This window comes from Calothrix anomala FACHB-343 (assembly GCF_014696435.1).
Lineage (GTDB): Bacteria > Cyanobacteriota > Cyanobacteriia > Cyanobacteriales > Nostocaceae > Aulosira > Aulosira anomala_A.
Genome location: NZ_JACJQG010000012.1, coordinates 115,343 through 159,431, shown reverse-complemented (window position 1 = coordinate 159,431; position 44,089 = coordinate 115,343). Strand labels below are relative to the sequence as shown.

At 40.8% G+C, this 44,089-nt stretch carries 29 protein-coding genes; 16 read left to right on the top strand and 13 right to left on the bottom strand.

The window, feature by feature from the left end:
• Positions 1–484: 484 nt before the first annotated feature.
• From H6G08_RS09325 to H6G08_RS09315, 3 genes are all read right to left on the bottom strand, one after another.
• Positions 485–664 carry a replication restart DNA helicase PriA gene (locus H6G08_RS09325; RefSeq protein WP_096644520.1) on the bottom strand — a complete coding sequence of 60 codons (180 nt, stop codon included), beginning with the start codon at positions 662–664 and terminating at the stop codon, positions 485–487.
• Between the two features lie 735 nt (positions 665–1,399).
• Positions 1,400–3,271 carry an excinuclease ABC subunit UvrC gene (uvrC, locus tag H6G08_RS09320; protein ID WP_190540753.1) on the bottom strand — a complete coding sequence of 624 codons (1,872 nt, stop codon included), beginning with the start codon at positions 3,269–3,271 and terminating at the stop codon, positions 1,400–1,402.
• A 282-nt stretch (positions 3,272–3,553) separates the two neighbouring features.
• Positions 3,554–3,985 (bottom strand): response regulator, encoded by a 432-nt coding sequence (locus tag H6G08_RS09315; protein WP_190540751.1) that lies wholly within the window; start codon positions 3,983–3,985, stop codon positions 3,554–3,556.
• Between the two features lie 580 nt (positions 3,986–4,565).
• Here H6G08_RS09315 and H6G08_RS09310 point away from each other — a divergent pair.
• From H6G08_RS09310 to H6G08_RS09285, 6 genes are all read left to right on the top strand, one after another.
• Positions 4,566–6,026 carry an NB-ARC domain-containing protein gene (locus H6G08_RS09310; RefSeq protein WP_190540748.1) on the top strand — a complete coding sequence of 487 codons (1,461 nt, stop codon included), beginning with the start codon at positions 4,566–4,568 and terminating at the stop codon, positions 6,024–6,026.
• 575 nt (positions 6,027–6,601) lie between these two features.
• Positions 6,602–13,201: a HAMP domain-containing protein gene (locus H6G08_RS09305; RefSeq protein ID WP_190540746.1), complete on the top strand. Its 6,600-nt coding sequence runs from the start codon at positions 6,602–6,604 to the stop codon at positions 13,199–13,201.
• A 165-nt stretch (positions 13,202–13,366) separates the two neighbouring features.
• A complete protein-coding gene (locus H6G08_RS09300; RefSeq protein ID WP_190540744.1) occupies positions 13,367–13,654 on the top strand; it encodes a hypothetical protein in 288 nt (95 codons plus the stop codon).
• A gap of 51 nt (positions 13,655–13,705) precedes the next feature.
• Positions 13,706–14,545, top strand: coding sequence for a CheR family methyltransferase (locus H6G08_RS09295; protein ID WP_199322446.1), 840 nt, complete (start codon positions 13,706–13,708; stop codon positions 14,543–14,545).
• A gap of 24 nt (positions 14,546–14,569) precedes the next feature.
• Positions 14,570–14,986, top strand: coding sequence for a XisH family protein (locus tag H6G08_RS09290; protein ID WP_190540742.1), 417 nt, complete (start codon positions 14,570–14,572; stop codon positions 14,984–14,986).
• Entirely contained in the window at positions 14,974–15,327 is a 354-nt protein-coding gene (locus H6G08_RS09285; RefSeq protein WP_190540740.1) for a XisI protein, read from the top strand. Before H6G08_RS09290 ends, H6G08_RS09285 begins: the two co-directional genes overlap by 13 nt.
• A 37-nt stretch (positions 15,328–15,364) precedes the next feature.
• On the opposite strand, the gene H6G08_RS09280 is transcribed toward H6G08_RS09285, so the two are convergent.
• A complete protein-coding gene (locus tag H6G08_RS09280; protein ID WP_190540738.1) occupies positions 15,365–15,688 on the bottom strand; it encodes a hypothetical protein in 324 nt (107 codons plus the stop codon).
• Between the two features lie 431 nt (positions 15,689–16,119).
• On the opposite strand from H6G08_RS09280, the gene H6G08_RS09275 reads away from it, so the two are divergent.
• Positions 16,120–18,234, top strand: coding sequence for a hybrid sensor histidine kinase/response regulator (locus H6G08_RS09275; RefSeq protein ID WP_190540737.1), 2,115 nt, complete (start codon positions 16,120–16,122; stop codon positions 18,232–18,234).
• Positions 18,235–19,277: 1,043 nt separating this feature from the next.
• Here the strand turns inward: H6G08_RS09275 and H6G08_RS09270 are convergent.
• Entirely contained in the window at positions 19,278–20,231 is a 954-nt protein-coding gene (locus H6G08_RS09270) for a DUF4351 domain-containing protein (protein ID WP_190540735.1), read from the bottom strand.
• A 438-nt stretch (positions 20,232–20,669) separates the two neighbouring features.
• Between H6G08_RS09270 and H6G08_RS09265 the strand changes: the two genes are divergently transcribed.
• The gene (locus H6G08_RS09265; protein ID WP_190540733.1) at positions 20,670–21,836 is read left to right on the top strand and encodes a pyridoxal phosphate-dependent aminotransferase; all 1,167 of its coding nucleotides are present in this window, start codon (positions 20,670–20,672) and stop codon (positions 21,834–21,836) included.
• Positions 21,837–21,976: 140 nt separating this feature from the next.
• Here H6G08_RS09265 and H6G08_RS09260 read toward each other — a convergent pair whose 3' ends face one another.
• Complete coding sequence (locus H6G08_RS09260) at positions 21,977–23,164, bottom strand: glycosyltransferase (protein ID WP_190540731.1); 1,188 nt, start codon at positions 23,162–23,164, stop codon at positions 21,977–21,979.
• A gap of 430 nt (positions 23,165–23,594) precedes the next feature.
• Here H6G08_RS09260 and H6G08_RS09255 point away from each other — a divergent pair, with 430 nt between their 5' ends.
• Positions 23,595–25,037 carry an RNA-guided endonuclease InsQ/TnpB family protein gene (locus tag H6G08_RS09255; RefSeq protein ID WP_390625592.1) on the top strand — a complete coding sequence of 481 codons (1,443 nt, stop codon included), beginning with the start codon at positions 23,595–23,597 and terminating at the stop codon, positions 25,035–25,037.
• Here H6G08_RS09255 and H6G08_RS09250 read toward each other — a convergent pair.
• Entirely contained in the window at positions 24,951–25,520 is a 570-nt protein-coding gene (locus H6G08_RS09250; protein ID WP_190540729.1) for a pentapeptide repeat-containing protein, read from the bottom strand. The genes H6G08_RS09255 and H6G08_RS09250 overlap by 87 nt on opposite strands.
• Positions 25,521–26,651: 1,131 nt before the next feature.
• Here H6G08_RS09250 and H6G08_RS09245 point away from each other — a divergent pair.
• Entirely contained in the window at positions 26,652–27,911 is a 1,260-nt protein-coding gene (locus H6G08_RS09245) for a proton extrusion protein PcxA (protein ID WP_190540727.1), read from the top strand.
• Between the two features lie 26 nt (positions 27,912–27,937).
• A complete protein-coding gene (locus tag H6G08_RS09240) occupies positions 27,938–28,726 on the top strand; it encodes an SDR family oxidoreductase (RefSeq protein ID WP_190540724.1) in 789 nt (262 codons plus the stop codon).
• Positions 28,727–28,938: 212 nt separating this feature from the next.
• Here the strand turns inward: H6G08_RS09240 and H6G08_RS38085 are convergent, their stop codons facing one another.
• Both H6G08_RS38085 and H6G08_RS09235 read right to left on the bottom strand, forming a co-directional pair.
• Positions 28,939–29,067 (bottom strand): hypothetical protein, encoded by a 129-nt coding sequence (locus H6G08_RS38085; RefSeq protein ID WP_277877815.1) that lies wholly within the window; start codon positions 29,065–29,067, stop codon positions 28,939–28,941.
• 198 nt (positions 29,068–29,265) lie between these two features.
• Entirely contained in the window at positions 29,266–30,210 is a 945-nt protein-coding gene (locus H6G08_RS09235) for a cation diffusion facilitator family transporter (protein WP_190540722.1), read from the bottom strand.
• Positions 30,211–30,451: 241 nt separating this feature from the next.
• Here H6G08_RS09235 and H6G08_RS09230 point away from each other — a divergent pair, with 241 nt between their 5' ends.
• Positions 30,452–30,616, top strand: a complete 165-nt coding sequence (locus H6G08_RS09230; protein WP_190540720.1) for a hypothetical protein — start codon at positions 30,452–30,454, stop codon at positions 30,614–30,616.
• Between the two features lie 105 nt (positions 30,617–30,721).
• Here H6G08_RS09230 and H6G08_RS09225 read toward each other — a convergent pair whose 3' ends face one another.
• On the bottom strand, positions 30,722–31,267 hold the full coding sequence (locus tag H6G08_RS09225) for an NADPH-dependent FMN reductase (RefSeq protein ID WP_190540717.1): 546 nt from the start codon (positions 31,265–31,267) through the stop codon (positions 30,722–30,724).
• 477 nt (positions 31,268–31,744) lie between these two features.
• Between H6G08_RS09225 and ftsH the strand changes: the two genes are divergently transcribed.
• Complete coding sequence (ftsH, locus tag H6G08_RS09220; protein WP_190540715.1) at positions 31,745–33,631, top strand: ATP-dependent zinc metalloprotease FtsH; 1,887 nt, start codon at positions 31,745–31,747, stop codon at positions 33,629–33,631.
• Positions 33,632–34,132: 501 nt separating this feature from the next.
• Here ftsH and msrA read toward each other — a convergent pair.
• Together msrA and H6G08_RS09210 are read right to left on the bottom strand one after the other, a co-directional pair.
• A complete protein-coding gene (gene msrA, locus H6G08_RS09215) occupies positions 34,133–34,801 on the bottom strand; it encodes a peptide-methionine (S)-S-oxide reductase MsrA (protein WP_190540713.1) in 669 nt (222 codons plus the stop codon).
• A 147-nt stretch (positions 34,802–34,948) separates the two neighbouring features.
• Positions 34,949–35,185: an Hfq-related RNA-binding protein gene (locus H6G08_RS09210; protein WP_242045727.1), complete on the bottom strand. Its 237-nt coding sequence runs from the start codon at positions 35,183–35,185 to the stop codon at positions 34,949–34,951.
• A 187-nt stretch (positions 35,186–35,372) separates the two neighbouring features.
• Here H6G08_RS09210 and dapF point away from each other — a divergent pair, with 187 nt between their 5' ends.
• A complete protein-coding gene (gene dapF / locus H6G08_RS09205) occupies positions 35,373–36,212 on the top strand; it encodes a diaminopimelate epimerase (RefSeq protein ID WP_190540711.1) in 840 nt (279 codons plus the stop codon).
• A 141-nt stretch (positions 36,213–36,353) separates the two neighbouring features.
• Here dapF and H6G08_RS09200 read toward each other — a convergent pair whose 3' ends face one another.
• Complete coding sequence (locus H6G08_RS09200; RefSeq protein ID WP_190540709.1) at positions 36,354–37,016, bottom strand: DNA-3-methyladenine glycosylase family protein; 663 nt, start codon at positions 37,014–37,016, stop codon at positions 36,354–36,356.
• 355 nt (positions 37,017–37,371) lie between these two features.
• On the opposite strand from H6G08_RS09200, the gene H6G08_RS37395 reads away from it, so the two are divergent.
• Positions 37,372–42,654, top strand: coding sequence for a GAF domain-containing protein (locus H6G08_RS37395; RefSeq protein ID WP_190540707.1), 5,283 nt, complete (start codon positions 37,372–37,374; stop codon positions 42,652–42,654).
• Positions 42,655–42,782: 128 nt separating this feature from the next.
• Positions 42,783–43,907, top strand: a complete 1,125-nt coding sequence (locus tag H6G08_RS09190) for a hybrid sensor histidine kinase/response regulator (protein WP_190540705.1) — start codon at positions 42,783–42,785, stop codon at positions 43,905–43,907.
• Positions 43,908–44,089 lie beyond the last annotated feature (182 nt).

The window sequence follows — 44,089 nt, the reverse complement described above, 5'->3', positions numbered from 1 at the left end:
AAACGCCCTCACCCTATAAGGGTGGGGCTAGAAATACGAAGCCTGCCTTCGCAGGCTATCAAACTTTTAGCCTGCGAAGGCAGGCTTTGTTGGTATAGCAATACCCTTCTAGGGTATTGCGTCATTCAATTTTGGATTTTGGATTTACGATTTTGGATTAACCTCTCCTTATAAAGAAGAGGCTTAAATATTGAAAAATTTTTGTTTTTCTTCTGGGTTAACCCAGAGGCTTGAGACCAAATATTTTAGATTTCAAATTTTCATTTAATCCAAAATCTAAAATCTAAAATCTAAAATTGCTTCGGTCAAAATTGGGATGCTCCCCAAATAACACAAGCATGTAACTCAAAGTAAAGTTACCTCAATATATCTTTCCTTCTGCCCTCTGCCCGGTTGGTAAATTTCGGCTTCGCGGTAGTTGAACGAAACCGAACCACTGCCTTTTATTTTGAATTTTGAATTTTGAATTTTGAATTGATTTATCTTAAGTCTTGGCGTAAATACCTGGGGCATAAGCCTCAATGACTTTAGCAGTGCGCGTACAAGTAATCATTAAGTAATCACAAGTTGGGCATTGGGTACGAGTTATTTGACTATCAGATATATAGTGACGTTCAGCTTTACTGCCACAGTTGGGGCAGCAAATTTCTTGTACTATTTGCATTTTAAATTCCCTGGTTTTAATGAATTATGGTGAGTAAAGACAGCCAATCAGACCAGTCAATCACTGGTTTAATGCAAATTAATAAAAGCCTCTATAATTTGCCTGATTTCTTCAAACAAACTTCAATTTTTTAAAACAAGCCCTTATTGTCTATCTATTATCTTATTAGATCTATAAGTGTAACATCTCACTTTGGATATATAAATTAATTTTTGGTAAGGCTCCTATTTAGAAGTTTACTGATCCCTAACAATAATGCTTGGAGATAAACTCATTTGCTGCGATCTCGCAGATTAGTCTGTATATTAATAGCAAAAAGTTAAATAGAGAAAAATACTGTAACTTTAGTCACAAAAATATTTTTTTAAGCTTTGCTTAATGTTTTCTGGGTTGATGTGGGGATGAATTTGTCGGGAAACAATTTAATTAAAACTTCCAATATTTATGACCCAAGACGTAGGTTATGTCTGCTAGGCTAGTGGTTGGTAATGGGTAATGGGGAATGGGTAATTAGGTAATGGGTTATCTCAGTTATCAATTACCCATAACTTTTTTTTAGTCATTTGTCATTGGTCATTTGTCATTGGTCATTTGTCATTGGTCATTTGTCATTGGTCATTTGTCATTGGTCATAAGATATAAAAATATTTCTTAAGGAATTTTTACAGAAAGATTCGCATCAGGATTGAATTCCTGATGACGAAGTAAAGAGAATTTGTCAGCTTTAGATTCTCCTTAAGCAGGATGAAAATAATCGTAGATTTCCTGTGCTAAATGGGGGCCGATGCTCGGGACTTCTGCTAGTTGGGCGGGTGTGGCTTGGCGGATATAATCGACGGAACGGAAATGTCCTAAAAGCTGCTTTTGGCGATAATGTCCTAAACCGGGAATTTCGTCTAAACGCGATCGCTTTAATTTATCACTACGCTGCTGACGATGGAAACTCACAGCAAAACGATGGGCTTCATCGCGCAATCGGCGTAATAGTTGTACTCCTGGTTGTTCTGCATCGGTTTCTAAAGGTTGAGATTCTCCGGGGACAAAAATCTCTTCCCGTCGCTTCGCCAAACTAACAACCCGCAAGTCTTCTAATAAGTTCATATCCTGCAAAATGGCGACAACCGATGATAATTGTCCTTTACCGCCATCAATCATCACTAAATCCGGCCAGTCTGGATTACCTGCGCGTTGTAATTGCGGATCTTCGATATACTTGCGAAAGCGGCGTTGAATGACTTCGGCTAAACTGGCAAAATCATCGGAATGTCCGGCGGTAACGTTGGGATTTTTGATTTTGTAGTGACGATAGTGTTGTTTGGCGGGTAACCCATCGATAAATACTACTTGAGAAGCGACTGCATTTGAGCCTTGAATGTGGGAAATGTCGTAACCTTCGATGCGATGGGGTAAGTCGGGTAAATCGACAATTGCAGCTAAATCTTCCATTGCTTGCTGATTGCGATCGCCTAATTTTTGCATTCTTTGCAATTCATATTGAGCATTGCGCTCTACCATCTCAATTAATTCTGCCTTAGTTTGGCGTTGAGGCGCTAAAATTGTGACTTTTCGCCCTTTACGCCCAGTTAAAACATCTGCCAAAATTTCTGCTTGTGGTAACTCATGCTGTACCAATATTTCTATGGGAATTTCCACAGAATCAGCAGTTTGATAATGTTCTTCTAATACTCGTTGTAAAATTGCCCCAGGTTCAGCATGAGCATCCGCTACAAATGCTAAACGTCCGACTAATTGCCCAGCCCGAATTTGAAATAATTGAATATAAGCTAGTTGTTCATCTGCGGCTAAGGCGATCGCATCCCGCGACACTGTATCATCTGGTAAGGATACTTTTTGCTGTGCCGTCAGGGATTTTAACCCAGAGATTTGATCGCGAATCCGCGCTGCGGCTTCAAAATTCAACGCTTCGGCGGCTTTCTCCATTTGTTGTGTCAAAATCTCAATTAATTCTTGAGTTCGACCTTGAAATACCATCGCTACTTTTTGGACAGTTTTGCGGTATTCTTCTGGTGTAATTAATTTTTGACACACCCCAGGACAGCGCCCTAAATCATAATTTAAACAAGGACGGTCTTTAAATAATGGTTGGGGTCGTTGTCGCAGAGCAAAAATGCGTTTGGATAGGCGTAATATTTCCCTTAATAAACCTGCATCTGTATAAGGGCCGTAAAACTTATCTTTTTCTTTGCCTAATTGACGTTTACGGGTTATAAAAATACGCGGATATGCTTCCGACCATGTGATGCAGACATAAGGATATTTTTTATCATCTTTGAGCAGCACATTAAAATATGGCTGATGCTGCTTAATTAAATTCGCTTCCAGCGCCAAAGCTTCCGCTTCGGTATCGGTAACAATGAATTCAATTTCTGCCACTTGTTTTACCATTGTGGCAATGCGATCGCTTTTATTGTAGCCATCACGGAAATAGGAACGCACCCGCGATCGCAATTTCCGCGATTTCCCTATATAGATAATGCGATCGCCTTCATCCCGCATTAAATAAACACCTGGTTCCGGCGGTATCTCGGCTAGACGGTTTTCCAGGCGTTCGGTATCTTTAACTAGTGTTTTAGCAGTTTGTGTCACGATTCGCAAATAGGTAAATTGACAAATCCACCTATATCTATTTTAGAGAAAATCTCTGGTTAATTGTTAGAGACGCGATTAATCGCGTCTGTACAATGGTCAATGGTCAATGGTCAATGGTCAATGGTCAATGGTCAATAGTATTTTTAAGTTCAGCTTATCTTCCCACCACTTTTTATTGAGCGTTTATTTTCATCAATGCCCCATGACGCCACTTGCTTCAAGCCGGGAAACCCGTCCAACGCAGTGGCTCCCCAATGCCCAATGCCCCATGCCCTATATTTAATATCCCACAACATTGCGAGAAGCTAATTTTTCGCTAATTGTCGTAATTAACTCTTTGAGATTTACAGGTTTGACAAAGTAGCGATAAGCTCCTAATCTCATCGCCCGTTCTTGGTCATTTTTAAATGCAAATGCGGAAACTACAATAATAGGTATTTTGGGAAATGATGGTTTTCTTTGAATTTTTTCTAGCAATGAATAACCATCAATATCTGGCAGTTTTAAATCCAGTAATATTAACTCTGGCTGGAATTTTTCAACAGTTGAGAATAAGGCAGAACCTATCGATAAACTATGGACATTATATCCACAGTAACTCAGATAGTCGCTCATCAACATTCTGTTTACATCATTATCCTCAACGAGCAAGATGCGTCTCAGTTGTTGCGAACTCAATCGCTGATGTATCTGGAGTAATTGTGCTGTCATGTTAGCTGTTTTTGGTTATGAACCCACCACTGATGATCGAAAAAACCGAATTAAACTCCCTATAGCCGATAGAAAATCAAGTAAATTAACTTCATAAATTGCAAACAAAGTTGTAATAAATTCAAATTACTTTTCTCTTGTCCAGGCTTAATAGTATTATCCGAAACACCATTTAACTGAAAAATTAATAATTTCTTCAGCTATTTTTATTGCAACTCATGGTAATAAATAGATTGGTATACTTTCTGATATTTTGTCTTGGCATAAATATACATATGCCAAGGTTTGTATGTCGATAAATGTAAATCCCAACTATAAGTAAGTAAGAACAAAAATTTAATAATTACAAACAAGCCTTTCAACAACATTATCAATACGATATCGGTATAAGTTTATAGATATTCTCAATATTAACGAAAATTTTTAATCATTATAGTCATTACTCAGAGACGCGATTCATCGCGTCTGTACAATTGTCATTAGTGAGTTGCTGCGTTGCTTTGGGTTACTGGGTTGTAGTGACTGCCATAAGGGTTTCCAGGTAAGCCAAAATGGGAATCATCGACTGAGTGATAGGTGTATGTCAAACTCGTTGAGAGCATCAACAGCAGGATTGGTAATTGTCGATAAAGCGAGGTTGCGTCTGGGTTGGACGAAAACCAGTACAGCGCGTTGGTGGGTAGATGCACACACTTCTAGGGCTACTTTACGGCGATTTTGGCAAGGCGATCGCATTCAACGAGAAATTTTTATTGCAATTTGTGAAGCTGTAGGTATTTCTGATTGGGAAGCGATCGCGGATGCTTCCTCAGGAGAATCGGCAATAATTGCAGATATCTCTACACCATACCTCGATTGGCATGAAGCACCGAACGTAGAAAGCTTTTATGGGCGAAATCAGGAGTTAACTCAGCTAGAACAATGGATTTTCGGCGGTTGTAAGTTAGTCGCGATTGTGGGAATCGGGGGGATTGGTAAAACTGCTTTAACGCTGGCTTTGATAGATCGGATTCAATCGCAATTTAATTGCTTGATTTGGAAATCCCTGCAATCTACACCATCTGTTGATTCTCTCATAGATAGCTTGCTGGCAAATTTTGAACCAAGTGCCGATATTATCTATCATTTGCAAAAACAGCGCTGTTTAATCATACTGGATGGATTAGAGGCAGATTCAAGTATATATAATCAATTTATCCAAAAAATCAGCCGTTATCAGCATCAAAGTTGCATTATCATTACTAGTCGGGAAACCCCCAAGACGATAGAAATTGATAATAAGACAGTTTACTGTTTAAATCTCAAGGGATTGGCGAAAACAGAAGCGGTAGAATTATTGCGATCGCGCGGATTTACCGGGAAAGAAATCGGACTATCAGCTTTAATTCACCTTTATCGCGGAAATCCCTTGGCTTTGAAACTGGTAACACCGTTAATTCAATTGGTGTTTGGGGGAAATATCGCCGGATTTTTGACTCAAAATACCTTAGTAATTGGCGATCGCTTACGGGATATTTTAAAACAACAGTTTGCCCAATTGAGCGATTTAGAGCAAGATATTCTTTATTGGTTAGCAATTTGGCAAGAACCGATTGCTTTTGCGCGATTGCAGACTCATCTATTCATAGCCATCGATCCGGCTATGGTGTTAGAAGCGATTATGGCATTAGAAAGGCGATCGCTTTTAGAAAAATGGATCGGTACAGCAGAAATCGCCTTTAGTTTGCAACCCTTGGTAATGAAAGTAGTTACCGACGAGTTGGTAGAACATGCGACAACCGAGATTCAGCAAGTAATCGAGACTCAAGATTTACGCCATTTTCAAATTTTGCGGACACATTGGTTATTGCGTCCTGGTACTGATGATATTGCAGGCGATCGCATTTTGCATCAACTGCGGGAAAATCTCTGGCGAGTATATGGTGCAACTTTACCCCAAACCCTAGAGCCAATTTTCTTGTTGTTAAAGGATAAATCTCCTTTAGCCATTGGTTACATTGCTTGTAATTTAGCAGCAATTATTCAGCAATTAAGCATATAGGAATCCGCTTTGATTACTGAAATTATTTGCATTGGGAGGGAACAGGGAACGGGGAACAGGGAAGAAAAAATCAAAGTTTACTGAGTTTTTTCAAAAATCAAATAGGAATCCTATAGTTTCATAAATAAATTTAGTAGGGGCGGGTTTATTTGGATCTTTGTTAATAAATGAGCATATCTGTGAACCCGCCCCTACTTGTGACTCGGACAGAGCGGCAAAATATAGCAATGCCATGCACTCTAGAATATATTGATTTGCTGGAAACGATATTTAAATATTATTAAAAGTCTTCCTCCCTAAGACATATACCAAAAGGAATAGATAAAAAACTCTGGAAATATTTACTGTAGAAAAATCTCCTAGAAGCGGCTATCCTCAGAACGATGCAAAGGCTATGATTGGCTATATGAGGTGCAAACAAGTGTTGTGTCAACCTTATTTCTCAATAGTTAAGGATAAGGTTATTGGCTGAATTTAACCCCGTTCTAAATATTGCCAATTCAGAACTTAACACTATTCCCCAAGTCAAAATGGGGAGAAAAAATATATAAAATTAATTCCTAAAGGGTATAGTAATGGCAACCGAACAGTTAATCAGAGAAAGCGACAACCTAGATTTAAAACAGCTATTGAGAACGTTAAATGCTGTAAAAAAAGGCGATTTTTCTGCTCGGATGCCTATCGATCAAACAGGAATGGCGGGTAAAATTGCTGATACGCTGAATGATATTATCGATCAGAACGAGCGCATGGCAGCAGAGCTACAGCGCATCGGTAATGTTGTGGGTAAAGATGGTAATGTTTCCGAACGCGCTTCTTTAGGAAATGTTCGCGGTTCTTGGTTAAGTTGCGTTAATTCTGTTAATACTTTAATTACCGATTTAGTCCAGCCTACAGCAGAAACTACGCGGGTGATTCGCGCTGTAGCTAATGGCGATTTATCCCAAACTATCGCCCCAGAAATTGAAGGTAGACCTTTGAAGGGGGAATTTCTCCAAACTGCTAATATTGTTAACACAATGGTAGATCGGCTTGGTTCCTTTGCATCGGAGGTTACCAGAGTCGCGCGGGAAGTGGGGACGGAAGGGAAATTAGGTGTACAAGCTGAAGTTCGCGGTGTGGCTGGTACTTGGAAGGATTTGACTGATAACGTGAATTTGATGGCAGGAAATTTAACTGCCCAAGTACGTAATATTGCGGAAGTTGCAACTGCGATCGCGAATGGTGATTTATCCAAGAAAATCACTGTTAATGTTAAAGGCGAAATTCTCGAATTGAAAAACACCGTCAACACGATGGTAGATCAATTAAATTCCTTTGCATCGGAAGTTACCAGGGTAGCAAGGGAAGTAGGAACGGAAGGGAAGTTAGGCGTACAAGCAGAAGTTCGCGGTGTGGCGGGTACTTGGAAGGATTTAACTGATAACGTGAATTTGATGGCGGGTAATTTAACAGCCCAGGTGCGGAATATTGCGGAAGTGACAACGGCTGTAGCGAATGGCGATTTATCGAAGAAAATTACTGTAAATGTTAAAGGCGAAATTTTAGAGTTGAAAAACACCGTCAACATCATGGTTGATCAACTCAACTCCTTTGCATCGGAAGTTACCAGGGTAGCGCGGGAAGTAGGCGCGGAAGGTAAATTAGGGGGACAAGCTGAAGTTCGCGGTGTGGCTGGTACTTGGAAAGACTTAACCGACAGCGTGAATTTCATGGCGGGTAGTTTAACAGCCCAGGTGCGGAATATTGCAGAAGTAACTACGGCTGTGGCGAATGGTGACTTATCCAAGAAAATCACCGTGGATGTGAAGGGCGAAATTTTGGAGTTGAAAAACACCATTAATACAATGGTGGATCAATTAAATTCCTTTGCGTCGGAAGTAACCAGGGTAGCGCGAGAGGTGGGAACCGAAGGGAAACTCGGTGTACAAGCAGAAGTTCGCGGTGTGGCTGGTACTTGGAAAGATTTAACTGATAACGTTAACTTGATGGCTGGGAATTTGACAGCCCAAGTCAGAAATATTGCGGAAGTAACTACAGCCGTGGCGAATGGCGATTTATCCAAGAAAATCACCGTTGATGTCAAAGGTGAAATTTTAGAGTTAAAAAACACCGTCAACATCATGGTTGATCAACTAAATTCCTTTGCATCGGAAGTAACCAGGGTAGCGCGAGAAGTAGGCGCGGAAGGTAAATTAGGGGGACAAGCGGAAGTTCGCGGTGTGGCTGGTACTTGGAAAGATTTAACCGACAGCGTGAATTTCATGGCGGGTAGTTTAACAGCCCAAGTACGGAATATTGCAGAAGTAACCACGGCGGTGGCGACTGGTGATTTATCCAAGAAAATCACCGTGGATGTGAAGGGCGAAATTTTGGAGTTGAAAAATACCATCAATACAATGGTGGATCAATTAAATTCCTTCGCTTCTGAGGTAACCAGGGTAGCGCGAGAGGTGGGAAGTGAGGGGAAACTGGGAGTACAAGCTGATGTACGCGGTGTTGCGGGAACTTGGAAAGACTTAACCGACAGCGTGAATTTTATGGCGGGTAGTTTAACAGCCCAAGTGCGGAATATTGCGGAAGTAACTACAGCTGTGGCGACTGGTGATTTATCCAAGAAAATTACTGTGGATGTGAAGGGCGAAATTTTGGAGTTGAAAAATACCATCAATACAATGGTGGATCAACTTAGTTCCTTTGCATCGGAGGTAACCAGGGTAGCGCGAGAGGTGGGAACGGAAGGTAAATTAGGCGTACAAGCAGAAGTGCGCGGTGTGGCGGGAACCTGGAAAGATTTAACAGGCGCGGTGAATATGATGGCTGGAAACCTCACCGATCAAGTAAGGAATATAGCAGAAGTTGCAACTGCGATCGCAAACGGTGACTTATCCAAAAAAATTACTGTCCAAGTTAAAGGCGAAATTCTGGAGTTGAAAAACACCATCAATATCATGGTGGATCAATTAAATTCTTTCGCCTCGGAAGTAACCAGGGTAGCAAGGGAGGTGGGAAGCGAAGGAAAATTAGGCGTACAAGCCGATGTAAGGGGTGTTGCGGGAACTTGGAAAGACTTAACCGACAGCGTAAATTTCATGGCGGGTAGTTTAACAGCCCAAGTGCGGAATATCGCCGCAGTTACTACCGCAGTGGCGAATGGCGATTTATCGAAGAAAATTTCTGTGGATGTGAAAGGGGAAATTTTGGAGTTGAAAAACACCGTCAACACGATGGTGGATCAACTTAATTCTTTCGCCTCTGAGGTAACCAGGGTAGCGCGAGAGGTGGGAACCGAAGGAAAACTCGGTGTACAAGCTGAGGTGAAGGGAGTTGCGGGAACTTGGAAAGACTTAACCGACAGTGTAAACTTCATGGCGGGTAGTTTAACAGCCCAAGTACGGAATATTGCAGAAGTTACCACAGCAGTGGCGAATGGTGATTTATCGAAGAAAATCACCGTGGATGTGAAGGGTGAAATTTTGGAGTTGAAAAACACCATCAATACAATGGTGGATCAATTAAATTCCTTTGCTTCAGAGGTAACCAGGGTAGCGCGAGAGGTGGGAACGGAAGGTAAATTAGGCGTACAAGCCTACGTCAGAGGTGTGGCGGGAACTTGGAAAGACCTCACCGACAATGTAAACTCAATGGCGGGAAACTTAACAGCCCAAGTGCGGAACATTGCAGAAGTTACCAAAGCCGTGGCGAATGGCGATTTATCGAAGAAAATTACTGTAGATGTGCGCGGGGAAATTTTGGAGTTGAAAGACACCATCAATACAATGGTGGATCAACTGAGTTCCTTTGCATCGGAAGTAACGCGGGTAGCAAGGGAAGTGGGAACGGAAGGAAAATTAGGCGGGCAAGCCCAAGTGCAAGGTGTGGCGGGGACTTGGAAGGATTTAACTGATAATGTCAACTCAATGGCGGGGAATTTAACAGCCCAGGTACGGGGTATCGCCAGAGTTGTTACCGCAGTGGCGAATGGAGACTTGAAACGCAAACTCATGTTAGATGCGAAGGGAGAAATTGAAACCCTCGCGGAAACAATCAACGAAATGATTGATACCCTAGCAACCTTCGCCAATCAGGTAACTACAGTAGCGCGGGAAGTAGGAATTGAAGGAAAATTAGGCGGACAAGCCAGAGTACCTGGTGCTGCGGGTACTTGGAAAGATTTGACGGATAATGTCAACGAACTCGCTGCAACTTTAACTACACAGCTAAGAGCGATCGCAGAAGTTGCAACAGCCGTAACCAAAGGCGATTTAACTCGGTCGATTGCGGTGGAAGCTTTAGGAGAAGTCGCCATCCTCAAAGACAACATCAACCAAATGATCGCTAACCTACGGGAGACTACCCAGAAAAATACTGAGCAGGATTGGTTGAAAACGAACCTCGCTAAGTTTACCCGCATGTTACAAGGTCAACGTGACTTAGAAACTGTTTCTAAACTCATCCTCTCAGAACTTGCACCATTAGTAGGCGCACAACATGGCGTATTCTACATGATGGAAGCCGCAGATCATCAGGCTTTCCTCAAATTACTCAGTAGCTATGCTTATCGCGAACGCCGTCATTTAGCGAACCGCTTCTACTTGGGTGAGGGTTTGGTGGGACAATGCGCTTTGGAAAAAGAAAGAATTCTGTTAACAGAAGTGCCGAGCGATTATGTGAAAATTAGCTCAGGTTTAGGCGAAGCTTCACCTTTGAATGCAGTTGTCTTACCTGTGTTGTTTGAAGGACAAGTGACAGCCGTGATAGAATTAGCTTCCTTCCGGCGCTTCAGTGAAATACATTTAACCTTCTTCGATCAACTCACCGAAAGTATTGCGATCGTTTTAAATACCATCGCCGCTTCCATGCGCACCGAAGAATTACTCAAACAATCCCAATCCTTAGCCGAAGAACTGCAAACCCAGCAAAACGAACTCCGGGAAACCAACAAGCGGCTAGAACAGCAAGCCCAATCACTCAAAGCCTCCGAAGATTTACTCAAAGGACAGCAAGAAGAACTGCAACAAACCAACGCCGAATTAGAAGAAAAAGCCGAGTTGTTAGCGTTGCAAAAGAAAGAAGTTGAGCGGAAGAATTTAGAGATAGAACAAGCGAGACGTTCTTTAGAAGAGAAAGCCGAACAACTAGCCCTCTCATCTAAATATAAATCCGAATTTCTCGCGAATATGTCCCACGAACTGCGGACACCCCTAAATAGTTTGTTAATTTTAGCGCGGTTATTAGCCGATAACACCGAAGGTAATCTCACCACCAAACAAATTGAATATAGTCAGACAATTTACTCTGCGGGTACTGACTTATTAACCTTAATTAACGACATTCTGGATTTAGCGAAAATCGAATCTGGAACCATGTCCATTGATATGCATCAGATGCTATTTTCGGAATTAGGCGATCAATTAGAACGCACCTTTGGACAAATAGCTCAGAATAAAGGACTGGGCTTTACAATTGAACTTGCGCCGGATTTACCCAAAACTCTCTACACAGATAGCAAACGTTTACAACAAGTCTTAAAGAACTTACTTTCCAACGCTTTTAAATTTACCGAACGTGGAGAAGTTCGTTTACGAGTAGAAGTAGTCAAAGCCGGTTGGAATTCATCACAAGAAACCTTGAATCGCGCCCACAGTGTAATTGCTTTCTCAGTCAGCGATACAGGTATCGGAATTGCGCCAGATAAACAAAAAGTAATATTTGAAGCTTTCCAACAAGCCGATGGTAGTACTAGTAGAAAATACGGCGGTACGGGATTAGGTTTATCAATTAGCCGAGAAATCGCCCGCTTATTTGGTGGAGAAATTAAACTTGTTAGCGAACCGAATCAAGGTAGTACCTTTACTTTCTACCTTCCCCAAACCAGCCCAGAGTTACGCGGGTTGAGTTCTGAAGTTTTAACACCAAAGCCAATTTCTAGTCCTCAATTCCTCGCTGCTACTAACCATTCTCCCGTACTCAACGACGATCGCGCAATCTTAGCCGAAGACGATCGCGTTTTATTAATCGTCGAAGATGATATTAATTTCGCCCGTATCCTTTTAGATATGGCGCGACAGCAAGGATTTAAGGTAATTACCGCCCAAAACGGCAGTATTGGACTTACCTTAGCCCAGCAATATCATCCTTCCGCCATTTTATTAGATATCCGCCTCCCAGAAATGGACGGTTGGACGGTGTTAGACAGGTTAAAACATAACCCCAAAACCCGCCACATCCCCGTACATATCATCACCGTAGAAGAAGGAAGACAGCGCGGTTTACAACTCGGTGCGATCGCATATTTACAAAAACCCTTAACCAGCGAAGTGATTTCCGAAGCCTTAACTAAAATTAAAGGCTTTATCGAACGGCGCGTGAAAAACCTGCTAGTAGTAGAAGATGACGACACCCAACGCCACAGCATCGTCGAATTAATTGGAAATAACGACGTAACTACCACAGCAGTGGGTACAGGTGCAGCCGCCTTAGAAGCCATTCAAAATAAGTATTATGATTGTCTAGTGCTGGATTTAGGTCTACCAGATATGACAGGTTTTGAGTTAATCGAGCAGATTAAACTCTTACCCAATGGGAAAAGCTTACCAATCATTGTTTATACAGGTCAAGAACTGAGTAGAACCCAAGAAACAGAACTAAGACGGTTAGCTGATACCATCATCGTCAAAGATGTGCGATCGCCTGAACGTCTCTTAGATGAGACAGCACTATTTTTACATCGCGTCCAAGCAAATCTACCAGCACCAAAACGGGAAATATTAGAACAGCTACATGCTAGAGACTATTTACTCACAAATAAAAAAGTCTTAATTGTAGATGACGATGTGCGTAACATCTTCGCCTTAACAAGTATGCTCGAACGATATCAAATGCAAGTAGTCTATGCCGAGAATGGTAGAGAAGGAATTGCCATTTTAGACAATACACCAGACATTGATATTGTGTTGATGGACGTAATGATGCCAGAAATGGACGGTTACGAAACAACCAAACTCATCCGCCAAAACAATAAATTACGCAGCCTCCCAATTATTGCCCTCACCGCCAAAGCCATGCAAGGCGATCGCGAAAAATGCATCGCCGCCGGTGCATCAGACTACATCACCAAGCCTGTAGATACGGAACAATTGCTTTCTTTATTGCGCGTTTGGTTGTATAGGTAAGGGCATGGGGCTAGGGCGTGTTTTCAAACTCTAAATTAGACTTAATTGTAGGTTGGGTTGAGGAACGAAACCCAACATTTACGTCACTAGGGGCTTAGGGGCTAGGGGCTAGAGGTTTTGAGGTTGGAAGTTAGAGTTTTGATTGCGGAGGTTGGGGCTTTTATCTTGGAAATTGTAGTTTTAAGCATGAATGTTGCGCCTTTTATCTCGAAAGTTGCACCTTTCAGCATGAATGTTGCGGCTTTTATCCCGGAAGTTGCAGCTTTAAACCTCAACGTTGCGCCTTTGATGTCGGAAGTTGCAGCTTTAAACCTCAACGTTGCGCCTTTGATGTCGGAAGTTGCAGCTTTAAACCTCAACGTTGCGCCTTTTATCCCGAAAGTTGCAGCTTTAAACCTCAACGTTGCGCCTTTTATCCCGAAAGTTGCACCTTTCAGCCTAACTTTTGATTAATAATACCCCATTCCCCATGCCCCATGCCCAATGCCCCATGCCCAATGCCCAATGCCCAATGCCCAATACCCCATGCCCCATTTAGAAGACATCGAAATTCAACTTTTGCTAGAGGGCATATACCGTTACTATGGTTTAGATTTTCGCAATTATGCGCTAGCTTCTCTAAAACGTAGAATTTGGAATACTATTCGCGCAGAAAATTTAACTACCATCTCCGCTTTACAAGAAAAAGTCTTGCACGATCGCGAATGTATGGAACGATTTTTATTAAATCTTTCCGTTCATGTAACTTCCATGTTTCGCGATGCTGACTTTTACATTGCCTTTAGAAATAAAGTTATCCCCCTGTTAAAAACCTATCCTTTTATTCGCATCTGGCACGCAGGTTGTTCTACTGGCGAAGAAGTTTATTCTATGGCAATTTTGCTGCAAGAAGAAGGACTTTATCATCGCTCTCGTCTTTATGCCACAGATATGAATGAAACAGTATTGCGCAAAGCAAAAGAGGGGATTTTTCCTTTAGAATTAATGCAGCAGTATACCCATAATTATTTACAAGCAGGGGGTAAAACTTATTTTTCTGAATATTACACAGCCGCCTATGATAGCGCTATCTTTCGCTCATCCTTAAAGGATAATATTGTCTTCTCCCCGCATAATTTAGTTACAGATAGTTCTTTTAATGAATTTAATGTCATCTTTTGCCGCAACGTTTTAATCTACTTTGATAAAACCCTGCAACAGAGAGTACATCATTTACTTTATGAAAGCCTAATTAGGTTTGGCATATTAGGTTTAGGACGCCAAGAATCTCTGAAATTTACACCTTATGAACAACAGTATGAAGCTTTAGATGTTCGTGAGAAGCTTTATCGGAGAATAAGTTAAAATTAAAGATAAAAAAGTCACTCCATGCCTGCTAAAGATATTTACCATGATGCTGTCAAAAATGCTCTGATTAAAGATGGTTGGCTAATAATTGCTGACCCTTACATAATTAAATATGAAGACGCTGAACTTTATGCTGATTTAGCTGCTGAGAAACCAATAGCAGCAGAACGCCAAGGGCAAAAAATTGTTGTTGAAATTAAAAGCTTTGTCGGGAAATCTCAGATGTATGACTTTCATAACGCCCTGGGTCAATACATCGTTTATCGTAACCTTATCCAAGTCAGTGAACCTGAATATAATTTATATCTAGCAATTGACGACATTGTTTATTTTAACTTTTTTCAACGTCCATCAATTCAGCTAATTATCCGCCAAAATAACCTGCAATTAATGATTGTCGATACTGAACAGGAGCAAATTGTGCAATGGATACCTTAATCCAATATCGCAATACTGTGCAAAAAAACATTAAAAGATACTACGAACTCAGCAATACTCAATCTGCTAAAAATACAGAACCGACAATTAGCGATCGCCTGATTTTAGACGAACAACGCGATCAATACCTGTGGCTGCGTTGTGGTTGGGATGGCAAAAGACGAGTACAACACATTATTTTATACTTGCAGATTCACAACGGTAAAATCTGGGTGGAAGAGGATAGCACCAACTTGGCAATTGTTGACGATCTATTAGCCGCAGGTATTCCTCAGACGGATATCATTCTCGGTTTTCATCATCCTAGTAAACGAGCATTAACGGAATTTGCGATCGCCTAGAGTGAGTCAACAGTCAACAGTCAACAGTCAACTGAGCCTATAGCCATAACCTACCACAGGTTCCAGTGTCGTTGAGTCGAAAAATAGTCAGTTTCACTTCGTTAGTCTTACCGTAAGCATCACGAATTTTTTGGATTATACCGTTTAATGTAGGATCGAGGAGGTAATTCTCAGTTTCGTGGTCAATTGCAATATGCCAGTTGTTGTAAGCTTCTCTAAGTTGGGGACGTAAACGCTCAAAAATTACACGGGATTTTGCAGCAATCGCATCACGTTGTTCTTGGCGGCGAATTTTTTCTGCTGCTGCTATGGGAGATGGCGGTAAGATGCGAGTACGTCGTGGTGGGGAAACCTGAGTCATATGCAATATCAAGATGCGATCGCTGCTGTGATTCAATTATGGATTAATTTTGACCTACCAAAGACAGTTTTGATATTAACTATTCTCACCCAATAGTTAAATTGCATAACGAAGCAATGAAAATCTCTCGTAAGAGTCAACAGTCAACCGTCAACAGTCAACAGTCAACAGTCAACAGTCAACCGTCAACAGTCAACAGTCAACAGTCAACCATCAACCATCAACCAAGCTTTTGACAGCCAACTACGATCTTTCTACAATGACCCTTGAGAAACGAAAATCAAGTCTTTGAGCAAAACATCTAGTATATCTTTATTCCTTTTCCTCAAAGCTGTAACCTGAGATAGTTGTAAAAGTCCTCCAGAAAGTCGAAAGTCTATAAAAAAGCATAGAAACTAATTTTTTAGTCTAGCTAGGAGTCTATACCCATAATGCCGTCTGAATTACCAGTAAATATTCTCCTGGTTGATGACCACGCCGAAAACTTGTTGGCTTTAGAAGCCATATTACACAGCCTGGGTCAGAATCTGGTAAGGGCGACATCGGGGGCCCAAGCTTTGAGATGTTTGCTTAATCAAGATTTTGCGGTAATTTTGCTCGATGTGCAAATGCCGGAGATGGATGGATTTGATACAGCCACTCTCATCCGCCAAAGAGAGCGATCGCGTCATACGCCGATCATTTTTTTGACGGCATTTAGTACCAACGAATCAATGGTATTTAAAGGCTATTCTTTAGGCGCAGTAGACTATCTATTTAAGCCCATTGAGCCAGAAATATTGAAATCAAAGGTGGCGGCGTTTGTCGATTTATTCCAAAAAACTGCAGAGGTAGAACGTCAAGCCGCCCAATTAGCAGCCTTAAATGCGAGTTTGCAAAAGAGTGAAGAACAATTTCGTTCTTTGTGTGTTAACTCCCCAATCGGCATTTTTTTAACAGATGCAGATGGTAATTGCACTTATACAAATCCCCGCTACCAAACAATTTTAGGGATTTCAGGTGAAGAATGTTTAAACAAAGGTTGGTTGCGATCGCTAGCACCCCAAGATAGAGAAACTATCTTTGCAGATTGGACAAGCTGCGCCCAACAAGGTACAGAATACTATAACGAGTTTACTATTCTCACCCCAGAGGGGGATGTAAAATGGTTAACTTTGCGTTCCTCACCGATGCTATCTGAGCAAGGTAAAGTGATTGGTTATGTAGGTACAGTAGAAGATATTAGCGATCGCAAACGAGCGGAAGAAGAACGCGCTAAATTAATCCGCGAACAAGCTGCACTCAAAGAAGCGGAAGCCGCCAACCGCATGAAAGATGAGTTTTTAGCCACCTTATCTCACGAACTACGCACACCTTTAAATTCAATTCTCGGTTGGTCGAAGCTTCTGCGCAATCGCAAACTCGATGAAAAAGCTACGGCGCGAGCTTTGGAAACCATTGAACGCAACGCCCTATTACAAGAACAACTCATCGAAGATATTTTAGATGTCTCGCGCATCATTCGCGGCAAACTATTTTTAAATATTTGCCCCGTCAATTTAGTGACAGTGATTGACGCCGCCGTAGATACAGTACGTCTCCAAGCCGAAGCCAAAAATTTGACATTTGAATTTGCGATCGCACCCAGTGAAGCGGGTAGCATTGATGAAGTCAGGAAAAAAGCCAAAAAGCTAAAAGAGAATAACGGCTACGTCTCTGTAGCTAGCCATCTAGCTTCACCCTTTATGGTTTCTGGCGATCCCGATAGATTACAACAAGTCGTCTGGAACCTACTCAGCAATGCAATTAAATTCACACCCCAAAACGGGCGAGTGGAAATTAGATTATCAGCGATTAAGGGTAAAGAAATCAAAGACAACTACGCCCAAATTCAAGTGAACGATACAGGTATAGGCATAAAACCCGACTTTTTACAATATGTATTCGATCGCTTTCGTCAAGCTGACGGCAGTACAACTCGCAGTCATACTGGCTTAGGATTAGGATTAGCGATCGCCCGTCACTTAGTAGAATTACATGGCGGAACGATCCACGCTGATAGCCCTGGTGAGGGACAAGGCGCAACATTTACTGTCAGATTACCATTTTTAGCAGCTAAAACCCAGGAAAGCGGCGAAAATTCCCCGGAAAAAGCCTTAGTTACCCCCAAATTACCCCTAAAAAATTTACGACTGCTAGTAGTCGATGACGATACTGATACCCGCCATTTTCTCACCGTCGCCTTACAGCAAGCTGGTGCAGAAGTCACATCTGTAAATTCCGTCAAAGAAGCCCTGGCTGCAATTCAACAATCTTCCCTAGATATTTTAATTAGCGACATTGGAATGCCAGAAGAAGACGGCTATACATTAATTCGCAAAGTCAGACTGCTACCACCAGAACAAGGCGGAACAATTCCCGCGATCGCTCTTACCGCCTATGCTAGAGAAGAAGACGCCAAACAAGCAATAGAAGCTGGTTTTCACATGTATGCTACCAAACCCGTAGAACCAACTCAATTAATTGATGCGATCGTTAAATTAGCCGAACAGAATTACCCAAATTAAAATATTTCGTAATTATACCAATTTGAAAAAATCCGACAGATTGTAGGGGCACTGGCACTGCCATGCCCTATAGAATATTTTGATGTGTAGCAAAGATTATTTGAATTGGGATAAGGGACTTCCAAATAAAAAAATATTCCAATCATTAACTTACCAAACCCGCAACTCGTAGGGGCGGGGTTACCCCGCCCCTACAATTTGGCATAATTTATTTTTTGGAGTTCCCTAAGACAAAGGCTATTTTTAGCAAGTGCGATCGCAAAAACGAGAAAACCTAGCTGCCATAAAGCTTGTTGTTCAACATTGCAATTTTTAAGCAATTAATCAACCCAAAAACTTGCGCAAAACACCAAAATGATTGCGCGATTTACCGAAATGAGTAAGCAACAAGGCTTTTTATCTGCGGAAAACACCAAAATGAGTGCGTGATTTACCAAAATGAGAAAGCAATCAGGCTTTTTAAGTAGATGAAATGGCTTTTTACCTGCGGAAAACACCAAAACCAGAAAGCAATAAGGCTTTTTGAGTAGTTGAAATGGCTTTTTAAGTAAGTGAAATGGCTTTTCGCTTACTTAAAACATCTAAATGAGAAAGTAATCAGCTTTTTTGTTTACTCAAAATATAAAAATGAGTCTCTAATTTAAAGAAATCATCAAGGGATGTCTACCACAGGCTACGCCTACAGACTTTTTGAGTCAGCAATCAGTTAGAGCATTACAAATCGCCTGTATCATACCCATTTGAAAAAACAATGCGACAGATGGTAGGGGCATGGCACTGCCATATCCTCTAGAATATATTGATGTGTCGCCAACATTATTTGAATTGGTATGACAGCATATTTCAGATAAATGAGGTACGCGCTTCGGGCATGGCAATGCCAGTGCCCCTACAATCAAAAATAATCTGTACCTCACCAAGTGGCAATTTGCTGTATTTGTATTGATATTAAATTAGTTGGGGTTTAGCACCTCACAATATAAATACCACCAATTTAAAAATTTATTGTGGCTTTCCCCAACTATTAGGAATTAGTAATTATTTTATCCTCTGGCTGATAACCAATTAGTTAAATCAGCCATCGAAGTAAAATCAAGTAAATCCTCAGCTAATGTTTCCAACTCGTTAATAGTTAAAGAGCGCACCTGCTCAAGTAATGCCTCATCAACATTACCTAAACGACGATTGAGTAACCGTGTCACTAATGATAATGCTTCTTCCAGCTTGGCAATACGTTCAAAAGAAGTTACATATTTCATCCGTCGTCTAGCCTCAATTTGTTGTATTTCTAGTTTAAACTCTGCTTCTAAATTAGGTGGCAAAGTTAACATCCAATCCACAAACCCTATTAAATTAATTACATCCTGCTCTTCAAAGCCTTTTTCATACAACCTTTGTACTAACGCCAATTTTTGCTGTTTACGGTTGTTACGGTCATTACGGGTATTCAGCGCCGCTAAGTGTGCCATTACTACCGTTGCAAATGGGTTATTGTCGTTGTCTAGTTCCGATAACCTTGATTGATAATCTATCAATTTAATAATCGGAAATTGAAAATTTAACCTACACCCAAATAGGCTATAACCAAATTGTTCCGGTCGCCAATTTGCTTTTTCATCACCTAAAATTGCTAAAGAAGCTACCGATTTTTTGTATCTATCGTAAATGCGATAATTATAGGTATACATCCTCGCGGCAAAATCTGCTTCTTCTTGAGATTGCACCTCAACATGAATTAACACCCAAGTTTCTTGACCATTTTGCAGATAAACTTTGACTAATTTGTCAGCAAAACGGCGACCGATTTCTGCATCGGCTACGACTTCTTGTAATTCTTTATCGAGAAATTCTGGCTGTTGTCTCCAATCAATTTCATTATATGCATTGGGGAAAAAGAACTGCATAAATTCGGAAAAATATGTTTGTAAAATATCCTTCCAGGGTGAATCATATTCGGTTGCGGGATTGAGATTTTTGTTGTCATTATTATCAGTCATTATCGTCAATTGTGTCTTGCTTGGGCGATCGCATAATTTTTTCCTTGCACCTATATATCACTAAAAACCTGCAATAAACATCGAAAAAAATCTATTTGTCGCCAAAAATTATTTAATAGGCTATATAGCAACAAATTATACCTAATATCTAACTCATAACATCCAAAACCGACTAATCCAATTAGCTATTCACCCGATGTCAGTCCACAACCAAGTATAATCATCTCTCTTCCCTAGCCTCAGCGCCCCCAATCCCTAGCCCCTACTTTTAAAACTTCAGCAGGTACAAATATTTACACGCTCTCCTATTAACAAAATTCTTAATATTGCCAAAATTTACTAACGAGATGGGCTAATGAATTCTAAAAAGTCAATTCTCAATCGAGATTGTGGGATATTGTTAAATAGGTTAGAGATTAAGCGAATAAATAATTAAGAATGAAACTGGCAGCACGAGTAAGTCAGGTAACACCCTCTTTAACCTTAGCGATCGCAGCTAAAGCTAAGGCAATGAAAGCAGAGGGGATAGATGTTTGTAGTTTTAGCGCTGGAGAACCGGATTTTGATACCCCAGCCCATATCAAAGCAGCAGCCGAAAAAGCTTTGGATGAAGGGAAAACCAAATATGGCGCAGCCGCCGGAGAACCAAAGTTAAGGGAAGCGATCGCCCACAAGCTGAAAACAGATAACGGACTCGATTACAAAGCCGAAAATGTCATCGTCACCAATGGCGGGAAACATTCTCTCTACAACTTGATCGTCGCCCTCATCGATCCAGGTGATGAAGTCATTATTCCCGCACCCTATTGGCTCAGTTATCCAGAGATGGTTACTTTAGTCGGGGGAGTATCCGTAATTGTACATACAGATGCTTCCACGGGCTATAAAATTACTCCCGAACAACTGCGCCAAGCAATTACCCCCAAAACCAAGCTATTTATCCTCAACTCCCCATCTAACCCTACGGGAATGGTATATACCCCAGAGGAAATTAAAGCCTTGGCAGAGGTAGTAGTTGATGCAGATATCTTTGTTGTTTCTGACGAAATTTACGAGAAAATTCTCTACGATGGTGCAGAACATATCAGCATCGGTTCCTTGGGAAAAGAAATTTTCGCCCGGACTTTAATTAGCAACGGTTTTGCCAAAGCTTATTCTATGACAGGCTGGCGGCTTGGCTATTTAGCCGGGCCTGTAGAAATCATTAAAGCCGCCAGTACCATCCAAGGGCATAGTACATCTAACGTTTGTACCTTTGCCCAATATGGCGCGATCGCGGCTTTAGAAAGTTCTCAAGACTGCGTGGAAGAAATGCGCCAAGCTTTTGCTAAACGGCGACAGGTAATGTTAGACAGACTCAACGCCATCCCCGGCTTGAGTTGTCCAAAACCAGATGGTGCTTTTTATCTGTTCCCCGACATCAGCAAAACTGGCTTAAAATCCCTAGAATTCTGCGATGCGCTCATCGAAGAACATCAAGTAGCAGTAATTCCCGGTATTGCCTTTGGTGCCGATAAAAACATCCGCCTTTCCTACGCCACAGACATGGCAACAATTGAAAAAGGCATGGATCGATTAGAGAAATTTGTGCGAGCGCGAATTTAGAATTATGGGGCATTGGGCATTGGGCATTGGGCATGGGGCATTGGGCATTGGGCATTGCTTCTTTCTTAACTACTTCCTTGTCCCCCCTATCCTCCTTGTCCCCCTTGTCCCCCTCATCTCCCTTGTCTCCCCTATCCCTCTCACAACAACCCCATCTCCTGCAAACCCTGACGCAGCCTTTGGGCTTCTTCGGGGTTTTGTTCTTGGTGGAGAGCGATCGCATTTTTAAAAGCAATTAAACTCGCTTGGTGATTGCCGACTTTTAGCTGCACTACTCCTAAATTTTGGTAAGCTTCTGCATATCTGGGGTTTAACTTGATGGCTTTTTGATAACAGGCGATCGCATCGGTAAATAAACCCATCGCTTTTAATGTCATGCCTAAATTGTAATGTCCGGCAGCAAAATTATCATCAATTTTCAAAGCTGCTTCATAAGCTTTTCTAGCAGTTTTTAAATCTCCAGCTTCTTTGAGTAAATTCCCAATATTGTTATATGCACCCAACTTTAAAATTGGGTAAATTGGTAACTTAATAGCCGCTTGATAATGCAAACTAGCTTGTTTAGGATTCTGTAACCGACTGTAAGCAATTCCTAAATGATAATGCAGTTCATATAAAATTTCGTAGTTTTCTTCACTGGTTCTTACTCCTCGTTTGAGAAGTTCTATCCCTTCATTAATTTTACCAGTGGTAACATACAAAGCCCCCAACTTACTACATACATAAGCATCGTAAGGATGAGCAGCTAAAAATTGTTCCATTGCTGCTTGAGCTTTCGCGTATTTATTACCTTGCGCGATCGCACTTTTTTGATATCCTTTATGGAGAATCGCCACACCTTGTAAATAGCCAATTTGCCACTTAGGTTCCTTAGCTAAAATTGTCGCTACGCTATCATCAATTAAAGCGTGATAAGGACGCGAAAATTGAATTTCTGGGTGACGGCGAAACAGTCGAGATACTAAAGAATAAGGTGATTGTTCGGCACCAACTTCTTGACGCAGCAGGTTAATTAAAAGATATTCTTCTCTTTGAATTACAGAATAAATTTGTGGTACAATTTCTGGTGTTAGCGTCTCATCTGCATCTAAAACTAACACCCAGTTACCTTTAACATATTTGAGAGCTTCATTGCGAGCAGTACTAAAATTATTATTCCATCTAAAATGATGTACTTTTGCACCGTAAGATTTAGCGATTTCTGGAGTGCGATCGCTAGAGCCTGTATCTAAAATTACCATCTCATCAACAACATTTGCTACACTGCTGAGACATTTATGCAGTGTAGCTGCCTCATTTTTAACAATCATGCACAGGCTGAGATTCATAATTAAAGCACTCTAATGATTTGAAAAATTTTACATATTTCTCAATCGAATATAACCGTTTTTAATTTAGCTTAAACAAAAAGAATCCCCACATCTGACCCGAAGGGCAGTGTGGGATGAATTTTTGGGCGGCGACGAATTGACCAACAACCAATTCAATCCTGCGGATTGAATTGGTTGTTGGTCGGTGATAGCGCAGCGTTAGCGAGTCCGCGAGCGTCGGAGTCGCCATTTTTTATGTTTGGCAACGTGTCGATAAGCTCATCTATCACTTGAGTCATTGTTTTGTCTGCGTACTCTGCATATTGTCTAAGCTTATTGAATCGTCGCTCTGACATCCTTAATCTTAATTGCTTGTTTTTCATACTGGTTACACAGTGGATACACTTTATGTTATACTGTTTTCAGGTCGAAAAACAAGGATAAAGAGATGAAAACATCATACCAGTACAAAATCAAGCCAACTAAAGAACAAGAAAAGAAAATAGATAAAATCTTGGAAATGTTACGTTGCCAGTATAACTATTTGCTTGCTCAAAGGTTTGACTGGTATGAAATGAATCGTTGTCCTATTGATAGATGCCCGCTAATTTGTCATCTACCAGAGTTAAAGGAACAACCTAACTACTACGCTCAAAAAGCGTCTTTGGTTCAATTGAAAGTTGATAGACCTTGGTACAAGGATATTCACTCTCAAGTATTGCAGGAAGTTCCTAAAAAAGTTGAACTAGCTTTTGATAGATGGCTCAAAGGTGATGTTAACGGCAAGAAGTCTGGTAGACCTAGATTTAAGGGTAAAGGACAGTACAAAACTTTTATTTACACCCAATTTAAACAACATCACTTTGTTAACAACAAAATTACACTGTCAAAGATTGGAGATGTTAAAGTAATTGTCCATCGCCCAATACCTGATGGATTTGATATTAAAACTGTATCTGTTACCAAGAAAGCCGATGGTTATTACGTAACCTTGAGCCTTGATGATAAAACAGTACCAACTGTTAAGCCTGATTTTAATCCTGACAATATTATTGGGATTGATGTTGGCTTAATTGATTTTTATGTAGCATCTGATGGTTCTAGAATCGCTGCGCCAAAACATTTACGAAAAGCTGAACGTAGATTAAAGTCAGCACAGCGTAAGGTGTCAAGACGCAAAAAAGGTTCTAATCGTCGTAAAAAAGCTATCCAGAAACTAGGTAAACAGCACAAGAAAGTTGCTGATACCCGTAGGGATTTCCACTTCAAAACAGCTAAATCACTGCTTGATAAGTATGATGTTGTAGCTGTTGAAAAGTTGAATATTAAAGGACTAGTTAAAACAAGACTGGCTAAAAGTATTAATGATGCTGGTTGGAGTAAGTTTATCACAATACTTTCTAACAAAGCCGAAAACGCTGGTTTGAAAGTAATAGCTGTTAAACCAAACGGCACAAGCCAAGAATGTTCTAGTTGTGGTCACATAGTCAAAAAGCCGCTATCCCAAAGAATGCACAATTGCCCTGTTTGTCATGCTAGTTTGTGCAGGGATTTAAATGCGGCTATAAATATAAAGAACCGTGGGGCACACGGTCTTAAAGCTCAGTCAATGTCCGGATTAGGAGTCGCTGAGAAGCCTACACTTACTGCGAAGCAGAAGTGTAGGAGATGTCACTTAAAGAATAGTGAATTTATCCAGAAAATTTCCCCTCAAGCCTGTCACCTCACAATCAGCCCCATTGAATCAGCAAAAATCGCTAACCACCAAGACAATTGTACAGACGCGATGAATCGCGTCTCCCTTTCACTGATGGATAAAGCCATCAGGCATAATTGTTCCCGTCATAAAGGTTTCGCTCATATCTGTAGCGTTAAGATTCGCGCCTGTTAAGTTAGCTTCGCTTAAGTTAGCTTCGCTTAAATCAGCGCCACTTAAATCCGCCCACTGCAAATCAGCTTTCCACATCCGTACTCCGCCCATTTTCGCCCCGCTTAAATTAGCACCCTGCAAATTAGCTACACTCAGTGATGCCATGTGTAAATTAGCATCACATAAATCTGCATAATTCAAACATGCACCACTTAAATCTGATTCATTTAAATTCGCAGTTGTTAGCGCCGCTTGGCGTAAATCCGCACCACTCAAAATAACTTCCGATAAATTCGCTCTATGAAGTTTCGCACCTCTAAGATTTGCCCGACTTAAATTAGCCCCGCTTAAAGATGCACCAGTGAGGTTAGCACCTTCGAGGTTAACTCTACCAAAATCTACACCACCCAAGTTAGCCCCGCGTAAATCTGCTTCCGGTAATTCTATACCGTTAAAGCTTCTTTCTCCTGCTGCATACCTAGTTAGAAGTTCTTTGACATTCATGATTGTTTAGTTCACAGTAACTTAGTGTAAATACCAACTTTGATTGTCACTAAAATGTCAGGTTTAACAACATAGCAAAGCTAAAACAGGCAGCAAAGTTAACTAGATTATTAATGTTGAAACTTCATAGGGAATCGATTTAAAAAATTGTAGCTTACCAAAAATCACGGTTAATTTTAGATAGCAAATTCAACTAAATTAACTAGACTTTGTATTTGCAGTTTCTTTGCATAAAATCAGCACAATACTGATTAATTTTTATGACTTGTAATCAATTTCCGAAATTCCCAAAAGCAGACAAAGCAGTAACTACAAGTTAATCAAATTAACCAAATACCAATCCGGTGGGTAAAGGTTGAGTCAGTTACCAGAGGTATGTTGTTAAAGGAATAATAGCATCGTCTAGTTATCATACAATAAATATATAAAATATAATAACTAATATGATAAATACTGTGATTTAATGAAATATTATGTAAACAACATTAATTTTCCTAAAAAATATTAGATATCCTTGACAATATATTCAATTGTTGTATTGCTATGAATTACAGTATTTTTAGTATAGATACTTAATTAATATCAACATAATCCATCAAAGTTGTATGATTTACGCCTGTGTAATAAGAATATTGATGTCAGCAATAAAGTCATTTTTATAATTTAAAAATAATATATTAATCGTATAATTCGTATTTAAATAAAATTTAATTTACCCTGCACTGAAAATAAATTATTACCATATATAAAGCCGCTTTAATTACTGCAAAAATTTAAGTATATCGATGATTGGCGATCGCTCACTTAGATATCTGGGAGAAATTCACTCTAAATTCTCCTATACCAGAGGCATTTCTTCGGGTTACTGTCATAGTAATGACATAAAAATTACATATTATGTTCATACTCTTGAAATACAAATTTAAGAGTTGTGAAATATGCCACAATGTATAGTATAAATGTCCCCAATATAACAATTGAGGCTGCATAAATAACAACAATATATTTAGCTTGAGATAAAATAATACCTAGTAGCTCAACTAAATTGGATTGCAGATTCTACTTACAAGGGTTAATAACGAAAATATAGGTTACTATAAATTCAATCATAATAAATTCAAAAAATCAGCCATGAAAAATTCATTTTTTCAGAACATTAAATACCAAATCAGCAAATTTAAGCAATGGTTTCTCAGTACACCAGAAAGAGCATTATTAGAAGCTTACCAAGCAGCGCAGATAATTAGAAACATTGAAATCGAACATTTTGGTAATCAAAAGATTTCTGCATCAACAGGAAACTATACCGAAAATGTCATGTCTTATTGGCAAGGTTATCTCAATAAAAACTTAATTTTTATTAAAGTCAAACTTGCCGAATTTCGCCTCAGTCGCTCAGTGTTAAATATCTCTGAAGCTGCAATTTTAGAACAACTACAGTTTATTGATGATGTCATCTCTAAATATAATATACCAACTGAACAAATAAGTACTATTCAAGACATCTCAAATGTCACACCTATACCAATTAATAACCCAGTTAATAAAAAAGTAAAAATCTCTGATAACAATATTGCTAATGTTCCCCCTGTCACTCAAAAAACGGGATTTCTCCCTCGTTCTTTAGGGAGAACAATTAATCGCATTCAATCAGACTTATCACCCCAAGCTGAAGCCGATTTTATCAGAAATTACCATATTACCCAAAGGCGGACAAGAATTGCCTTAAGATTTTTCTTAATTTTAATACTTGTCCCCCTATTAACTCAGCATATTTCTAAGCAAGTATTGTTCAGTCCGCTAGTAGAAAAAGTTAGAGGTGAAACAAGCGAGCATATTTTCCTTAATGTCAATATGGAAATCAAGGCTTTGGAGGAATTAAAAACTTTTGAACATAAACTAAAGTTTGAAAATTTATTATATGAATCACCAAAATTCTCTCATGAAGAAGTTCAAGAACAAATGCGTGAGAAAGCCCTAGAAATAGCCGAGGAATTTACTCAGGAAAGTAATAGCGCTATCAGTAATATATTTGCCGATTTACTATCCTTAGTTGCTTTTGGCATTATAGTGGCTATGAGTAAAAAAGAAATTGTCATTGTCAAATCTTTTATCGACAATATTGTCTATGGTTTAAGCGATAGCGCCAAAGCCTTTTTAATCATCTTATTTACTGATATATTTGTCGGATTTCACTCACCACATGGATGGGAAGTACTATTAGAAGGTTTATCAGAACATCTAGGTATCCCCGCCAATAGAAGTGCAATTTTTCTCTTTATTGCCACATTTCCCGTGATTTTAGATACTATATTTAAATACTGGATATTCCGCTATCTCAGTCGTTTATCTCCTTCAGCATTAGCGACTTTAAAAGAGATGGACGAATAATTGAGAGTAATCAAGGGTGTAAAGCAATGCAATTTATTGATAAAGTTGTTTGGATTACGGGAGCATCTTCTGGTATTGGTGAAGCTTTAGCTTATCAATTTGCTCATCAAGGAGCAAAATTAATTATTTCCGCTAGACGGGAAGAGGAATTACAAAGAGTCAAACAAAATATCAAGAGCGAATGTTTGATTATCACCCTTGATATTACAGATTCGACATCATTAGCAACAGCAGTACAAACAGCAATCAATCATTACCAGAAAATTGATATTTTAGTCAATAATGCAGGTATCAGTCAACGTTCTCTAGTCGTTGATACCCAAGAGATAGTGGATAGAAAAATTATGGAAATTAATTATTTTGGCACTATCAATTTGACTAAAAAAATTCTACCTTATATGATTGCTCATGGTAGCGGACAAATTGCGGTTGTTTCTAGTATTGTTGGTGCAGTAGGTTTTCCCTTACGTTCGGCTTATGCAGCTTCAAAACATGCATTACATGGCTTTTTTGAAACCTTGCAATTGGAATTAAAGCCTGAGAATAATATTTTTATTACCATTATCTGTCCTGGCAGAATTAAAACTAATATTTCTTATAATGCCTTAAATTATGATGGTAGTGCCTATCAAAAAATGGATGAAGGGCAAGAAAAAGGCATGAATGCCGATATTTGCGCTCAAAAAATACTGGCGGCTATTTACCGTAAAAAACGAGAAGTTTATATTGGTAGTTTTGATATTTTATTAATTTATTTTAAAAGATATCTACCCACATTATTTTATTGGATAGCTAGCAGAGTGAAACCAACATAATTGGTAATTGGTAATTGGTAATTCGTAATTCGTAATTCGTAAGTAAGTTGGCACTCAGACTTTGCGCTTTGTCATTGGTAAGAGTTTCAAGACTGTTTAGGTTTCGTAATATAATTATGTTTATTTCCGCTTATTGACTTATACCAATTCTCTGTAAACTTGCACTTAATACTTGCTTCTTTTCTCTTGGCGTACTTGGCACGGCAGTTGCTTCAAGTCGGCAAAGCCGCCCAACGCACTGCCTCGTCTTGGCGGTTCATTAAATAAATATTAAGTACATCATCATAGCGAATTGGTATTACAGCATATTTCAGGTAAATGAGGTACGCGCTTCGGGGCATGGCAGTGCCAGTGCCCCTACAATCAACGATTATCTGTACCTTATCAACTGGCAATCTGCTGTAATTAAAATAATAGGAATTTGGAAAAAGAATGTAACAAATGAGTAGGGTCATGGCAATGCCATGACCTCTAGAATATATAGATGTGTCGCAAACATTATTTGAATTGGCATAATAAAATATTTGCGTAAATCCTGGTTAAAATTTATGGTAAGAAGCCAAAGTACAGGTTTGCTGAGAATCGCCAACTTCTATTTGTAAGGTAGAATGTTCAATACCAAAATGATCGTGCAGTTCTTTGCAAGTTTTAATGAGAAAATCATCGCCAGGATGGCCAGAAGGAATTACTAAATGGGCTGTTAATGCTGTTTCTGTGGTACTCATCGCCCAAATATGTAAATCGTGAACTTGGGTAACACCAGGACGTTCAGATAAATAAGTTTGTACTGCTAGTGGTTCAATACTTTCTGGAACAGCATCTAATGCTAAGTTGACTGAATCTTTTAATAATTGCCAAGTTCCAACTACTACCACTGCGACAATTATTAAGCTAACAACTGGATCAAACCACAGCCAACCAGTTAAAATAATAGTAATCCCAGCTAATACTACTCCTAAAGAAACTCCGGCATCAGCAGCCATGTGTAGAAATGCGCCGCGAATGTTTAAGTCATGTTTGCGACCTGACATGAACATTAAAGCGGTGATAGTGTTAATAATGATGCCAACTATCGCTACAACAATAACTGTATTTCCCCCGATAGATGCAGGTTGACTGAAGCGTTGGACTGCTTCCCAGCCAATCCCGCCCATGACTAATAAAAGTGCGATCGCATTAATTAAAGCCGCTAAAATCGAAGAACGTCGCCATCCATAAGTATAGCGTTGGCTGGGGGGTCGGCTACCCAAAAAACTCGCACCCCAAGCTAGTAATAATCCTAAAACATCACTCATATTGTGCCCTGCATCAGCCAGCAAAGCCAACGAGTTAGCTAAGTATCCATAAGTTGCTTCAATAATGACAAATCCAACATTGAGAATGATACCAATTGTAAAGGCACGGCTGTAGTTATTAGTACCATGTTCATGCTCATGACTATGATGATGATGATTGTGATGACCATGATGATGATTATGTCCCATCTTTGACACCTAAATAACAGCCAACTTCTGAATACTAGTTTGCAGAATTTTTGTGCTAATTGCCACTAATTTAACTTAATATTAATCTTCTGATTGAAATAGAAAGAAATAAAAAATTTGCCATCCGTATAGCAGAAGTTAAAGCCATTCATCGCCATTATTTTCTTAGAGAAGAGTATTGATTGTTGGTAGCGCAAATACTCTTACATCCAAAACTATGATTAAATAATGAGGATGAATCATGAGTAACTTGGGATATGCAAGTTTATTTATTGTGATGTTAGCAGCATTGTTAGCAGCTTTAGCACAAATGAGTATGGCATTAGACGAAGCAGATATTGGACGCTTTTCGATTTGGACAGGAATTGCTTCTGTAATTGCAGGGTTACCAATGATGTTGTGGTGAATAGCTGTCAACAGTCAACAGTCAACAGTCAACAGTCAACAGTCAACAGTCAACAGTCAACAGATAATCGACTATTGACTCTTGACCAGCCAAGCAAGTAAAAATTTAACTTATTCCTCGAAGTTTGCGAGTATTATCAACTAAACTCTGAGCAAAGCTATCAAAGCGTTGGGAGAGTTGTTCATCTTTAAGTTTACCTTCAGGACTAAAAGCACCCCAAGCTTGTCCAATCGCAATTTGTTCAGGAATTACCCAACCATGTACCCAGCGCAAAATTAACCGCAAGTCATTAAGGGCGTTACTGTTTGACTGTCCCCCTAATACACTAATTAGTCCAGTCACTTTACCAGACAATTCTTCAAAGCTCAATAAATCCAGTGCATTTTTCAACACACCACTGACACCGCCATGATACTCTGGTGTCGCTAAAATTAAACCATCAGCATTTTTGACTGTATCCCGCAAACGCTGAACTTCTGGAAAATCTGGATATTCTTTACCACCATTGCAAAATGGTAGCTGCATCTGCCGCAAATCCAGAATTTCTACTTCTGCACCCAATACTTCTACCCTTTGTGCTGCCAATTCTAAAGCAAGCTGGGTATAGGAGTTGGATCTTAAACTACCACCAATACCAACAATTTTCACCATAATTTCACCCACCAACTCAATAACAACATTGACTAAATCACTAGATATCTGCTAACAATCAGATTTTTGAAAAGCGGAATCATTACGACTATGGTTATTTTAGCAATTTTGTTGACAAATATGTAATTAGTCATTAGTCAGAGACGCGATGAATCGCGTCTGTACAATAATTAGCAATGCCCAATGCCCCATGCCCAATGCCCCATGCCCATATTTTGTCAAAATAGATACCATGTATATAGCCTTATGGGGCTTATAGCTACCTACCAATTTGCTAGGCTCAAAGTTGGGTTGATTTTCATCCCCTGATTTTAGGGACTGTATTCTGAAAACCTAATGAAAAAACTCTGGGAAATGGTTTTGTGTGGAAGCTAAACTAGATGAGAAAACATTTATTTCCCGTTATTTCAATTTTGGCTAGAAGAATAGGCATAAAAACAGCGCGCAGCTTTTGCCACCACGAGAAAGGTAATTGTTATGAAAGTTTTAGGTAAAAAAGAATTGTACAAACAGCCATCGACAAAGCGTGTTTCTTGGGCTGGAGCATTAGCTGCCAGTTTGATATTATTACCGGGGATTGTCGCTGGAAATCCGGCCTTGGCGCAAAAAGCAGAGCGCAATTCCTTAAGTTATGGGGAGTTGATTAAAAAAACAGACAAGGGGGAAGTGGCAAAAGTCGAACTGGATGAGGCGGAAAATATTGCTAAGGTTTACTTAGTTGGGCAAAAAGATACACCTATTCAAGTGAAACTTTTAGACCAAAACACAGAGTTAATTAATAAACTCAAAGATAAAAATGTGGAGTTTGGGGAAGTTTCTTCCGCCAACAGTAGAGCTGCTGTAGGGTTATTGATTAACCTGATGTGGATTTTACCACTGGTGGCTTTAATGCTCTTGTTTTTGCGCCGCTCTACGAATGCTTCTAGCCAAGCAATGAATTTTGGCAAATCGCGAGCGCGCTTTCAAATGGAGGCGAAAACGGGAGTAAAATTTGACGATGTGGCAGGGGTAGAAGAAGCCAAAGAAGAACTGCAAGAAGTGGTCACATTTTTGAAGCAACCAGAAAGATTTACGGCTGTAGGTGCGAAGATTCCCAAAGGCGTGCTGTTAATTGGGCCTCCGGGTACAGGTAAAACTTTACTCGCAAAAGCGATCGCAGGAGAAGCGGGCGTTCCCTTTTTTAGCATTTCTGGCTCAGAATTTGTGGAAATGTTTGTCGGTGTGGGTGCATCCCGCGTCCGCGATTTATTTAAAAAAGCCAAGGAAAATGCACCCTGTTTGATATTTATCGATGAAATTGACGCTGTTGGTAGACAACGGGGTGCGGGTATCGGTGGCGGTAACGATGAAAGAGAGCAAACTCTAAATCAATTGCTCACGGAGATGGATGGTTTTGAAGGTAACACTGGCATCATTATAATTGCTGCCACTAACCGTCCCGATGTCCTTGATGCAGCGTTATTACGTCCCGGACGCTTTGATAGACAGGTGATTGTTGATTCACCAGATTTAAAAGGGCGCTTGGATATTTTAAAAGTTCATGCTCGAAATAAGAAAATCGATCCTAGTGTATCCTTAGATGCGATCGCGCGCCGCACCCCAGGATTTACAGGCGCAGATTTAGCTAACTTACTCAACGAAGCTGCAATTCTCACCGCCAGACGCAGAAAAGAAGCCATTACCATCCTGGAAATTGATGATGCTGTCGATAGGGTAGTTGCAGGGATGGAAAGAACCGCCCTAGTAGATAGTAAGGCTAAACGGTTAATTGCTTATCACGAAGTGGGACATGCCTTAGTCGGAACCTTAATTAAAGACCACGACCCCGTGCAGAAAGTTACCCTGATTCCACGCGGACAAGCACTAGGTTTAACTTGGTTCACCCCCAACGAAGAACAGGGTTTAATTTCCCGTTCTCAACTCAAAGCGCGAATTACCTCAATTTTAGGCGGTCGGGCTGCCGAGGAAGTTGTATTTGGTAAGCCAGAAGTTACCACCGGTGCGGGTGATGACTTGCAGAAAGTCACAAATTTAGCCCGTCAAATGGTTACCCGATTTGGGATGTCTACCTTAGGCCCCTTATCTTTAGAAAATCAAAGCGGTGAAGTCTTTCTCGGTCGCGATTGGATGAATAAATCAGATTATTCGGAAGAGATTGCTGCCAAAATTGATGCCCAAGTCCGGGAAATTATCAGTAGTTCTTACCAAACTGCAAAATCAATCTTGGAACAAAACCGCGTTGCTTTAGAACGCCTGGTAGATTTGTTATCTGACCAAGAGACAATTGAAGGCGAACTCTTCCGCCAAATTGTTGCTGAACATGCGCAGGTAGCTGATGAAAAGGTAGCTGTATCACATCAGTAATTCAGCGACGTACAGCAAATACAGGTTGGTGAGGTACAGATATCTTTGATTTTAAGGGCATGGCAGTGCTATGCCCCTGTCTGCTTACTTCATTTATCTGAAATGCGCTGTCTAAAAAATGGGTAAGGGGGGGGAAACCCATTGGTGTCAACTTAACGTGAAACCCTTTTGGTTGCAAAGTTTTGTCCTCACTCTCAACCCCTCGCTTACCCAATAAACCGCCGTCACCCTGTAAGGGTGCGGCTAATTGAACAAAGCCCACCTGCGTGGGCTAAATTTTCTTAGCCCACAAAGGTGGGCTTTGTAGCGTTAGCCCCAGGCTTACAGCCTGTGGGCGATTTGTTGGGTAAGCGTTTGAACTTAAGTTGACACCAATGGGGTAAACCCCGCCTCTACAGTGTGGTCTATTTACCTGAAAATAGCTGTAACTACGCACATTTGTTAACCTACATTCCGTCCTTTGAGTTCGCTCAGGGAGCGTAGTTACCATTTGATTATTGCTTAACCACTGAGTTGGGATTCAGCAATTCCTACGGGACAGGAAACATTGGTTCCGCCTAAACCGCAATAGCCATTTGGGTTTTTAGCTAAATACTGTTGATGGTATTTCTCAGCATAGTAAAACTCAGGTGCAGGTAAAATTTCTGTGGTAATGTTTCCATAGCCTGCATCTGTTAGGGCTTGTTGATAAGCTGCCTTTGATGCTTCTGCTTGTTGACGTTGGGTTTCAGAATAGAAGTAAATTCCCGAACGGTATTGAGTTCCCACATCATTACCTTGACGCATTCCTTGGGTGGGGTTGTGGCTTTCCCAAAAAACCTTTAACAATTGGGAATAACTCACCACCGCCGGATCAAACACTACCAATACCACTTCATTATGACCGGTTAATCCAGTACATACCTCTTCATAGGTGGGGTTTGGTGTGTAGCCAGCAGCATAACCAACTGCCGTAGAATAAACACCTTTAACTTGCCAGAATTTACGCTCTGCACCCCAAAAACAGCCTAAACCAAATACAGCTGTTTCTAATCCATCGGGAAAAGGTGGTTTGAGCGGATTACCATTGACATAGTGAGCCGCAGGTACGTGCATTTGTTCTGTTCTTCCTGGTAAAGCTTGCTCAGGAGTGGGTATTACTGTTTTCTTGCCAAATCCAAATAATGCCATTGATTTTTCATAAATATCTTTACATTAATTAATATTTTAACGATTATAGAGAGCGATCGCGGCAGACATCTGCAGAATTTGGGTTATCAAATTCACCCGCAATTCTGCGAGTATATGCCGTTAATTTTGAGAAATATGAATTCAGGGCTAGTTTTTTGGTTTAATATAAGCGATCGCGTGCTTCCAAATAGTAGTTTGCTCGCTGTGTTCATCTAAAATACATACACAGTTGGGATCTTGCCAGATGATTCTCCCTGTAAGTAAATCGCCTGTCATCAGTTTCAAATCTACGTGAGTTGTATTTTTAATCAAATTTTGGACTTGGCGAATACTCGGTAGAGAAGTATCAAAATCCGTAGGCATTTTGGCTGGTGATGGATGCATAAGAGAAAATGGTGTAATGGGGGATAGGGGCTAGGGACTAGGGGCTAGAGAAGGAGGACAAGGAGGACAATTGTACAGACGCGATTCATCGCGTCTCTGACAATTGTACAGACGCGATTCATCGCGTCTCTTTTCTGACAACTGACATTCAACAGTAACTAATCTTTGATAATTCATCCTGGGATAAATGGCAATCGAATTTACTAAGTATCACGGTTTGGGGAATGATTTTATTCTCATTGACAATCGCTCTTCATCAGTGCCGGTAATCACTCCAGAGCAAGCTATTAAATTGTGCGATCGCCATTTTGGCATCGGTGCTGATGGTGTTATTTTTGCTTTACCTGGGGAAAACGGTACTGACTACACCATGCGGATTTTTAATTCTGATGGTTCAGAGCCGGAAATGTGCGGCAATGGAATTCGCTGTTTAGGTGTATTTTTAGCCGATTTAGAAGGGGAATCGCGAAGTAAAGACTTATATCGCATTCATACTTTAGCTGGCGTGATTACACCTCAACTGATGGCGGATGGTCAAGTTAAGGTAGATATGGGTTTACCCAAATTACTAGCCGCAGAAATTCCTACAACCTTGAGTGCTGGGGATAGCAAGGTAATTAATCAGCCCCTAGAGGTAGCGGGGAAAACTTGGGAAGTTACCTGTGTCAGTATGGGTAATCCTCACTGTATTACTTTTGTGGATGATGTCGCCGCTATTCCCTTAGAAAGTATCGGGCCGCAATTTGAACATCACCCAGTTTTCCCTCAACGGACAAATACGGAATTTATACAAGTTGTCAGCCGCAATTACTTAAAAATGCGCGTTTGGGAACGGGGTGCAGGTATTACCTTAGCTTGTGGTACTGGTGCTTGTGCTTCCTTAGTTGCTGGTGTTTTGACTGGAAAATGCGATCGCACCGCAACTGTAGAACTCCCTGGTGGCCCCTTGGAAATCGAATGGTCAGAAATTGACCAACGGGTTTACATGACTGGCCCGGCTGAGAGAGTGTTTACAGGTAAGTTATAGCGTTGACGGTTGACGGTTGACTGTTGACGGTTGACTGTTGACGGTTGACTGTTGACTGTTGACTGTTGACTGTTGACTGTCAACAGCCCTCACCATGGATTGTGCAACTTAAAAGCAGAATAGCTTATCCATATCTATCTGCTAAACTTGATTTACTTTTGCTTTAACCGTAATCTCACCGAGATAATAGTGCCAAAGTATTCTCGTAGCAACTGCCCGCCAAGGTCGCCATTGTTGGGCGATCGCTGCGATTTCTGTCGGTGTAGGACGGGCTGTCAAACTTTTGAGATTTTGGATGGCGATCGCGATTCCTAAATCGCCTTTGGGCATGACATCAGGACGTAGTAGCGCCATTAATAAATAAATATCTACTGTCCAATCGCCAATGCCTTTGATCTGCTTTAATTCGTTTCTAATTGTCATTTCCTCCATTGTTTCTAGCTTGGTTAAATTCAGCTGACCTTTGACAATGGCTTGGGCTAATTCACGACAATAAAGTATTTTTTGGCGACTAAATCCAATATTTCTTAATTGTATATCTGTTAATAGCACAAAATTTTCTGGTGTTAGCGGCGAAAGCAGATTACATAAACGGTTAAATACAGCCTTTGCTGCGGCTAAGGATACTTGCTGTTCAAGAATAATTTGCAATAATGTCGGAAAACCTGTAGGGCGTTGCCAAAGAGGAGGCTGACCAAATTCGGCGATAATCTCGGCAAAATCTGGGTCAGAATCAGCTAAAACCGTCAAAGCATGGTTAAAGGTTTTAGGTGTCAAGCAGAGTATTTCTGGTGTTTGAGTCATTTGCTTACTTATAGAGCAATGTTTGGTGCTTAAAATTACAAATTGTCTATAATATGAATTGACAGGAGGTATTGATCGCCCAGATTAGATGTAAATCGAAAATTAATAATCCCTTTTTATAGATCCATCATCTTTGATTTATTAAATTTGCCTTAATTTTGCCCAATAAATCAGCAATCATCTGACAATTAATACCTTTGAAGAATTATTGACAATTACAGATGATGAAATCATCTCTGTAAAAGTATGTAGACTGACCCATAATGCCAGCAAACTCAATATTTAATAACTTTATGTTTTATGAAACTTGGATATTCTTCACGGGAATCATAGAGCATAAACCCTTTTAACATGAATGTTTAACAGCACAAATTCTCTGATTCCATTAGAACTGAAATCGGCAATCGTCCGCGATCCCATAATAGTTAAATTAGATACTCTGGTCATAGACGCGATCGCTCAAATGAGTAGCGTTCGGGCGGTATGCGATAGGACAAAAATCGATGAACTCCATCTCAATGCTAGGTCGAGTTGCGTGTTAGTTGTTGACAATGGGCGATTGGTAGGTATCCTCACAGAACGAGATATAGTGCGTTTATGCGCACAACAGCGACATCTCGAAAATTTAAGGATAGGGGATGTGATGATACATCCAGTCATCACCCTAGAAGAGTCTGAATTTAGCGATTTCTTTTTTGCGGTAAATTTGCTCCAGCAGTATCACATACGTCACCTACCGATTTTAGATGAACAAGGACAGGTGGTGGGGTTGCTGACGAATGAAAGCTTGCGTCATTCTTCTAGTTTTACCAAGATCTTGCGCTTGCGCTTGGCTGGTGAGGTAATGACGCGGGAAGTAATTTGTGCTGCACCAGATAGTTCTCTGTTAGCGATCGCGCAATTGATGACAGCTAACCGAGTTAGTTCTGTAATTATTGTTGAACCTGGCGGTAATCCAGACAAAACCCTCAATATACCTGTGGGAATTGTCACCGAGGGGGATATTGTGCAATTTCAGTCTTTAGAATTGAACTTGGCTACCTATACAGCACAAACGGTAATGAGTAGCCCCATCTTTACCGTCAAACCTGATGATTCTTTGTGGACTATACAGGAGATTGTCGAGCAGCGCTTGATTCGACGGTTGGTAGTGACAGGAGTGCAGGGAGAATTATTAGGGATTGTGACTCAAAGCAGTTTGCTCCAAGCCCTCAACCCTTTAGAACTATACAAACTAGCACAAGTGTTAGAGAAGAAAGTCGTGCAGCTAGAAACAGAGAAAGTGCAACTGCTAGAAGCGCGTAACATGGAATTAGAGCAGCAAGTTGCAGCCCGGACAAACGCCCTCAACAAGAAAGTCGAACAGGCGCAACTGGTATCTGATATTGCCATGCAAATTCGCTCATCTTTGAGTTTGCAAACAATTCTTGATACCACAGTAGCCCAAGTGCAGCAATTGTTGAACTGCGATCGCGTCATGATTACACGCTTAGAAGCCGATGGCGAAGCGATAGTCGTTGCAGAATCTACCAATTCTTCTTTGTCTGTTTTGGGCGAACGAGTCAAAGACACCTGCTTTCAGGACTACCAAGAGCTTTATCGTCAGGGGCGGATTCGCGTTGTTTCCGATATATATCAGATGGAAATGGCTGAATGCCATCGAGAAATGCTGCAGAATCTGCAAATTCGTGCCAAAATTTTGGTACCTTTGCTCTGTGACGATCAACTGTGGGGCTTACTTAATGTCAGCGAAAGCCACCAACCCCGTGAATGGCAACAGTCAGAAATCGAACTGCTAGAAGCATTATCAGTGCATCTAGAAATTGCTCTGCACCAAGCCACCACCCACCACAAATTGCAGGAAGAACTGCGCGATCGCCAGCAAGCTGAATTAACACTGCAAAAACTAGTCAACGGTACAGCAGCAGTCACCGGAGACGATTTTTTTCCCGCCTTAGTCCGCCATATTGCCGAAGCCTTGGATGTCTCCTATGCGATCGTTAGCGAATTGGTGGATAACAAACTCCACACCTTGGGATTCTGGGCAAATCGTACCTTAGAGCCACAAATTATCTACGATCCCAATTGCACTCCCTGTGAATCTAGCCTGAAATATGGGGAATTTTACTGTGACAACCAAGTGCAAACATCTTTTCCTGATGATTTAGACTTGGTGAGAATGCAAGCAGAAAGCTATGTAGGAATAGCGTTAAAAGACGATCTCGGTAATATCATTGGTAACCTTTGTATTCTCCATCGACAGCCCTTATCCCAAACTAAACGCAACCAAGCGATCGCCATTCTCCAAGTATTTGCAGCCAGAGCAGCAGCAGAATTACAACGCCAAGCAGCTATCGATGCTCTACATCGCTTAAACCAAGACTTAGAAATCAGGGTAGAACAACGCACCCAAGAAATAAAAGCCCGTAAAGCCGAACTGCGGAGAATATCAGAACGCCTCAGCTTGGCCTTGAAATCTGGGGCGTTTGGCTGTTGGGAATGGGATATTGTCGAGAACACCATCCTGTGGGATGAGCGGATGTACGAACTCTATGGAGTGACGCCACAACCTGATATTAATCTAACTTATGAAGTTTGGTCGAATAGACTACATCCAGATGACCGTAAGTCTACAGAAACCTTGCTACAGCAGGCAGTTTTAGGACTGGCAGAGTACAATACTGAGTTTCGAGTAGTACATGATAATTCGAGCATTTACTATATTAAAGCCTGTGGGGTATTAGTACGAGATGAGCGGGGAAATCCCCAGAAAATGATTGGCGTTCACTTCGATTTAAGCGATGCCTATCGGCAAGCTACGCAACGCAAACGCGCCGAACTGGCTTTACAAAGTAGTGAAATTCGTTTCCGGCGAATTTTTGATTCCCATGTAGTCGGGATGATCTTTGCTGATTTTCAAGGCAACGTAATCGATACCAACGATCATTTTTTAGAAATGGTAGGCTACACCAGGGAAGAACTCAATGCAGGGGCGATGAATTGGCAAGCAATGACTCCACCCGAACATTTACCTGCAGATTTTGCCGCAATGCAACATCTCATGCAATATGGCGAAATCGATCCTTGGGAAAAAGAATATTACCGTAAAGATGGCAGTCGGATTCCTGTCTTGTTGGGTGCTGCAATCCTCTCAGGTTCAGATAATCAAACCATTTGTGTAGTAGTTGATATTAGCAAGCAGAAAGCCGCACAGCAAGAACGAGAAAAAGCACAAGCGCAACTACAACAACAAGCAAGACACAAACAGTTACTCTGGAATATTACCCAAACAATTCGCCAATCTTTAGAAATTGAAGTCATTATTAATGCTGCCGTACAGGAAGTTAGGCAGATATTAGCAGTAGATCGGGTAGCACTTTACCGCTTTGGAGCAGATTGGAGCGGTGAATTTATTGCAGAAGCTGTAACTGGCGATTGGGTAAAACTTGTAGGCGCTGATGTGCAACAAGTATGGGAAGATACCTATCTCCAAGAAACTCAAGGCGGACGCTTTCAAACAGGGGAAACACTTATTGTCCCTGATATTTATCAAGCAGGCTTAAAGCCATGTCATGTAGAACTTTTAGAACAGTTTCAAGCCAAAGCTTATGTAATTACATCTATATTTGTGAATGGAGCGCTCTGGGGGCTGTTGGCGATGTACCAAAATCTTCAGCCTTATACCTGGACAACATGGGAAATTGAATTATTGCAACAAATTGCTAGTCAGTTAGCGATCGCGATTCAACAAGCCAGTCTCTACGAGCAAATTCAATCAGAACTGTTAGTGCGGGAGCAAGCCGAAGCGAAAATTGCCATACAACTGCGGCGACAGCAAACTCTAGGGGCGATTATCGAACAAATACGCCAGTCCCTGGATATTCATGAGATATTAGCAACAGTGACTCAGCAGGTAAAAGACGTAATGCAGTGCGATCGCGTCATTGTGTTTCGACTGTTTGCCGATGGTAGCAGTCACATTGCCGAAGAAGCCGTATCTGCTGAGTTTCCCCGCTTGAAAAACCTGGGTTGGCAAAACGAAGTTTGGTCACAAGAAATCCTAGATTGCTACTGGAAAGGTAAACCCCGCATCGTCCCTGATGTTATGGATGATATCTGGACGGATTGCCTAGTAGAATATTCTCGTCAAGGTCAAATTCAGTCAAAAATTGTCGCACCCATTCTGCAAGAAGTCCACAACCAAAATCATCGCTGGGTTGCGCCTTGGACTCAAAACAAGCTTTGGGGAATTTTAGTGGTTCATGCTTGCCAAGAAAAGCGCGTTTGGCGAGACTCAGAAGCTCAACTGCTGCAACAAATTGCCAACCAATTAGCGATCGCCATTCAGCAAGCGAGTTTATTTGAGCAATTACAGCAAGAACTCGCTGAACGCCAACAAGCCGAAGCCAAGCTCACCGAAGCTAATCAACAGCTAGCCTTGTCTAATCAAGAACTCGCCCGTGCTACCCGCCTCAAAGACGAATTTCTGGCGAATATGAGTCACGAACTTCGTACTCCCCTAAATGCCATTCTCGGTATGACAGAAGGGCTACAAGACGAGGTTTTTGGCACGATTAACGATCAACAACGCAAAGCCTTGCAAACCATCGAGCGCAGTGGCTCTCATTTGCTAGAGTTAATCAACGATATCCTCGATGTCGCCAAAATCGAAGCCGGACAAATTGAACTAAATTGCACCTCAATTTCTGTAGCTAATCTCTGCCAATCTAGTTTGGCATTTATTAAACAGCAGGCATTGCAAAAACGCATTCAGATAGAAATCAAACTTCAGCCCAAACTACCAGACTTACTTGTAGATGAACGACGTATTCGTCAGGTATTAATTAACTTGCTGAATAATGCAGTTAAATTCACCCCAGAAGGGGGACTCATTACCCTAGAAGTTAGCAAACTTGCCTCAGAAATTACTACTAGCGATGTCTCAAAGCAAAACTTCCTGCAAATTGCTGTGAGCGATACAGGTATTGGCATCTCCGCAGAAGATAGCAAAAAACTATTTAAGCCTTTTATCCAAATTGATACCGCCTTAAACCGTCAATATAGTGGTACAGGTTTGGGACTAGCTTTAGTCAAGCGAATTGTTGAACTTCATGGTGGTAGAGTGGGGCTAACTAGCGAACTAGGTGCAGGTAGTTGCTTTACTATCGAACTTCCCTACGATCCCGCTTCTCTCCTCACACTAGATATTCAACCAGCCACTACTTTAGAACTGAATTGCGTAACAGTTGACCCAGCCGTTAGCCTTGCGCCCACAATTTTGCTGGTAGAAGATAACGAAGCTAATATCAGTACAGTTTCTAGCTACCTCACTGCCAAAGGCTATTGCATTATCTTGGCATATAACGGTCAAGAAGCCATCGATCAAGCTAAAATGCATCAGCCCGACTTGATTTTAATGGATATTCAAATGCCAGGAATGGACGGTTTAGAAGCTATCAGCAAGATCCGCCAAGATCCGCAATTGCGTGAGACTCCGATTGTCGCACTCACCGCCTTAACAATGGCAGGCGATCGCGATCGCTGTCTCGAAGCAGGAGCCAACGATTACCTCAGTAAACCCGTCAAGCTCAAGCAATTATCTACCACCATTCAGCAGTTGTTAACCCATCATCAATAAATTGTAGAGACGCAATTCATCGCGTCTATCTTGTAGAGACGCGATTCATCGCGTCTCTAGAATAGTCAACAATCGTTGGGAAATTTTGAATTTTGAATTTTGAATTTTGAATTTTGAATTTTATTAATATGCCTTCTATTTTAGTCATTGATGATGACCCCGATAACTTTGATGTGATTGAAACGCTATTAAGCGAACAAGATTATTTGTTACATTACGCTGCCAGCGGTCAACAAGCGATCGCCTCACTCAACTTATTTCAGCCAGATGTAATTTTGCTCGATGTCATGATGCCAGGAATGGATGGTATCGAAGTTTGCCGAAAAATTAAAGCCATTCCTCAATGGCAGTCAGTTCCCATCATTATGGTAACTGCGCTCACAGGCAAAGAAGACCTAGCTCGTTGCTTAGATACGGGTGCTGAAGACTTTATTAGTAAGCCTGTAAATCAAGTAGAATTACGGGCACGTGTTCAGTCTATGCTGAGAATTAAGCAACAGTACGATAAAATTCAAAATTTAGCGAATATCCAAGCTAATAGTATTAAATTTTTAGAAAATACCCTGAATGAACTGCGCGGTAATTTAGCTGTGACTGTACCCCATGAACTGAATACACCGCTACATGGTATCGTCGGTACCCTCAACCTCCTCATAGCCGATCTGGAAAATATGCATACTGAGGAAATTCGAGAATTACTAGGCTGGGCTGATGAATCCGCACGAAGGCTAGAAAAATTAACGCAAAAATTGTTGATTTATTTAGAATTTGAACTATCAACGCCGAAAAAGCCGATTAGCAAACCGCAGTCAACTAAATTTTCTCTAGCCGCGATCGCTCCACCTTTGCAAGCTCTGGCTCGCAGTTTAAATCGCAATCACGATCTAATGTTTGCGATCGCCGAGGCTGAAGTGTCAATATCAGCTGAATATCTCGCAATTATCCTCTATGAATTAGTGGATAATGCCTTGAAATTCTCCCAACCGGGGACAGCCATCAAGATTACTAGTCAAGTAGATTCAGGAATGCTCAATGTCTACGTTCACGATTGGGGACGGGGAATGACAGCAGAACAGATTTCTAAAATTGCTGCTTTCATGCAATTTGAGCGCAAAACCTATGAACAGCAAGGCTTAGGTATGGGCTTAAATTTAGTTAAAAAAATCGTTGAACGTTATGGTGGGCAATTCTCAATTAGCAGCGTTTACAAACAAGAAACAACTGTAAATATTAGTTTACCCATTAGCTGTTGACCGTTGACCCTTGACCGTTGACTGTTGACGGTTGACTATTGACTATTGACTATTGACTATTGACCAATAATAAATAACCCGATTGGGTGAATGCGATCGCCGCATCCAGAATTACTCTGAAGTAAGAGGCATTTTTGCTGCTGACAATGATGATTTATGCAGCGTCAAAGTTGTCAGGCTGG

Excerpts from the sequence above, each read along its gene's own strand:
- H6G08_RS09325 (WP_096644520.1), bottom strand. The coding sequence starts at position 664 with ATGCAAATAGTACAAGAAATTTGCTGCCCCAACTGTGGCAGTAAAGCT.
- H6G08_RS09315 (WP_190540751.1), bottom strand. The coding sequence starts at position 3,985 with ATGACAGCACAATTACTCCAGATACATCAGCGATTGAGTTCGCAACAA.
- H6G08_RS09310 (WP_190540748.1), top strand. The coding sequence starts at position 4,566 with ATGTCAAACTCGTTGAGAGCATCAACAGCAGGATTGGTAATTGTCGAT.
- H6G08_RS09305 (WP_190540746.1), top strand. The coding sequence starts at position 6,602 with ATGGCAACCGAACAGTTAATCAGAGAAAGCGACAACCTAGATTTAAAA.
- H6G08_RS09295 (WP_199322446.1), top strand. The coding sequence starts at position 13,706 with ATGCCCAATGCCCAATACCCCATGCCCCATTTAGAAGACATCGAAATT.
- H6G08_RS09290 (WP_190540742.1), top strand. The coding sequence starts at position 14,570 with ATGCCTGCTAAAGATATTTACCATGATGCTGTCAAAAATGCTCTGATT.
- H6G08_RS09285 (WP_190540740.1), top strand. The coding sequence starts at position 14,974 with ATGGATACCTTAATCCAATATCGCAATACTGTGCAAAAAAACATTAAA.
- H6G08_RS09280 (WP_190540738.1), bottom strand. The coding sequence starts at position 15,688 with ATGACTCAGGTTTCCCCACCACGACGTACTCGCATCTTACCGCCATCT.
- H6G08_RS09275 (WP_190540737.1), top strand. The coding sequence starts at position 16,120 with ATGCCGTCTGAATTACCAGTAAATATTCTCCTGGTTGATGACCACGCC.
- H6G08_RS09270 (WP_190540735.1), bottom strand. The coding sequence starts at position 20,231 with ATGACTGATAATAATGACAACAAAAATCTCAATCCCGCAACCGAATAT.
- H6G08_RS09265 (WP_190540733.1), top strand. The coding sequence starts at position 20,670 with ATGAAACTGGCAGCACGAGTAAGTCAGGTAACACCCTCTTTAACCTTA.
- H6G08_RS09260 (WP_190540731.1), bottom strand. The coding sequence starts at position 23,164 with ATGAATCTCAGCCTGTGCATGATTGTTAAAAATGAGGCAGCTACACTG.
- H6G08_RS09255 (WP_390625592.1), top strand. The coding sequence starts at position 23,595 with ATGAAAACATCATACCAGTACAAAATCAAGCCAACTAAAGAACAAGAA.
- H6G08_RS09250 (WP_190540729.1), bottom strand. The coding sequence starts at position 25,520 with ATGAATGTCAAAGAACTTCTAACTAGGTATGCAGCAGGAGAAAGAAGC.
- H6G08_RS09245 (WP_190540727.1), top strand. The coding sequence starts at position 26,652 with ATGAAAAATTCATTTTTTCAGAACATTAAATACCAAATCAGCAAATTT.
- H6G08_RS09240 (WP_190540724.1), top strand. The coding sequence starts at position 27,938 with ATGCAATTTATTGATAAAGTTGTTTGGATTACGGGAGCATCTTCTGGT.
- H6G08_RS38085 (WP_277877815.1), bottom strand. The coding sequence starts at position 29,067 with ATGCCCCGAAGCGCGTACCTCATTTACCTGAAATATGCTGTAATACCA.
- H6G08_RS09235 (WP_190540722.1), bottom strand. The coding sequence starts at position 30,210 with ATGGGACATAATCATCATCATGGTCATCACAATCATCATCATCATAGT.
- H6G08_RS09230 (WP_190540720.1), top strand. The coding sequence starts at position 30,452 with ATGAGTAACTTGGGATATGCAAGTTTATTTATTGTGATGTTAGCAGCA.
- H6G08_RS09225 (WP_190540717.1), bottom strand. The coding sequence starts at position 31,267 with ATGGTGAAAATTGTTGGTATTGGTGGTAGTTTAAGATCCAACTCCTAT.
- ftsH (WP_190540715.1), top strand. The coding sequence starts at position 31,745 with ATGAAAGTTTTAGGTAAAAAAGAATTGTACAAACAGCCATCGACAAAG.
- msrA (WP_190540713.1), bottom strand. The coding sequence starts at position 34,801 with ATGGCATTATTTGGATTTGGCAAGAAAACAGTAATACCCACTCCTGAG.
- H6G08_RS09210 (WP_242045727.1), bottom strand. The coding sequence starts at position 35,185 with ATGCATCCATCACCAGCCAAAATGCCTACGGATTTTGATACTTCTCTA.
- dapF (WP_190540711.1), top strand. The coding sequence starts at position 35,373 with ATGGCAATCGAATTTACTAAGTATCACGGTTTGGGGAATGATTTTATT.
- H6G08_RS09200 (WP_190540709.1), bottom strand. The coding sequence starts at position 37,016 with ATGACTCAAACACCAGAAATACTCTGCTTGACACCTAAAACCTTTAAC.
- H6G08_RS37395 (WP_190540707.1), top strand. The coding sequence starts at position 37,372 with ATGTTTAACAGCACAAATTCTCTGATTCCATTAGAACTGAAATCGGCA.
- H6G08_RS09190 (WP_190540705.1), top strand. The coding sequence starts at position 42,783 with ATGCCTTCTATTTTAGTCATTGATGATGACCCCGATAACTTTGATGTG.